This is a genomic window from Shewanella sp. Iso12 (assembly GCF_012030025.1).
GTDB lineage: Bacteria > Pseudomonadota > Gammaproteobacteria > Enterobacterales > Shewanellaceae > Shewanella > Shewanella algae.
This window is the reverse complement of record NZ_JAAUHW010000003.1, coordinates 288,358-344,604: the sequence shown is the minus strand read 5'-3', so window position 1 is coordinate 344,604 and position 56,247 is coordinate 288,358. Positions and strand designations below refer to the sequence as shown.

The following is a 56,247-nucleotide window of genomic DNA, read 5'->3' as shown; positions in this document are numbered from 1 at the left end:
AGGCTTGTTGTTTGGACGAGAAGAATCAGGGATCCAGTTAGCCCAAGTTAAGGAGAACAATCAATGCGTTGCAGACATTGCGGCTCAGACAATATCAGACACTTCAAAGCCATTCATGCCGAAGGCACAACAGAAGTTTCAGTCAGCGCCTCGGCCAAACCCATGTGGAACAACCAGCCCTTCTCTGTGCATGGAAAACAAAAACTCAAGGGTGGCGCCCAACTGCAAACCGAACTGGCCAAGCGCTGCTCGCCGCCATCTGACCCTCAGCCCTTGGTGCTATTTCTGGCGGCTTTCCCCGGACTACTCTTGGGCGGCTACCTGGGGTTTCAGGCAGGCAGCAACTGGAGCAGTTTTTGGCTGGGAGTGCTGTGCTTTTTTGTCTCCTGTTTTACTCTGATCCTGAGCGCCGATTGGCTGTGGAAAAACTACTTGGGAGGGCGAAAGTCGATGCAGCAATACCAGGCGGCACTGAATCAATGGCAGAACTCCTGGTACTGTGGCAAGTGTGCCAAAGTCAGTATTTTTTAAACCTTCTTGCCTCTTTGCCGTCACTCATCAGGCCTTGGGAATAACCATGAATCACATCTCAGACATTCAGCAACTGGAAAGCCAACTGCGTAGTGCCATGTTGAATTCGGATATCAATTTGCTGGATAGACTGCTCTCGCCTCAACTGATATTCACCAATCACCTGGGGCAAGTGCTCGGCAAAGCAGAGGATCTGCATGCCCACAGCTCAGGCCTGCTCAATATCACTCGGATAGACACCCTGGCCGAAGAGATACGGCTGCATCAGGGGACTGCGATAGTGTCGGCGGAGGTGAATATTCAAGGCAGCTATGCCAAAGCGCCGACCAACGGTCGTTTTCGCTTTACCCGGGTTTGGCTGCACAGGACAAGCGGCTGGCAACTGATAGCGGCTCACTCGAGCCTGCTGGTTTGAGCACTGGGTTTTACGACGAACTACTGATTTCATGGTGACCATTTTATGACCAAAAACCCACAGCAGACCAGGCTATGCCAATATCAGCAGCATATGCTTATGACAGAGCTCGAGGCTGAGCCAGGCAAGTTGAAACTCGTCTGGCGCAGCAGGCAAACGCAACTGAAATACGCGCTTTGGGGACTACTGGCGATGCTTGCCGGAATTCTGGGAGTACTGGTGTTGGACCCCGCCAGACAGGACACTTGGTTTACGGCTGCCATCATAGCTATAGTGCTGGGGCTCAGCGGCATCATCATGGGCCTGAACCTCTACCGCCTGCTCAAACCCGTTACTCTGGATCTGCAACAGGGCTGCTTCTTCCGGGGCGGAAAAAGCAAGCCTCTCAGTCAACTCTGCCGCATAGAGGTGCAACGCAATACCTATAACGAAAGATTCAGAAGTCACATGCTTGAACACCTGACTGACGAAGAGCTCATAAGTGTCAGCGTGGTACTCTGTTTTGCTGAGCGTGAGCGACTCGGTTTTGGCCTGTTCAAACCTCAAAAGCAGGCCACAGACAAGGCCAGAGCCTACGCACAAACACTCGCCGAACTGATAGGCTTTAACGGCGAAATAACAGTTACCCAGGGTTCAGGCCTGGGCCGTTAAGTTACGCTACTCTTTAGCCAAGCGTGACAAACCAAAGGGGCCAGCTGTTAACTTAATCCAATGATTATGTTGATATATTTATTTGCATTAAAACAGAGAATTAGATTTGCACCTTGAAGGTGGCAGCGTTAAGGTATCGCGGCAAATCATAACTACCAAGAAGGAACCATGATCGACAGTAAGCAGCGATATTTTGCCAAGCAAGATATCAAAGCCCCCGCCCCCCCTCTTCCCAAACACGCCTTGTTCAATACCCTAAGCGACCTGATAGTCGCGTTCTGTTTTCTACTGGGCAGCTTCTTTTTTCTCACAGATGTTCACACTCTTATCGGCGCCTGGCTGTTTGTAATAGGCAGTGTTCAGCTACTGATAAAGCCCTTGGTCACCCTGCTCAACTGGTGGCGCTGACAGATTAATCTGCCACCAATATATCAGGGCTTTTGCCATACACTCGCCCCCCAGGCAGAAGCCCTGCCACCATTGCGCCACACTTTACCCAGCCGATAAACGCAACGCATTGCCAAGGGCTATTTCTCTGATAGTATATGTATAAATTCACAGTAATCCGGTGCTAAAGGTTTGCAGAGACTGGATCTTATTGCTATCACCGAGCTCAAGGGCGTAGCCGCTAAAATGGCTGAGAAACTGCACAAGCTCGGAATCAACACGGTACAGGATCTGCTGTTCCACCTGCCGCTGCGCTACGAAGACAGAACCCGCATCTACCCCATAGCCAGCCTTACTCCCGGCAGCTACGGCACCATAGAAGCCGAAATTCAGTCCAGCCAGATCATCAATGGCCGCAAGCGTATGTTGATCTGCAATGTCCGTGATGACAGCGGCAACATGACCCTGAGGTTCTTCAATTTCTCAGCCGCCCAGCGCAATGCCATGCAACAAGGTCTGACCATTAGAGCCTACGGCGAAGTGCGCCGAGGTAACCACCAGGCCGAGATCATTCATCCGGATTACAAGATACTCAAAGGCGACGAACCGCCCAACCTCAGTGAAACCCTGACGCCCATCTATCCCACCACTGAAGGGCTCAAGCAGGCCAGTTGGATGAAATTGACCGAGCAGGCTCTAAACCTGCTGCAGGAGGACGGACTGCAGGAGTTGCTACCCGAGGCGCTGCGCCCCAATCAGCAAAGCCTGGCTCAGGCGGTGCGCACCCTGCATAGGCCCCCGGCGGATGTCGATATCTACCGTCTGGAACAGGGGCAACACCCGGCGCAGCAACGCCTGGTGCAGGAAGAACTGCTGGCGCATAACCTGTCTATGCTCAAGCTCAGAGAGCGCAGTAATCATGACAAAGCCGTGCCTTTGCCCGCCACCGGCGCTTTACTCAATCCCTTCCTCGCCGCCTTGCCCTTTAAACCTACGGGGGCGCAGCAGCGAGTGGTGGCAGATATCGGCCGCGATATTGAAAAGCCGCAACCCATGATGCGCCTGGTTCAGGGCGATGTTGGCTCGGGCAAGACCCTGGTGGCGGCCATGGCCGCACTGCAGGCGATAGAAAACGGTTATCAGGTGGCCATGATGGCGCCCACAGAGCTGTTGGCCGAGCAACATGCAATTAATTTCAGTCAATGGCTGGAGCCATTGGGGCTCAAAGTCGGCTGGCTGGCGGGCAAGCTCAAGGGCAAGGCCAGGGCCCAGTCGCTGGAGGATATCGCCTCCGGCAGTGCCCACATGGTGATAGGTACCCACGCCATCTTTCAAGAGCAGGTACAGTTTCACAAGCTGGCGTTGATCATCATAGATGAGCAACACAGATTCGGCGTACATCAGCGCCTGGGGCTGAGAGAGAAAGGCATCAGCCAGGGTTTTCATCCCCACCAGCTGATCATGACGGCGACCCCTATTCCCCGCACCCTGGCGATGACAGCCTATGCGGACCTGGATACCTCCATCATCGACGAGTTACCGCCGGGGCGCACCCCGGTCACCACAGTGGCCATCAGTGACAGTCGGCGTCAGGAGGTGATCGATAGGGTACGTCAGGCGGCGCTCAATGACGGTCGCCAGGCCTACTGGGTCTGCACCCTTATCGAGGAATCCGAAGTGCTCGAATGCCAGGCAGCCGAAGACACCTGCGAAGAACTGCGTGCCGCCCTGCCGGAGCTGAGCATAGGCCTGGTACATGGCCGTATGAAGAGCGCCGAAAAACAACAAGTCATGGACAGCTTCAAACGCGGCGACCTCAAGTTGTTGGTGGCCACCACCGTCATTGAAGTGGGGGTCGATGTGCCCAACGCCAGTCTGATGATCATCGAAAACCCGGAACGGCTCGGGCTGGCACAGCTGCACCAGTTGCGCGGCCGGGTCGGTCGCGGCGCCGTGGCCAGCCACTGCGTCCTGCTGTATAAGGCACCGCTGTCACACACGGCTACCAAACGGCTTGGAGTATTGCGTCAGAGCAACGACGGCTTTGTCATTGCCCAAAAAGATCTGGAGATCCGTGGCCCGGGTGAAGTGTTGGGCACCCGCCAGACAGGTATAGCCGATATGAAGGTGGCCGATCTGGTACGGGATCAGGCGCTTATTCCCCACATCCAGAAACTGGCTCGCCACGTGATGAGCCAGGCACCGGAGAATGTCGATGCCATCATTCAGCGTTGGCTGGGCGACCGGCAGCAGTATGTTCAGGCCTAGTGCGCTAAAAAGGTCACAAAGTTGCCGAGAGTTCAGCCGGGATTCAAGTCAATCACCACAGGATCTGCTCTACTGGCAATATTTCACAAATAAATCCTGCTGCCAGGCGGCCGAACGCTGGACAAGATGGCCAATATTTGCAGAATGGGAGAGGCGCTGCCTCACAGGTATCAATGAAAGGAAATCCAATGCAAGTCAATCAAGAAGATAGAATCGCGCCGCAGGAAAAGTCCTCTGGCAACAGTGGCATTGCTATCATCCTATTGGTGTTGGTATTGCTGATTGCAGGAGGAGCCTACTACTATTTCAGCGGCGAACAAGAGCCGCAGCAAGCAGCAGAGCCCACCCAGGTTGAACTCCCCGAACCCGCTCCCAGCGAACCGCTGCAAACCCAAGTCCAGGTGCCTGAACCTGAAACCGTACCCGAGCCAGAACCTGAAGTGGTTCAGCCCGAAGTCGAGCCGGAACAACCTCTGCCTTCACTGGCCGAAAGTGATGAATATGTTCATGAAAAGGCCGTGGCAATGGCTGATGGCATGAAGATAGAGCCACTGCTGGTTGAACAAGATCTGGTACGCCAGTTCGTGGTGTTTGTCGATAATCTGGCCCAAGGCGAACTGGCCCGTAAAACCAGTCCGATGAAAGGCCCGAGCGACACCTTCACAGTATCTGAAATCTCCAACAAGACCTATCTGGATCCGGATAGCTACCACAGATACGACCTTTACGCCGACTTCCTCACCGGCCTCAACGACGAGCAGTTGCTCAACACCTATCGTCAGTTGTCGCCGCTGCTGGAGCAGGCCTTCGATGAGCTGGGTTACCCCAACCTCAAATTCGATGAGCGGATGCAACAAGCCATCAAGGTGCTGTTGGCAACCCCAGTGATAGAAGATCCTATCGAGCTGTACGCCATCAGCGTGAACTACAAGTTTGTCGATCCCAAACTGGAAGCCCTGCCCAACGCGCAGAAAATGCTGGTACGTATGGGTCCCGACAACACTCGTAAGATCAAGACGGTACTGCGGCGGCTGCAGAGCCAGCTGAGCAACTGAGCGGCATCTGAATCACCCGGCGCCCGCCGGGTGATTCCCTTGTTAGCGAAAAGTTGTAACTGATCTTTAGCTGTAACCTAAACCCCTTCTTAAAACCCGTACTTTCAGTGTAGAATATGGCCCTTTGTACCGGTGTTTCAGAGGGAACGGGCAATCGGTACGGCGGTCGCATTCCGACCCGACAGATTCACTCCCTCACGACCCGTAAGGGATAGCAACAAAGATCTGTGTCAGAGGCAAAGCAGTGCAACTAGCGTTCAGTATTCTCTCCTGGGGAGCCTGGTCCCCGGAGTATCAACAGCAGCAAGATTGGCAGCAGTGGCAAAGTAGCAACTGCGCCCTTGATGACAGCGATCGCATTGCCCCCAAGTTACCCCAGGTTGCCGCCATGCAGCGGCGCCGTTTCAGCCGCCTGAGCAAGATGATGCTGGAAGCCGCCTTTCAGGCTGAAGCCCCCAGCCAATGCCGCAGCGTATTTGCCTCGCGCCATGGCGAACTCAATCGCACCATAGAACTGCTGCAGGATATTATTGCCAGGCAGCCGCTCTCTCCCATGGGTTTCAGCCAATCGGTTCACAACACCGCCAGCGGTCTGTTTGGCATAGTCACGGGTAATACTGGCGCTTCCACTTCAGTGGCGGCGGGCACAGATACCCTATCCCAAGCCATGTTGGAAGCCTGGGCCCAGTTGGCCGAGGACCCCAGCCCCCTGCTATTGGTGTTCGGCGATGACCCTGTGCCGCCCGTCTATGATGAATTTACCCAAGAGATGGAACTGCCACTGGCCTTGTCTCTGCAGCTGGCCCCGGCCGATGTTACCGGCATAGCCAGAGTTACCCTGAGCCAGCAGACCGGCGCCGGGCAGCCGCTGAGCTTCGGCGCACTGCTGCAGGCACTGGCAAACGGCACGGCAATCCAGGGGCAACTGGCCCATTGGCATTGGCAGCTGGAACCCTCAAGGGAGCCGCTATGACAGCCCCGGCAACCGGTATCGGCTATTTTCCCCGTTGGCTCGCCGGCATCAGCTGTTATATCGCCTTCGGCCTTGGCGGCTTGCTGAGCTCCTTGACCATTTTACCTGTGCTGAGGTTCTGGCCCGGCGAGCGCGATGTGCGCATTCAAAGAGTACAAAAAGCGGTGCACTACATGTTCCGCGGCTTTGTGCATATGCTGACCTGGGCCGGCGTGATCAGGGTCAGCACAGTAAATCTGCAGCGATTACGGCAGGCCAAGGGCATGGTGGTGATTGCCAATCACCCCACCCTCATAGATGTGGTGGTGTTAATCAGCCTGATGCCCAATGCCGGCTGCATAGTAAAACAGGGACTGTGGCGTAACCCCTTTCTGCGCGGAGTCGTCTCCGCCGCCGGCTATATTCCCAATCGCGGCGCCGATCTGCTGCTACAGGACTGCCGTGAAGTGTTGGCCAGAGGCACCAATCTGATCATCTTTCCCGAGGGCACACGCACGGTAAAAGGCGCAGTGATCAATCCCTTTGCCCGCGGTTCGGCCAATATCGCCCTGCGCACCGGGGCAGATATTCTGCCAGTGGTACTCAGGGTGGTTCATCCCGGACTCACCAAACAGGATCCCTGGTACGAAATCCCGAGACGCACCATACAGATGCAAGTGGAAACCGGGGCAAGCATAGCGCATCTGAGGTATGATGCCGAAAGCGGTGGCGATGCCCGGATGGCACGCCAACTCACCAGAGATCTGGAAACCTATTACAAACAACAATTAGATATAAATTATGAGCTTACATAACGAAATTAAACAGCTAATCATAGATTGCCTCGATCTTGAGGATATCAGTATCGACGATATAGATACCGAAGCACCGCTGTTCGGTGAGGGGTTGGGACTGGATTCCATCGATGCACTTGAGCTGGGCTTGGCGATCAAGAAGCAGTTCGACGTCAAGATCGAAGCCAACTCAGAGGCAACCAAGGCCCACTTTTACAGTGTCGCCAGCCTTGCCGCGTTTATCGAATCCCAGCGCGCGTAGGAGGTGCTCATGCAAAGCCGTGAACAGATATTGGAAATGCTGAGCAAGATCCTGGTCGATGAGTTTGAAGTGGATGCCGAGGCGATAACCCCTGAGGCATCCCTCTATGAAGAGCTGGATCTGGACAGCATTGATGCGGTAGATCTGGTGATCAAATTGCAACAGCTGACCGGCAAAAAGATACAGCCCGATGAATTCAAGTCGGTACGGACGGTCAACGACGTGGTTAACGCCATCGAGGGACTGGTTAAAGACTGATGCGTGCCCTGGCTCAGACAGTCACGGCCCTGTTGCTGCTGGGATATCCCCTGGCGGTATATCTGGGGCTGAACTATCTGCCGGGCAATGGCCTGGCACTCTTGCTGGCGGCCTTGCTCGGTGCCAGGTTGCTGCTGGGGAAGCAAAAGCTCAAGGCGCTGGCCGCTCCGGTCGTTCTGGGGTTACTGCTGGCGCTCGGCAGCTTGCTTGCCAAGCGTCAGGACTGGCTGCTGTACTACCCTGTGCTGGTCAATGCTTGCATGCTGGTGCTGTTTGCCTCTTCGCTGCTTAAAGGTCCCAGCATGGTGGAACGTCTGGCCAGGTTGGCCGAGCCGGATCTGCCCGAGGAAGCCAGGCCCTACCTGGTAAGGGTCACACAACTCTGGTGCGGTCTGTTTGTCTTCAACGGCGGCATGGCGGCTTATACGGCGCTGTTTACCAGCCTGGAGACCTGGGCCCTGTACAACGGCCTGATAGCCTATCTGCTGATGGGGCTGCTCGGTGGCGGAGAATGGCTCTATCGCCACTTTTGTCTGAAGCGATCATAAAGGGACAGTTATGACAGAGTTATTGAAAACCTGGCTTACCCAAGGCCCCGCAGGGCAACAACTGATCAGTTTTAACCACCATGACATAGTCACGGGTTCACTGTTCGCCACCCAGGTCTATCATCTGCATCAGCGCCTGCAAGCCCGGCCGGAAAAACGTTGGCTATTGGCCTGTGACAGCAGCGATCTGTTCGCCGTTGGCCTCTGCGCCGCCCTGTTGTCGGGCAAGCAGATCATACTGCCGGCCAACACTCAGCCTGGTACTCTCAGCGAATTGACCCAGGAGTTTGATGCCATAGTGTCAGACCGCCCCCTGTGTGAGGGCAAGATCTGGCTCGAGCTGAAAAAAGAGCTATCACTGCCCCACTCGCCCTGGCCGCAGATGGCCGAGGGGGATGGGTTCGGCGAACTGCTGCTGTTCACCTCTGGCTCCAGCGGCCAACCCAAGGCGGTTCGCAAGCGTCTGCAGCAACTGGATGCCGAAGTCAGTGTGTTGGAGCAGACCTTCGCCGCTCACCTGCCACACTGCAGCGTGATTGCCACCGTCAGCCACCAGCATATCTATGGCTTGCTGTTTAAGATTCTCTGGCCACTGGCGGCCAGTCGCCCCTTCCTCAGCGATCTGGTGGAATACCCGGAAACCCTGAGTTATTACACCGCCCTATTTCCCAACCTGTGCCTGATCAGCAGCCCGGCGCAGCTGTCGAGGCTGCCGGATGCGCTGGAGCATGAACGCCAGCTGCACACTCCCAGCCTGATCTTCAGCTCCGGCGGGCCCCTGAGCCTGGAAGCCGCCCAAGGGGTCAAGCGCTGCTACGGTAGCCTGCCAATCGAGGTCTACGGCAGCACGGAAACCGGCGGCATAGGTTATCGGCGCCAACAGAGCAGCGACACACCCTGGCAGGCCTTTGCCCCCATGGAGCTGAGCAATGACAGCGACGGCGCTTTGCTGCTGCGCTCGCCCTATCTTGAAGACAATGGCCAATACCGCTGTGAAGACAAGGTTCGGCTGCTGGGCGAAGGCCAGTTCTGCCTCGAAGGCCGCTTGGACCGCATCGTCAAGATAGAGGAAAAGCGCCTGTCTCTGGTGCAGATGGAAACCTTGCTCAACGCCCATCCCTGGGTGACCCAATCGCATCTGGTGCTGCTGGAAAACCCCAGAGTACAACTGGGCGCGGCGGTAGAGCTTTCCACCGCCGGCAAGGCACAGCTCGAAGCCGAGGGCAAACTCAGCATCAACAACGCCCTTAAGGCCCATCTGCTGAGCCAATTTGAACGTGTGACTCTGCCAAGGCGCTGGCGCTATCCACAGCAGCTGCCGCTCAACGCCCAGGGCAAGTTGCTCAAAAACGATATTCTCGAGCTGTTTGATCATGATTAAGTCTGTTCTTCCGCCCATTCTTCAACAGCGGCATCAGGACAATGAAGCCAGTTGGCGCCTGAGCATTCCGGCCGAGCTGCCTATGTTTGCCGGCCACTTTCCCGGCCAGCCGGTATTGCCCGGCGTGACTCAACTGGACTGGGCCGTGCGTCTCGGCAGCCAGGCATTCGGCTATGATGCCGAAGTCGCGGTGCTCGAGGTGCTCAAGTTTCAGCAACTGCTGTTGCCGAATATGCAAGTCACCCTCAGCATCAGCAATAACCCCGCCAAGGGTAAACTGAGCTTCAGCTACAGCGACGGCGAACAGAAGTTCGGCTCGGGTCGTATCGCCTTCAAGACAGAGGCCAAGCAATGAAGCTGGCGCTGATCATCCCCAATTACAACCATAGGGGCCATATCGCTGCGACGCTGGAAGCCCTCAAACCACTGGGGCTGCCCTGCTTTTTGATCAACGACGGCAGCGACGATGAGACCCGCTATCTGTTGCAACAGTTGGCCGAACAACACAGCGACTGGGTCAGCCTGCTGCATCACCCATACAACCGCGGCAAGGGCGCCGCCGTGATGACAGGCCTGCGCGCCGCCTGGGCCGCGGGTTTTTCCCATGGCCTACAGGTGGACGCCGACGGCCAACATAATCTGGAAGATATTCCGGCGCTGATAGCCAGGGCGCAGCTCAACCCCAAGGCGCTGATCTCCGGCCTGCCGCAATATGATGATTCCGTGCCCAAGGGTCGGCTCTACGGCCGTTACCTGACCCATTTTTGGGTCTGGGTCGAGACCCTGAGCCTGGATATCCGCGATTCCATGTGCGGCTTTCGAATCTATCCACTGGCGGCCACCGAGGCCCTGCTTCGCAGCGAAGCCCTCGGCGAGCGGATGGACTTTGATATCGAAGTCATGGTGCGTCTCTACTGGCGCGGTGTTGCCATAGAACATATTCCCACCAAGGTGATCTACCCGGAAGACGGCAGCAGCCATTTTCAGGGGCTGGCCGACAATGTAAGGATCAGCAAGCTGCACAGCAGGCTGTTTTTCTCCATGCTGTGGCGCAAGCTCAAGGGGCAGAAACTGGGGCCAACCCAAGCGGCACAAGACAACCCCCAAGGCGCTCATTGGTCCAACGTCAAGGAACGGGGCAGCTACTGGGGTATCAAGCTGCTGGCCGAAAGCTATCGTTTCGGCGGCCACTGGCTGGCACGGGCGATCATGTACCCGGTGATCTGTTATTTCTTTATCACGGGGCGACAGGCCCGCGAGGCGTCACAAGCGTTTCTAAAGCGGGTGCAGACACTGGAGCCACAGCACCCGAGTCTCGGTCAGCCGGTGACTTGGCGCGACAGCCTGCGCCACTTCTTCGCCTTCGGCAATGCCGCGCTGGATCGCATCGATGCCTGGTGCGATCGCATTCGCTTGCAGCAGGTGGAGTTCAGCGACCGTCAGCAGTTGGCCGAGCAGTTACAAAGCGGGCAGGGAGCCGTGTTGCTGGTGTCCCACCTTGGCAATATTGAGCTGTGCCGCGCCATCTCCATTCACCAGCGCAAGGTGAAGGTCAATGTGATGGTGATGACCCGCAATGCCGAAAACTTCAACCGGGTGCTCAAGCAGCTGAACCCGGACAGTGAACTCAACTTACTCCAGGTTACCGAACTCAACCCGGCCACCTCCATGTTGCTGCAAAGCAAGGTCGAGGCCGGTGAATTGGTGGTGATTGCCGCCGACCGCACCTCTAGCCACAGCCCGGGTCGCACTGTGAAAGTGCCGTTCCTCGGCGAAATGGCGCCCTTCCCCCAGGGCCCCTTTATTCTGGCCGGTCTGCTGGACTGCCCCATCTACACCATGTTCTGCCTGCGGGAACAGCAGGGCTACAAGGTCTGGCTCGAGCCCTTCGAGCAGAGTCTCAAAGGCCCGAGAGCCGAGCGGCAGCAGCGGCTGCAACAGGCAGCAGGCCTCTATGCCCGGCGGCTGGAACATTTTGCCCGCAAGGCACCACTGCAGTGGTTTAACTTTTTCGATTTTTGGCGGCAGGACCAAGTTGCTGACCGCCCCAAGGACAACTCATGAGCGCAACAGTTAAGGCCACCAAGACGGTCGGCTTCGGCCAAACATCACTGACACTGGAACAGGTGGTCGCCATCGCCAAAGGGGCGCCGGTGACCCTCAACGCCAGTGCAGAGTACCGTGACTATATCCAGCGCGGCGCTCGCTTTATCGACAGCCTGCTTCATGAAGAAGGCGTGGTCTATGGGGTCACCACAGGCTACGGCGATTCCTGTACCGTCAATGTCGGCCCGGATCTGGTACACGAATTGCCGCTGCATCTGTCGCGCTTTCATGGTTGCGGTATGGGCAAGGTGCTGGAGATCCCCCAGGCCAGAGCCGTGATGGCCTGTCGCCTCAACTCACTGGCCGTGGGTAAGTCCGGTGTCAGCTATGAGCTGCTGGAGCGTATAGCCCTGCTGCTGAATCTCAACATAGTGCCGGTGATCCCGGAGGAAGGCTCTGTGGGTGCCAGCGGCGATCTCACGCCACTGTCTTATCTGGCCGCCGTACTGGTTGGCGAGCGGGAGGTCTTCTATCAAGGACAGCGCCGCGCCACCAGCGAGGTCTACGCCGAACTTGGGATCAGCGCCCTCAAGCTCAGGCCCAAAGAGGGCCTGGCACTGATGAACGGCACCGCCGTGATGACGGCGCTGGCTTGTCTGGCCTATGACAGGGCCGAGTACCTGAGCCGCCTGTGCGCCCGCATTACCGCCATGGCCTCACTGACACTCAAGGGCAACTCCAACCATTTCGACGAGATACTGTTTGCCGCCAAGCCGCACCCGGGGCAGAACCAGGTCGCGGCCTGGATCCGTGAAGACCTCAACCACCACGAGCACCCACGCAACTCTGACAGACTGCAGGACAGATATTCGATTCGCTGCGCGCCGCACATTATCGGGGTCTTGGCCGATGCCCTGCCCTTTATGCGCCAATTTATCGAGACCGAACTCAACAGCGCCAACGACAACCCGATAGTGGACGGCGAGGGGGAACATATTCTCCACGGTGGCCACTTCTATGGCGGCCATATCGCTTTTGCCATGGACAGCCTCAAGAATGCGGTGGCCAATTTGGCGGATCTGCTGGACAGGCAGATGGCTCTGGTGATGGATCCCAAATTCAACAACGGCCTGCCGGCCAACCTGTCGGCCAGCCAGGGCGAGCGCAGCCCCATCAACCACGGTTTCAAGGCAGTACAGATAGGTTGCTCGGCCTGGACCGCCGAGGCACTGAAACACACTATGCCCGCCAGCGTGTTCTCGCGCTCTACCGAGTGCCACAACCAGGACAAGGTCAGCATGGGCACCATTGCCGCCCGTGACGCCCTGCGGGTGCAGGAACTGACCGAGCAGGTGGCCGCCGCAGCACTGCTGGCCATGAGTCAGGGGATCCGCCTGCGCCTGCTCGCCGGTGAACTGGAACGGGAGTCGCTGGCCGAGTCAGTGGCCACCACCCTGGCGCAGCTGGAAGCCGACTTTGAACTCTTGATTGAAGACAGGCCGCTGGAAGCCTTGTTGCGGCAAACCCTGGCCAAGATCCAAGCCGGAGAGTGGGAGGTGTGCCGATGAAAGCCATCCTCAGCACTGAAATAGAGCTGGAGATCCCCTTCCACGATGTCGACTCCATGGGCATTACCTGGCACGGCAACTATCTGCGTTATTTTGAGATAGCCCGCTGCAAGCTGCTGGACAGGTTCGACTACGGCTACAGCCGAATGCAGGAGTCAGGTTACGCCTGGCCGATAGTGGATCTGCAGCTGAAATACGTCAAACCCAGCCGTTTCGAGCAGAAGATCCGGGTGAGTGCCGCCTTGGTTGAGTGGGAAAATCGGCTGAAGATCAACTACCAGATTTGCGACGCCACCAGCGGTGAGCGCCTCACCAAGGGCTACACCATACAGGCCGCAGTGGATATGCAGACTCAGGAACTGTGCTTGGTGACCCCGCCGGTGTTCCGTGAGCGCCTGGCGCCCTTCATCGCGGCCGCCGAGGCCAAGTCATGAAACCCTCAGCCTTCGGCTTTCGGCTCACACGGCAGCCCACCTTACTGCTTGGGCTGCTGGGACTGTTTTGGTTTAGTGCCGCTTGCAGCAACATGGCTTTAGGGGAAGTGGCGCCAGCGGATAACACTCAGATTGAGCCGGTGACAGTGTTGGCCGCCGAAGCCAAGGGAAAAATCAGGCCGGAGGCGCAGGCATTCGACAAACTCTTTGCCAACCCGGCCACAGAGCAGGCTCTGCAACAGTTAAGCACTAAGATGGCCCTCAGCGACAGCAGCCGAGGCCAGTTTGAGCAGGTGCGCTGGCTCAGGGCGCTGAAACAGCCACTTCGCAGCAGCGGCGAATTTCTGTTTCAGCGAGAGCTGGGCATGCTCTGGCAACAGCAGACTCCCTTTGGCAACCTCTTGCTGCTGAAACAGGGCGAGCTTATCCAGCAGGACAGCCAGGGCAAGCTCAGTGTCACCAAGGCCGATGCCGGCCCGGCGGCCGTGGCTGAAATGCTGCCGCGCATGATGCAATCCCTGCTCTCCGGTGATATTCAGGCATTGAGCCAAGGGTTTGAACTCTATCTGCTCAATGACCAAGCGGGTCATTGGCAACTGGGACTCAAGGCCAAGGAGCAGACAATGGCAGCTCTGCTGCCGCAAATGGTGCTCGAAGGCAGTCAGGATCTCGAATCTCTGACCCTGCTGGCCAAGAACGGCGATATCAGCCAGATATTCTTCTCTGAACTGGATAAATCCCCACTCAATGACAGCGAGCGCGCTCGCTTCTTTCCCGAGGTGGCCCCCTGATGTCGCCTCGCCCTGAGCGCTCTCGTCCCAGGCTCTCTGCGCCGGTTGGCCTGCTGTTATGGCTGGGGCTGCTGACGCTGCTCATCCTGCTTGGCGTCTGGCAGTGGCAACAGGGCGGCCGTATTCAGAGCGACATTCTCGCCATGCTGCCCAAGGTGCAGGAAGATCCACTCGCCGAAGCGGCGCTGAAACGCATGGAGCAGAAGCTCGGCAATCAAGTGTATATCGGCCTGATTGCCAAGGATAAACCTCAGGCGATCGACGCCGGCAAACAGCTACTGAGTGCGCTGGAAAAGGAGCAAGGCGCCTTTAAGAGAGTGCGCAGCGCCGAGGCCGACAGCTTCAGCGCCCTAGGGCGTTTCTATTTCCCCTATCGCATGGGGCTGCTCAGTGACAGCCAGAGGCAGCAACTCGCTAGCGGTGAATTAACCACTCTGATTCAAAACGCGCAGCAACAGCTCTACAGTGCCTTTGGCGCCGCCGGCAGCGACCTGATTGCCGAAGATCCGCTGTTGCTGTTCCCCGACTGGCTCAAGTCGCTGGCCGAGGGCCGCAGTCTCACCCAGGCAGATGGCATACTGTTGGCGCCAACGCCGCAAGGCCAGTATGCAGCCATAGTGATGGCCGAGGGCATAGGCAGCGCCTTTAACCCGCAGCAACAGGCAATCCAGCTCAAGGCGCTGGAGCAGGTCTTGGCGCCTCTGCCGCAAGATATTCGAGTGCTCAAGGCCGGCGCCCTGTTTCATGCCGCGGCCGCCACAGAATCGGCCAAGAGCGAGATCAACCGTATCGGATTAGTCTCCCTGCTTGGAGTGATCCTGCTGGTGCTGCTGGCGTTTCGCTCCTTGATGCCGCTGACGGTGGCACTGCTCACCCTGGGCAGTGGATTTCTGGCGGCGACGGTCACTGCCCTGACACTGTTTGGCGAACTGCATCTGCTGACTCTGGTGTTCGGCACCAGCCTTATCGGTATCGCCATCGACTACAGCTTTCACTTCTACTGCGAGCGCTTGCAACATCCCAAGGCTTCTCCCAGGCAGGTGATTGGCCTGATATTTCCGGCCGTGACCCTGGCCTTGCTCACCAGTGTCGGCGCTTACCTGGGCATAGGCCTGGCGCCTTTTCCCGGCATGCAACAAGTGGCCGTGTTCTGTGCCAGCGGGCTGATTTTCACCTGGCTGACACTGCTGCTGGCATACCCGGCCATAGCCGCCAGCCCCTTGCTTGCCGGAGACAACCGTCTGGCGCTGGCTGGACGATTGCTGAATCTCTGGCAAGCTCTCGGTCGGCGCAGCAGTCTGTTAATCCTAGTGCCACTGGGGTTACTGCTGCTGTTTGGCGGCATTAACCTCAAGGCCAACGATGATATCCGGGCGCTGCAGAGCAGCCCACCAGCGGTCAGCGAGCCGGAAAATGCTCTCAGGCAACTGCTGAGTGGCGGCACGGACAATCAGTTCCTGCTGGTCCGGGGTGACAGCGCCGAGGAGATGCTGCAGCATCTCGAACAGCTGGCGCCCGGGCTCAAGCGTTTGATTGCTGAAGGCAAACTCGGCAACAGCGTGAATATCGCCCGCTATTTGCCGAGCATCAAACGCCAGCAGCAAGATCATCAGTTGCAGGGGCTTATCTATCGCCAAACAGACAAGGTTTTGGACACTCTGGGGCTTAATGCCGAGTTGGCAGGGCCGCTCTCGAGGCAATGGGCCGAATTCCAGCCGCTCTCGGCCACAGACTGGCTCGCCAGTGAAGGGGCTAAATCCTCAGGGCTGAGTGACCTCTACCTCACCCCCACTGACGGAATATCGGCTCACGCCGCCATAGTGCTGCTCGGTGGCATCCACGATCTCGACGCCCTCAAGCAGCTGGCAAGCAGCAACCCGGGTGTGCAGTTGGTCGACAAGGTCGCCGATATCTCGGCGCTGATGGCCAAATACCGTCAATTGACCCTGCTGATGCTGGCACTGGCACTGACACTAGCGGCGGTGATTTTCAGCTGGCGCTTTGGTTTGCGCCGCGGCCTTTGGGTGGCGCTGGTGCCGACTCTGGCGGCGATTCTGACTCTGGGCGCCCTTGGCTGGCTCGGCAGCGGCTTGACCCTGTTTCATGCCCTGGCACTGGTGTTGGTGTTCGGCATAGGCGTGGACTACAGCCTGTTTTTTGCCGAAGCTAAACAGCATCCCAGAGGCGTGATGTTGGCGGTGCTGATGTCTGCCGCCTCAACCCTGCTGGCCTTTGGCCTGCTGGCTTTGAGTGACACCTATGCCATTGCCGCCTTTGGCATGACCCTGGCGCTGGGCATAGGTTTTACCCTGTTACTCGCTCCCCTAACCTCAACTCTTACAAGGAATGCAAAGTGAACACTGCCAATGCCGTGGAACAAGTCGATGTGGTAATTATCGGTGCCGGGCCATCCGGCTCGGTCGCGGCCAGCCTGCTGAAACAACAAGGAGTAGATGCTCTGGTGCTGGAGCGGGCCCAATTTCCACGCTTTTCCATCGGAGAGAGCCTGCTGCCCTGCTGCATGACAGTGCTGGAGCAGGCTGGGATGACAGAAGCCGTGGCCGAGGCAGGGTTTCAGTTTAAAAACGGCGCAGCCTTTCGGCGCAACGGCCGCTACACCACCTTTGATTTCAGTGACAAGTTTACCCCTGGCCCCAGCACCACCTTTCAGGTTCCCCGAGGCCAGTTCGACAAACTGCTGGCCGACACCGCCAGTACCCAAGGGGTAGAGATACGTTATGGCCAGACGGTCACCGCGGTGGATCTCAGCGCAGAGCCACGGCTGACAGTGGCAGACGAAAATGGACGAGTCTATTCAGTGCAGGCCAAATATCTGCTGGATGCCAGTGGCTTTGGCCGGGTGTTGCCAAGATTGCTGCAGCTGGAATGCCCCTCCAGCCTGCCGGCCCGCTCGGCGATCTTTACCCATATTGAGGACAATATCAGCGACCCGGAGTTTGACCGTAACAAGATCCTTATCAGCGTGCATCCGCGCAACAAGGATATCTGGTATTGGTTGATCCCCTTCAGTAACGGCACCTGTTCGCTGGGGGTGGTGGCCGAACCGCATCTGCTGGCAAGACTCGAAGGCAGCCTGGAGCAGCAACTGCGCACCATAGTCAATGAAGAGCCAGGGCTGGAGGCGCTGCTTAAGGACGCCAGAGTGATCCGCGACTGCGCCACCTTGAAGGGCTATTCGGCCAATGTCAGCACCCTGGCCAGCGACAAGTTTGCCCTGCTGGGCAATGCCGGTGAGTTTCTCGACCCGGTATTCTCCTCCGGGGTGACCATAGCCATGCACTCGGCCAGTCTGGCCTGCGACTGTCTGGTACGCCAACTCAAGGGGGAAGCGGTAGACTGGCAGCAGGATTATGCCGAGCCCTTGATGCTGGGGGTCAACACCTTCCGCACCTATGTGGAAGCCTGGTATGACGGCAGATTCCAGGAGGTGATCTTCTTTGAAGACGCCAACCCCAAAATAAAACAGATGATTTGCTCTATCCTGGCGGGCTACGCCTGGGACAGCAACAACCCCTTTGTCAGTGAATCCCGGCGCAGATTGGATCTGGTGGTGAACCTCTGCCGCGACGCCGTCGAGGAAGCCTTATGACAGCCGCTGTCACCCGCTTGCTACTGCTTGCCACTGTGCTGGTTGGCCTGAGTGGCTGCAGCCAGCTATTGTATCGCCAAACCTGCGTTGCCCTGGCAAAGGATGTTAGTTATTGTCTGGCGCCGCTGCCGCTGAACCAGGCCGCGCCCAAGGGACAAACCTCTGATACCAAGGCTGCCAAAGACGCAAAGCAGCCAGATGAGCCCCAGGGCAATGGCTCGGTTCAAACTCAAACTTTGGAGCAAACGCTCAGTCTCAGCCAGCAGGTGCGGCTGCAACGAGGGGAGCAGAGCCATGAGCTTATCAGCCAACTGGAACTGCAGCCGCAGCAAATGACTGTGGTGGGGCTGGCACCTCTGGGCCAAGCACTGTTTACCTTGATCTACGATGGACATACACTGACCAGCGAGCAGAGTGTGCTGCTCGGCAATGAGTTTAAAGCAGAATATCTGCTGGCCTTGCTGCAGCTCATCTATTGGCCGGAGGAAAAGCTGAACGCTTATCTGGATGGTGCCAGGGTGAAACTGGAAGATTGCGCCGCCGTCCTGTGCCGGGTATTGCTGAGCAATGACAATCGCGAGCTGATACGGATAAGTTACTCCAGCCCCGACATCTGGCATGCGGAAGTGGCCATGAACATGCCGCAGGCCGATTTAAAACTGAACATTAAGCCCCTGTAATGGATACAGGGCCGGATCCCAAAACAGAGATATGACAACTACAGCCATAAATCATGCGGGTTTTTGTACCCCTCTCGGCAACCGGGCCGACGAGGTGCTTAACGCCTTGCTCGCCGGTGACAGCCGCGGCATGGTCAGCCGCGACAACCTGTTGTTTGAACGGCCGGCCATAGTCGGGGTAGTGAACAGCGAATTACCGGCCATTCCCGCCGAGTTTGCCGACTATGACTGTCGTAACAACGCCCTGTTGCTGTGTGCCGCGCTGCAAATTACCCCGGCGGTGGAAGCCGCCAAGGCCAAATATGGCAAGGAGCGCATCGCGGTTGTCATAGGCACCAGCACCTCAGGGATCTCCAAGGGCGAAGAGGCACTGGAGTACCGCAATCGCCACGGCCATTTCCCTTCGGATTACCACTATTTTCAGCAGGAGCTGGGGGGTACCAGTCGCTTCCTGCAAGCCTGGTTCAAGCTGAGCGGTCCCTGTTACACACTGTCGACGGCCTGCTCCTCCAGCGCCAAGGTGTTTGCCGCCGGTAAACGGCTGTTGGACGCCGGACTGTGCGACATGGTGATAGTCGGCGGGGTCGACAGCCTGTGCCAATTGACCCTCAACGGCTTCGATGCGCTTGAGTCTGTCTCCAAGGGGCACTGCAATCCTTTTAGCGCCAACCGCGACGGCATCAACATAGGTGAAGGCGCGGCGCTGTTTACCCTGGAGAGAGGAAGCGGCCAGGTGCTGCTGTCCGGTGTCGGCGAGTCGGCCGATGCCCACCATATCTCGGCGCCCCATCCCGAGGGCAGCGGCGCAATTGCCGCCATGGAGATGGCACTCAAGCAGGCGGAGCTGACGCCTGATGACATCGACTATGTCAATCTGCACGGCACTGCCACCCCCAAGAATGACGCCATGGAAAGCCGCGCCATGCACTCGGTATTTGCCGAAGCACTGCCGCCTTGCAGTTCCACCAAGCCCTTGACCGGCCACGCACTGGGCGCCGCCGGGGCATTGGAAGCGGTATTCTGCTGGCTGCTGTTGTCGCCCCTCAACCCTGATGGACAACTGCCGCCGCATCTGTGGGATGGTGAGCAGGATGGCAAGGATCCCGCACTGCCACTGGTCAAACAGGGCAGCCGCCACTCACTGAATCACCTGATGAGTAACTCCTTCGCCTTTGGCGGCAGCAATGCCAGCCTGATCTTCAGCCGTGGAGCCCCGGAATGACCCAGCCTTTAGCCGAGCGTGATATCGCCGATTTTCTGCCCCACAGGGCGCCCATGATACTGATAGACGCCGTGGTCGAGCACAGCCAAGACAGACTGCTGACCAAGGTAAAGATTAGTGAGCAGAGCCCCTATTTCGATGACGCCCGTGCTCTGGTGCCCAATTATGTCGGCATAGAATATATGGCCCAGAGCATAGCAGCACTGGCCGGAGTGGAAGCCGAGGCCCGCGGTGATATTATCCGGGTCGGTTTTTTGCTGGGCAGCCGTAAGCTCAGCATGCATACCCCGGGATTCCTGCCCGGACGCGAGTACCTGACCCAGGTGCAACGCCTCTATCAGGAAAATACGGGACTGGCAGTGTTCGACTGCCGCATCTTTGATGGCGACACAGAGATCGCCAGCGCCAATGTAAACGTTTTTCAGCCCCAGGACACCCAGGCCTATATTGCCGGTAGTCTGGAGGCGATGCAGGGAGATTCCGCATGACACAGAGAGTTTTGGTCACAGGTTCCAGCCGCGGCATAGGCAAGGCTATAGCCCTGCGCCTGGCGCAGTCCGGCTTTGATATCGCCCTGCACTTTCATGCCAATCGAGCCGCCGCCGAGGCCAGCGCCGCCGAAATCCAAGCCTTGGGCGTCAAGGTCAGCCTGCTGCAGTTCGATGTTGCCGAGCGCCAGACCTGCCGCCAAGTCATTGAGGCCGACATAGAAGCCAACGGTGCCTATCACGGCCTGGTTCTCAATGCCGGTATCGCCCGCGATACGGCTTTCCCGGCGATGACAGAGGCCGAGTGGGACGGTGTCATCCATACCAATCTCGATGGTTTCTACAATGTGATCCATCCGGCGCTGATGCCGATGATCCAACGGCGCAAGGGCGGCCGCATCATTACGCTGTCTTCGGTTTCCGGTTTGGCCGGTAACCGTGGCCAGGTGAACTACAGCGCCTCCAAGGCCGGTATCATAGGCGCCACCAAAGCACTGGCACTGGAGCTGGCCAAACGCAAGATCACGGTCAACTGCATCGCTCCCGGGATTATCGAAACCGAAATGGTCGATGCCTTCAGCCCCGAACTGGTACAGCAACTGGTGCCGTTGCGGCGCATGGGCCAGCCTGAAGAGATAGCGGCACTGGCCAACTTCCTGATGTCTGACGAAGCCGGTTATATCACCCGCCAGGTGATCTCGGTCAACGGAGGCATGCTATGAGCCGCAGGGTGGTGATTACCGGCATGGGCGGCATTTCCGCCCTGGGCCAGGATTGGGACAGCATCAAGGCCAGGCTGCAGGCAGGCCAAAATGCCGTGGTTCGCATGGATGAATGGGACAGGTTTGATGGCCTGCACACCCGTCTGGCGGCGCCGGTCAGCGACTTCAGCACTCCGGCGCACTATTCGCGCAAGAAGATCCGCTCCATGGGCCGGGTGTCTCTGATGGCCACCCGCGCCAGTGAAATGGCGCTGGAGGATGCCGGCCTGTTGCATGACCCTCTGATAGCCTCAGGCGCCATGGGCATAGCCTACGGCTCCTCCACCGGCAGTACAGATCCCATCACCGCCTTTGGCGACATGCTCAAACACGGCGATATGAGCGGCGTTACCGCCACCAGCTATATCCGCATGATGGCCCATACCACGGCGGTCAATGTCGGGGTATTTTTCGGCCTCAAGGGGCGGGTATTAACCACCAGCAGCGCCTGTACGTCCGGCAGCCAGGGCATAGGCTATGCCTATGAAGCCATCAAGTATGGCCAGCAGGATTTGATGCTGGCCGGGGGCGGCGAAGAACTCTGCCCCACAGAAGCGGTCGTGTTCGACACCCTGTTTGCCACCAGTACCCGCAACGACACTCCTGAATTGACCCCCAGGCCTTTCGATCGCGACCGAGACGGCCTGGTGATAGGCGAAGGCGCCTGCACTCTGGTGCTCGAAGAGCTGGAGTATGCCAAGGCCAGAGGCGCGCGCATCTACGCCGAAGTGCTGGGTTTTGGTACCAACTCAGACGGCCTGCATGTGACGCAACCGAACGCCGACACCATGGAAAAGGCGATTCGGCTGGCACTCAAAGATGCCAAGATAGCGCCGCAGCAGATAGGCTATGTCAACGCCCACGGTACGGCCACCGACCGCGGTGATGCCGCCGAGAGCCGGGCTACCGCCGCTGTATTTGGCGAGCAGATACCGATTTCATCGCTGAAGAGCTATACCGGCCATACCCTGGGCGCTTGCGGCGCGCTGGAGGCCTGGTGGAGCATTATGATGATGCGTGACGGCTGGTTTGCACCCACAATCAACCTGGAGAATGTCGCCGAGGATTGCGCCGAGCTGGATTATATTCGCGCCGAAGGCCGGGCACTGGATACCGACTTGGTGATGAGCAATAACTTTGCCTTTGGTGGCATCAATACTTCGTTGATCTTCCGCCGCTGGCAGGACTGAGCTTAGCCCTGGAAGCCTTAGAAAACCAGAGGAAGCCCTAGAAGCTTTAACGGAATGCATCGGCACTGCAGGCCTCTTTTCAGGCAGCCTTGTCATCGCGGCAGCGCCCCATGATATCCAGGATCTGTGTAGTCGAAGCCGCCAAGGCTTCGACGCAATGGCCGTCCAGTTTGCCGGCGGCCACCATGCTTCTCAACTCACGGAAACAGGCGTCCAGTGGCCAGGCCTGCTTATAGGGCCGCTCGCTGCTGAGGGCATCGAAGATATCCGCCACAGTCACTATTCTGGCTTCAATCGGCACCTCTTCCCCCTTCAAACCTCGGGGATAGCCGCTACCATCCAGATACTCATGATGACAGGCCACTATGTTGAGCATGATGGTCGAATCCGGCAGATGCGCCAGACCAAAATCCCCCAGTACCTTGCGGATCAGGCACTCGCCCTTATCCACATGGGTCTCCATCAGAGTACGCTCGTCTATGCTTAAGGGCCCCTCTTTCAACAACACCTTGTCCGGAATACCTATCTTGCCTATGTCATGCAAAGGTGCAAACTGGGTGATATGTTCTATCTGCTCATCACTCAGGCTGTATTTGGGGGCGACTATGCCGGCGATCAAGCCCGAATAGGCCGCCATGCGATCCAGGTGCGCGCCGGTTTCAAAGTCACGCAGGTCGGCAAAGTCCCGTGCCACCTGAGCCGAGGCGAGAATAGTGCGCACTGCACTGAGTTCGGCGCACAGAGACATGTTGATCAAGTTGGCATAGAGCACCATATCGCACTGCGCCTTGGCATCGAAGGCCGCCACGCGGTATGAATCGAAGAACAGAAACCCCAGAAACCTCTGTTCATCATAGAGGGGCACGGTAAAGGAGGAGTTGTAATCCTGCTCCAGCAACCAACGCGAATGGCTGTTTTCCGGCAAGATATTGGCCTTGATATCGTCTATCACCCGATACTGCCCTGTGCCTGCCAATTGGCAGAGCACCTGGCTGTCGGACATGGGATATTCATAACCCACTATGGCCTGTCCCCTGTGAGTGCTGTTGATAAAGGTTTTTAGCAGACCGGTCGAATCGTGATACAGGGCGCAGGCGATACGATCCACCCAAGGGTAGCTGAGTAACAGATGATCGTGAATGCGTTCCAAACGCTCAGAAGCGTTGTGACCCTGCAGCCAGAGAGCTGTTGGCATATTCTTGTCCATACACTATTTTCAAATCATTTCCTTTTTCCAAAGGATAGAACAAAAAACAGCCATGGCGAGAGAACGACCAGTATCCAGGCCATTGCATTTCCAAATCCATAAGATTAACCTTATTGAAAATTTTCTAATTGATAGAGAGACTGAAAATGCAAACCAACGTCACGCCACAAGACGGCCGCCTAAACCCAGAGCAGTGCCATGAGATGATCGCCAAGGGAGTTCGGGTACTGGATGTCCGCTCGGCCGCCGAATATGCCGAAGGACACCTGCCGCAGGCGGTGAATGTGCCACTAGATACCCTGGATACCTGGCTCAAGCAGCAACCGAATAAGCAGGAACCCTTTGTGCTCTATTGTGGTGCCGGCATGCGCGCCCAGAAAGGCTGCGAAATTCTGCGGGCCAACGGCTTTGATTGCGTGCTCAACGGCGGCGCCTTCAAGGAGCTGGTCTGTTGCCAACCTGAGTAACCATAATGACAAGCAAGCCCGGACGATTTCAGATAAGCCAACATCGCGGCCAAGCCTCTGCGCGAGTGCGTTATCGCGAGCACTGGCCCGCCGAAGGGGTCAATGCCGCTTGTCCCCTTTGCAGCAAGACGCTTGAGCCGGACAAGCAGTCACAAAAAAGCCCCGGGGAGTCACCTCCGGGGCAGTAGAACCAAATCAGTCAAGCAACTGGCGTTCAGATTGATGGTGGAAGAGATGTTTGCCTCAGGCAGAGATAGCCGCCAGCGAAGATTTGGCTGCTGAAATACCCTTGGCGTTGGCATCCGGGCCCATGTTCAGCGCTTCACCGTAGACGGTTTCCACTTCGGTAATTCCAATAAAGCCCAGCACGGTTTTCAGATAAGGCACCACATGGTCTGTGGTCGAGTCTTTATGTACCCCACCTCGGGTAGTGATCACTACCGCGCGCTTACCAGTGATAAGACCCACAGGGCCATTTTCTGTGTAACTGAAACTCACACCGGCGCGGGCAATCAGGTCAATCCAGTTTTTCAACTGAGTCGGAATACCGAAGTTATACATGGGCGCAGCTATTACTACTGTGTCGTGATCTTTCAGTTCCTGGATCAGCTCATCAGACAAGGCCAACGCCTGTTGCTGGCGCTCGCTCAGCTGTTCGCCGCCGCGCAGGCCGCTGGCAATTTCACCGTCCAGTACCGGCAGCGGCTCGGCCGCCAGATCCCTGACTGTGATGCTGGAACCCTGCTCCTGCCAATGCTTGATCAGGTGGTCGACCAAGAGACCGGACTGAGAGTAACCACCCAGGATGCTGGATTTCAAAACTAATACTTTGCTCATGATATTGCTCCGCTTCGATTCAGGAATTTGTTTGAGTCAGAGCTTTTGCTCCAATCTATGCTGAGCAGTTTACTGATGGATAAAATAGAAAAAAAGCGGAGAAAATTTGATATTAAATTCGATTTTTTAGAAAGGAAAGGTTGTTATCCAGGGCTTACAAGGTTAAAACCGAACCTGTAAGCCTAGGTAATCCCAGCTAGGACAGGGTCGCCTCTTGCTTGGGCTGGCTGACGTAAACCCCCAAGAAAGAAGCACAGCAAAGGCCGTGACTCCAGAGTTCCACCTCCTGCCTGACTTTGACCCTGCGCCCTTCACTCAAAGGCGTCAGTGACACGCCCGGCCAGCTGACTCTGGCTTCGATCAACTCACCGGGATTGGCAGTCACCGGCGCCCGATAACGGATCTCGGCCTGGGCCAGCACTATATCACCACTCACTCCGGCCCGCTGCTGTTGCAGCCAGAGCATGCCCCAGCCACACAGAGTGCACAGGGTATAGATACTGCCGGCAAACATGGTCTGATGCAGATTGATGTTGGGCGCCAGCGGTGCACCGACACGAAATTCTGTGCCATCAAAAGCCAGTGGCCGGATCCCCATAAAGGCACTGACGGGGATGGTGCCATGCCAGGTGTTTTCCAATTGCTTAAGCAGTGATGGCTCAGACATATCAAACACTCAGATTAAAGGTCACTGGCCCGTCGTTCAGCAGTTCCACCTGCATATCGGCAGCGAAGCGGCCGGTTTCTGTGGTCACCCCCTTGCTGCGACAAAATGCCACAAAGGCTTCATAGAGCTCTTCGGCCTGAGCCGGACTGGCACCACCCGAGAAACTGGGACGCAGACCGCGGCTGGTATCGGCCGCCAGGGTAAATTGCGACACCACCAACAACTGCCCGCCGACCTGAGTCAGATTGAGGTTCATCTTGCCGTTGTCATCGCTGAACACCCGGTAATTCATCACCTTGGTGGCCAGCTTTTCCATCGCAGCCATATCATCCTGGCGTTCAACGCCCAACAACACCAACAAACCTTTATCTATAGCGCCGGTCACTTCATCGGCAACCGTTACCTTGGCACGGCTGACTCTCTGTATCAGGGCGATCAATCCTGACTCCTTAATTCTGTTTCACAAGAGGCCGCAGTGTCGCCCATAGCACACAGGGCTGCAACCACGGCGTGACGCATTTTATCATCCACCAGCGAGTGATGACCTCCGGCCACCAGCTGCAACTCGGCCGGGCGGGTCTGGCGGGCAAGCTGAGCCTGCAGCAAGTGAGTTGGACAGACCCAGTCGTTTTCCCCCTGCAGCAAGCGGGTATGTTTCGGCCAGTTATTGAGCCCTGCATCAAGCAAACTCATGGCTTCGAAATAGTGATGGCGGGCATAGTGAAGTTCGATTCTGGCCATATTGCTGTCCCGATGCGCCCTTGGCGGCGGCAACAGTACCCCGGGTAAAGACAGATGCTGCTCCCAGCGCAGCCAACTGCGGATATAATCCTGGGCATTGAGGCAAGTAAATCCCTTGGCATAGCTTTCCAGCAGCGCCGCAGTGCTGCGCTCACTCCTGGATAGCCAGCGGGAAAAGCCATGATAGTCCACCGGGAAACGGCTGGCGGCGCCAGCAGCACCATAGAGCCAATCGCGGCCCTCGGCAGAGGGGATAAAGCTGCCCCAATATGTCTGGGCTATGACCCGCTCAGGGAATAAACCGCCGTACACCAGCCCCAAGGTTGCCCCGAATGAGCCCCCTGCCAGACACCAGCGCGGCAACCGCAGCGCCTTCCTGACCGACTCGAGATCATCGAGAAGGCCCTGGAAGTGATTCTGCGCCAGGCCTTTCTCGGAGCGCGATAAGCCGGCGCCCCTTTGATCCAGAAACAATAAGCGAAAGCGGCGCAGATCAAACAGCGCCAACTCTTCAAGGTTGCAACCGGCGCCGGGCCCGCCGTGCAGATACAGCAGCGGGATGCCTTCCGGGTTGCCGAATTGCGCCAGATACAGGCGGTGGCCGCCCCCCACCTCCAGCCAGTCGCGGGCAAACGGATTATGCCGATTCGGATTCATCATCCAGCGACTCCAATGGTTCTTCACCATCGAGGAATTCCGGCAAAGATGCGGTGATCTCGGCTCCCATCAGGACAATCATCCAGGACAGGTAGACCCAGACAAACAGTATCGGAATCGTCGCCAGGGCGCCGTAAATCGCCTCGTAGCTGGGGAAGTGAGTCACATACAGGGCAAAGCCTTTCTTGCCCGCCTCAAACAGCAAGGCAGCCACTATGGCCCCGAGCAGGGCATGCAGCAGCTTCACCTTTTGATTGGGCACCACAGTGTAAAGCAGCAGGAAGGCCGCAACAGAAAACAGAAACGGCAGACGCGCGACAAAGAAGGTACCTACACCATAAGTATCGGCTTCGTTGAATATTTTCAGCGATACCAAGTAGGAAGTGGCCGCCAGGCTGGCCCCCATCAGCACTGGGCCCAGCGTCAGGATCATCCAGTACATGGAAAAAGACACGACAGTCTGGCGTTTTTCTTTGGTGCGCCAGATATAGTTCAGCGCCTTGTCTATGGCGGAGATCAGCAAAATGGCCACCACCACCAGGGCGCCGATACCGACGGCCGTGCCCTTGGAGGCGTTGCCGACAAACTCGTTGATATAGACCTGAACCGTATCGCCTGCGGCCGGCAGAAAGTTTTGATAAATAAAGTTTTCTATCAGTTGCCGCACCCCCTTGAAGACAGGGAAAGCCGACAGCATAGACATGGTAACGGCCACCATGGGCACCAGCGACAACAGGGTCACATAGGCCAGATGACCGGCTCGGATATTGATTTGATCGTCCTGCAATCTCTGTTTCAGGTGCAGCAGGAAGTGCCAGCAGCCTTTCATAAACAAGCTGAAATTGCGGGTATCTATCTTGTTGCTCACGGTTTTCTCTTGATCCTCTGGGTCTAGTGTCGCTATCTTCGTACAATAATGCCCGGATTACAAAGTGTGATGCTGCCACTGCAGCAGGGCAAAGGAAGCCGGGAATGACGCCAGCGCTATGCATAGGTATGCGCCGAGGCCCGTCGTTCAATGCTTCTTCCACAATTTAAAGGAGAGAGTTAATGTCACAACAAGGATCGGCGGGCAATGTGATTGCCGCGCTGGCAAGCGTATTTTTCCCGGGTTTGGGACAGTTGGTTCAGGGGCGGATCCTGGCCGCACTGATCTTCTTTCTGGTGACAGTCACAGGTTACGCCCTCTGGTGGTTGATCGTTCCTGCTATCATAGGTGCCATCGCCCATCTCTGGTGCATCATAGATGCCGCCAAATACAAAGCATAAACAGAGAAAAGAGAAAGCTTATGAACAAGATCCTCACCACCACCCTGGTCAGCCTGGGATTGCTGCTGGGTGGTTGCCAGAGTGCCTATTACGGTGCCATGGAAAAAGTTGGCTATCACAAACGTGACATCATGGTCGACCGGGTCAAAGACGCCAAAGAATCGCAACAGGAAGCTCAGGAGCAGTTCAGTTCGGCACTGGAAGAGATGCAGGCGCTGCTGAACCATGACGGCGGCGATCTGGAAAAGGCTTACAACAAGGCCAAAGACGAATATGAGTCGGCCCAGGAAGCCGCCGATGATGTCAGCAACCGTATCAACAAGGTGGAAGATGTGGCCGAAGCCCTGTTCGATGAGTGGCAAGGGGAAATCGGTGAGATCAGCAAGGCCAGCCTGCGCAGTAAGAGCCAGGCCAAGCTGAAAGAAACCCGCCGCTCCTACGAGCAGCTGATCCGCAGCATGCGCCGTGCCGAGAGCAAGATGCCTCCTATCCTGACCTCAATGAAAGACAACATGCTCTACCTCAAGCACAACCTCAACGCCCAGACCATAGGGGCCATCAAGGGGGAGTTTGCCAGTCTACAGAGCGATATCTCCGGCCTTATCAAAGAGATGAATAAATCCATCGATGAGTCCAACCGCTTTATCGCAGCAATAGAGTCGGGGAACTGACCGCCAAGCCATAGAGATAGCCCCGCACCGCGGGGCTTTTTTTCAGCTGTGAGCCAGTGCACGAATTTCTCCATCTGCGAATGTAAACTTGGATCTGCTGCACACTTCCTTTTTTGACTCAAGAACTTGTGCCCTTATTTGAGTTCACAATAGGCAGTCCTTTGTTGCTGGCCTCTTTCTCATGACACTGACCGAATCGCTCACCCTCATGCTGGCACTCCTCTATGGTGTCAGCCAACTCTGGTGGAGCGGCCGCCGTTTCGGCGCTGGCCTCACTTTGCTGCTGATTTTAACCGCGCTGCTGATTAGCAGCAGCCCCATGTTACTGCTGGCCACGCTGACAGCCGTTGGTAGCCTGGCATTGCTGCAGCAACTGCGCCCCGGCTTGCTGCAATCCGAGCCCAGGATCAATAACCTGCGCAGCGGCTGCCAGCACCTGTTGGCGCTGTCCCTGTTTCTGGTCGCGATTCAGTACACCATCAACAGCCTGATGCTCAAGGCCGGAGTCACGCCCTGGATTGGGCGCCCGGATGTGGTGGATGCGTTTCTGCCCATTGCCGGCGGTATAGAACTCAAGGCGATAGCCACCCTGGGACTCTGGGATCAAACCCACCCGGCGGCGGCCGTGATGCTGGCGGTGGTGCTACTGACCGGACTGCTATGCAAGCGGGCCTTCTGTGGCTGGGCCTGCCCGCTGGGGTTGGCCGGAGAGTACCTCTATCGCCTGCGTAAACGCTTTATCAAGCGCGAATTTATGCCGCCTGCCTGGCTCGACTGGCCACTGCGTATGCTCAAGTATCTGTTGTTGGCGGCGCTGCTCTACATAGTGTTGGGCATGCCGTCTATGGGGATCCCCGGCTACCTGGAGAGTAATTATCACAAGATAGCCGATCTCAAGATGGCGCTGTTTTTCATCACTCCGGGACTCATCACCCTGGCCTGCTTTGGCTTGATCCTTGCCATTGTCGCCTGGCGCCGTCAGGGATTTTGCCGTTACCTCTGCCCCTATGGCGCCCTGCTGGGACTGCTGAGTTTTCTCAGCCCGCTGAAAATCCGCCGCGCCCCTGAGCACTGCCTGATAGAGTCCAAGGGGATGAAATGCAACAAGTGCACCCGCGCCTGTCCGGCCGGCATCATAGTGCATACCAAAAATACAGTGCACAGCGATGAATGCCAGGCCTGCATGCGCTGCGTGGCCGCCTGTCCCAAGAAAGCGGCGCTGGGGTTCGGCCTTAGCCGCAATCATTTCTGGTCGGCCAAGTCGGTAATGCTGCTGGTACTCGGGCTGCTGTTCCTGCTGCCCTTGATAGCCTACACCTCCGGCTTCTGGGAAAGCCAAACGCCGGATGCGGTTCGGATGCAACTGCTGCAGATGATCGACTATGTAGGTCACTAAACTTAACCACTCAGGCTCGCCGACAGGCGGGCCTTTTTACTGCGCTTGTCGCCGAGTCCCACTGCCCCTCCCTGACTTGCCACGCCCGGCAAGATTGTTTCCCGGTGCTATTTTATGCAATGCTAACTTCTCCACCAAAAACACGGGAAGTTTATGGCGCACCATCTGCAAACCTTGCTGCAACAATGGGCTCTCAGCGCAGACGAGCCCTGGGTGCTGGCGCTGATCACCTCGGTACAAGGCTCTTCTTATCGCAAACCCGGAGCCATGATGCTGTTTCATCCCCTGGGCCAGAGCCTGGGGATCCTCAGCGGCGGCTGTTTGGAGGCCGATCTGCGCCATCAGGCACACAAGGCCCTGACGGAACAAAGGGTGGTGGAGGTCTGTTATGACGCCCGCGACGATCAAGACGCCAGTTACCAACTGGGTTGTGGCGGCTTGGTGAACATCTGCCTGCTGCCTCTGGGGCGGGAGAATCATTTTCTGGCACTCGATGAGTTGCGCCAGGCTCTGAATGCCGGTCAATCCGGCTTCTGGCAGCTGTTGATGCCAAAAACCGGTGAAGCGCCCGCAGCCCTTGAGGCGCGCTTTTTATCCCAAGGTTCACCCTCAACCGGTGCCGAACCTCTGTCTTTCCCCGCCAATGACTTTCGCCGCACCGGGATTTGGAGTCCAGAAACCGGGCAGAACGGGCAACAGAGCTGGTTAACCGTACCCGTGGGCCCCAAACCTGCGCTTGCGATTTTCGGCGGCGGTCTGGATGCCAAGCCGCTGGCGCAGATGGCTTTACAACTGGACTGGCAGGTGAGCGTCGTAGACCCCAGAGCCGCCTACGCCCGCAGCCATGACTTTGCCGGTTGCGACATAATCAAGCTCGGCGCCGACGAGCTTGATGCCGATTGGCTCAAGCGTCAGGATGGTGCCATAGTGATGCACCACAATGTCGAGCTCGACAGCGCCATTCTCAAACGGCTGCAAGTAAGCTGCCCACGCTATCTGGCGCTATTGGGGCCAACTCACAGGCGCGATAAGGTACTCAAACATGCCAGCCTTAAACTGGCAGAGTTTGCCGTGCCACTGGCGGCGCCCGCCGGACTGGCACTCGGCGGCGAACTCCCGGGGGCCATCGCCCTCAGCATTTTGGCCCAGTGCCACGGAGTTTTGTTTGATGCGCCCATGACTGGGCTTGAGGGCCTGATGCCATGAGGCTATTGCCTGTGTTACTGGCCGCCGGAGCATCGAGCCGCTTCGCCGCCGATGACTCAGTGCCCGGCCACGCCAAACTGGCGGCACAGGACAGCCATGGCACGCCGCTGCTGCGCCTCAGCTGGCAAGCGCTGGAGCAGATGCGCGCTCAGGCAAGCCTGAAGTACCCCAAGCTTGAGCTGCTGTCGCTGCTGACCATACTCGGCGGCCACAAGGAACAATTGCAAGCGTTGTTGCCGCCCCATGCGAGCTGCTGTTTCAACCCTCTCTGGCAACAGGGGCTGGGGCACTCCATCGCCCTGGCCGCGGAGCAAGCCAAGGCCTGCTCCGCCGATGCCCTGCTACTGGCGCTGGCCGATCAGGTTGCGCTCATTAGCGCCGATTACCTTGAATTGCTCGACTGTTGGCTGGGCAGCCAACTCAGCAGCAGCGCCTTTTACCGGGACGCCCCCGGCGCGCCTGCTATCTTTAATGCCACAGACTTCAACGCCCTTTGCCAACTGCAGGGTGACCGAGGGGCCAAGGCTCTGCTGACCGAGAAATTACAACAACAACGACTGGGCCGGATAGTGCTGCACCGCGCCGCCATAGACATAGACACGGGCGCAGATCTCAGACGCCTCAACCAGCACAAGGAGTGAACAATGTCGCAACTCAAAATCAATGGCAGACTGTTTTCGGTCGAGGCCGATCCCAATATGCCCTTGCTATGGGCCCTCAGGGATCTCCTGGGACTGACAGGCACCAAATTCGGCTGTGGCGCCGGACTCTGCGGTGCCTGCACCATACATCTGGATGGTAAGCCCGCCAGAGCCTGCCTCACCAGTCTCAAAAGTGCCGAGGGCAAGAACATCACCACCATAGAAGGCCTGGATAATCCGGTGCTGAAGGCCGCCTGGAGCAAACACAAGGTTCCCCAGTGCGGTTACTGTCAGACAGGGCAACTCATGTCTGCCGCGGCGCTCTTGAGTGAAACGCCCAACCCCAGTGACCAACAGATAGACGATGCCATGTCCGGCAATATCTGCCGCTGCGGCACCTATACCCGGATCCGCAGCGCCATCAAGGATGTCGCCGTCAAAGGGGGGCAGAGCTCATGAGCCGGTTTACCGCAGTGGAAAACTTCAGCCGTCGCGATGTGCTGAAACTCTTTGGCGCCAGTGGCGGCGCCTTGATGCTGGGCAGCAGCGCCCTGGGCTGGAGCCCCATGAGCCTGGCGCAGGACAAGCTGCAACCTCTGAATCTGTTTATCGCCGTCGGTGAAGACGACAAGATCTACCTCACCTGCCATCGCTCGGAAATGGGCCAGGGCATACGAACAGGCATACCTCAGGTGCTGGCCGATGAACTGGAAGCCGACTGGGACAAAGTCGTGGTGGTGCAGGGCCTGGCCGACAAGCGTTACGGCAGCCAGAATACAGATGGCAGTCGCAGCATACGTAAACACTACGACAGAATGCGTCAGATGGGTGCCATGGCGCGCACCATGTTGGAACAGGCTGCCGCCGAACATTGGCAAGTGCCGGTCGCAGAAGTCACCGCCAAGGCTCACAGAGTGACTCACAAGGCGTCCGGCCGCTCCCTGAGCTATGGTGAACTGGCACTGGCGGCGTCCAAGCTGCCGCTTCCGGATGAGAGCCAACTCAGGCTCAAACCCAGAGAAGAATTCACCCAGATAGGTCAGTCACGCACCATAGTGGATATGGATGCCATGTTGGATGGCAGCGCTATCTATGGTCAGGATATACGTCTGGAAGGCATGCTCTATGCCGCGATTGCCCGGCCGCCTGTGCTCGGCAGCCAAGCGGAGAGTGTCGATGATAAAAAGGCCCGCGCCTTCCCCGGTGTGGTGGATATTATCAGCCTGCCCGCTCCCAAAGGGGCACCGGCCTTCCAGCCGCTTGGCGGTGTGGCTGTGCTGGCCAACAACAGCTGGAGCGCCCTTGAAGGTCGCAAGGCACTGGCGATTCAGTGGCAGCAAAGCCCCAACGACAAGCACGACTCCCAAGCGTTTCTCGCCACCCTGAAACAGAGAGTTCAGCAGAGTGGCAAGGTCAGGCGTGAGCTGGGCAAGCCTCCCGCAAGCTGGCCAAAAGAGCGCACGCTCAGCGCCGATTACACTGTGCCCTATCTGGCTCACGCCATGATGGAGCCGCCGGCAGCCACCGCCAGAGTCAGCAAGGATGGCTGTGAAATTTGGGCCTGCAGCCAAACGCCCCAGAGTACCCAGCAGAATGTGGCGGCCGCTTTGGGGCTGAAGGAGGAGCAGGTCAAGGTGCATGTCACCCTGCTGGGCGGCGGCTTTGGCCGTAAGTCCAAGCCGGACTTCAGCGTCGAAGCGGCGCTGCTTTCCAAACGCAGCGGCAAGCCGGTGAAGGTGTTCTGGAGCCGGGAAGATGAACTGCAAAACGGCTATCTGCACGCCATCAGCGCCCAGCATTATCAGGCACTACTCAGTGATGATGGCAAGGTGGAGGCTCTGTTGTCGCGCACCGCCTTCCCTTCCATCAGTTCCACCTTTGCCGAAGGCGTGGATGAACCCTCTGACGGCGAACTGGATTTGGGCTTTATCGACTTGCCGTTTCAGTTGCCGTCGCTGCGCTGCGAAACCGCTAAGGCCGAGGCTCACACCCGTATAGGCTGGCTGCGCTCTGTGTGCAACATTCAGCATGCCTTCGGCATCGGCAGCTTTGTCGACGAACTGGCGCTGCGCACCGGCCAGAGTTGCCCGGCCATGTGGCGGCAGCTTCTTGGGCAACCCAGAGTGGAGAACTTTGCCGATCAGGGCTTCAAATACGGTAACTATGGCGAAGAACTCAGTCGTCATCCTGTGGATGTCGCTCGTTATCTGACGGTCATCGACGCCGCCGAAAAACGTATGGCGCAATCACCGGCCAAGGCGGGCGAAGGCTGGGGCTTTGCGGTGCACCGCAGCTTTGTCAGCTATGTGGCGGTCGCCATCAAGGTCAAACTGGATGGTGAGCGTTTGCAGGTGCTGCAGGCCATCTCAGTGCTGGATGCCGGCACTGTGGTTAACCCTGACAGAGTGCATTCGCAGCTGGAAGGCGCGGTCATCTTCGGCCTCAGCCTGGCGATGCTGGGCGAAATCAGCTTCAAGGATGGCAAGGTGCAACAGTCGAACTTCCACGACTATCAACTGCTGCGGTTGCCGCAATGCCCTGAGATAGAAACACAAATCATCGCCTCGACCGAGGTACCCGGCGGTGTGGGCGAACCCGGAGTGCCCCCGGTCACGCCGGCACTGACCAACGCCATAGTGGCCGCCGGCGGCAAGCGCTACCGGGATCTGCCACTGAAGCAGTATCTGCAGCTTTGATTGGTCGATAAAGTGTCGGGGCCATGCCCCGGCACTATTCCCTGGCCAACTGCTGTAGCATCCACTGCATCACAGGGCCAATGCCCTTGTCCCTGCGTCTGACAACGCCTATCTCGACCCACTGATTGTCTGTGATATTGGCGCCGGACAGCCTCACCAGATCCTTGGCATACCACTCGGCCGTCGCCACATGCTCGGGAACCAGGGCCCAACCGACATTTTTGATCACCAGCGCCGTGATGTAGTAATAACTGTCTATATGCCAGTGATTGCTGGACACGGGGCGCGACTGGCTGTCGCCGATGCGGGAGCGGATCACCAGTTGTCGGTGCTGATTGAGCTGGTCGAGCGAAGGCTCGGCAATATTCGCCAGCGGGTGCTCACGACCGACAATAAGCGACTGCTGAAAGTGAGCTATCGAGTTGAACTCCAAGGAATCCAAAAGCTCATCTGTCTGGCGGAACAAGATACCCAGGTCGGCTTTTTTCTCATCGACCCAGCGGGCAATATCATCCTGGGAGCTGTTGATCAGGGTGAGTTTCAAGCCCGGGAACTGCTCGGCCACCCGCACGAAGAAACTCTCGAAGCGCTCTATGGGCAGGGCCTCGTCCATGGCAACCGTCAGGGTGGCCTCCTCGCCCGAACTGACCGTCAGGGCTCTGGCGTCCAGGCGCTGGCACTGCCTCAACACCACCTTGGCCTCCTGATAGATCTGCTCGCCGGCGGCTGTCAGCCTGGGCAACCTGGCGCTGCGGTCAAACAGCTCCAGCCCCAGGTCTATCTCCAGATTGGCCACGGCTGTGCTCACCCGAGATTGCGCCTTGCCAAGCTCTCTGGCGGCTGCCGAAAACGAGCCCTTTTCCACCGCAATCACAAAGGCGCTCAGTTGATCCAGGGTCCAATTCATTCCATTCACCAAAGTATCCGAATAACGGATACAAGCTATCTTTCACCAATCCGAAAAACAAGCATAATCTGCGACCCTGTTTTCCTGCATTCGGTTAAAGGTAGTGCAATTATGAGTACCGGAATCTCTCAGCAAACACTGAGTCACAACCAGCTGCGGCGCACCTTTTGGCGCTATACCATCCCAGCCATCGCTGCCATGCTGGTCAGTGGCCTGTACCAGATAAGCGCAGGTATTTTTGTCGGCCACTATGTCGGCTTTCAAGGATTGGCCGCCATCAACATGGCCTGGCCGATAGTGTTTGTTCTCTCCGGCCTGGGGCTTATGGTGGGTATGGGTGGCGGCAGCCATATCTCCATAGCCCGCGGAGCCGGGCAGCAAACGCAAGCCAATCGAGCCCTGTTGGCCAGTATCTGGCTGATTGTTTTATTGGCCCTGGTGGCATTTATGGCGCTGCAATGCTTGAGTGAGCCGCTAATGCAACTGCAGGGGGCCACTGAAGCGACTCTGCAGCTGGGACAGGGATATATTGCCGTGTTTCAGTGGGGCGCGGCGATCACCATAGCCTCGACGGCGCTGCCTATGTTGATCCGCAACGATGACAGCCCCAGAGTTGCCACCGCCCTGTTGGTGATGGGGGCGCTTGGAAATATCCTGTTGGATTATCTGTTTGTTGCCGTACTTGGGCTTGGGTTAAACGGCGCGGCTTATGGCACCATCATTGCCCAAACAGCTGTGTGTCTGGGGGCCGGCTATTACCTGTGTTCGAGCCATTCAGGCTTTAAGCCAAGGCTCAAAGATGCGCTACCCAGAGCCGGGGAGTTCGCCCGGATTGTCCAACTGGGGGCTTCGGCACTACTGATGTACCTTTACACCAGCTTTATGGTGGCGGCCCATAACCATCAGTTTATGCAGTATGGCACCACCTTGAGCGTCAGTGCCTTTGCCATAGTCGGCTATCTGATGACACTCTACTATCTGTTGGCTGAGGGAATAGCCGAAGGGGTGCAGCCACCTGTGAGCTACTTCCACGGGGCCCGCCAGCCCGGCAATATTATCGCCATAGTCAAGTTGGGCGCCAAGGTCACCCTGCTGTTTGGCCTGAGTTGGCTGGCGCTGCTCAACCTGTTTCCCGAAACCATGATAGGCCTGTTCGCCGACAACAATCCTTTGTTGACCCAGGAAGCCAGAACCGGGATCCGTATCCATCTGGCGGCTATCTGGTTGGAGGGGCTGATAGTACTGGCTGCCATGTATTTTATGGCGATAGGCAAAGGCGGGATGGCTTTGGCAATCTCCCTGACCAATATGCTGATCCAGTTACCGTTTCTCTATCTATTGCCGCTGTTTTTGGGAGAAACCGGTGTCTGGCTGGCGATGCCGCTGTCCAACCTGATGCTGGCACTGTTGGTGTTGCCTAGGTTCTGGCGCCATCTGCATGCAAGGTCGCACCTGGCAGATGGAACCCGACAAGCACCGGACGGCACTTTGGCAAAACATCCCGCAGTCTGATGAGATGCAGGGCAAATTGAACGCAATAAAAAACCCGGTCATGCCGGGTTTTTTATTGTTCGCCTATGGCTTAGCCACGGCTGGCGCGCTTGCGGTCATTTTCAGTCAGATGACGCTTACGCACACGGATGCTCTTGGGCGTGACTTCAACCAGTTCATCATCATCGATGAATTCCAGCGCCTGCTCCAGGGTCATCTGGATATGCGGAGTCAGTACCTGAGCTTCGTCGGTACCAGAGGCACGCATGTTGGTCAGCTGCTTGCCCTTGAGGCAGTTTACTGTCAGGTCGTTGGAGCGGCTGTGGATACCCACTACCTGGCCTTCGTAAACTTCGGCGGCGTGGCCAATCATCAGACGACCGCGATCCTGCAGACCAAACAGCGCGAAGGTCAAAGCCTTACCTGTGGCGTTGGAGATCAATACCCCGTTGCTACGCTGGCCGATATCGCCACCCTTGTAAGGACCATAGTGGTCGAAGGTGTGATACAGCAGACCTGTACCTGAAGTCGCTGTCATAAACTCGGTCTGGAAACCGATCAAGCCACGGCTTGGGATCATGAAGTCGATACGTACACGGCCCTTGCCGTCAGGCTGCATGTCGCGCATGTCGGCCTTACGGGTACCCAGCTTCTCGATAACGCCGCCCTGATGTTCTTCTTCCACGTCCACAGTCAGCTGCTCGTATGGCTCGCACTTCTCGCCGTCGATCTCTTTGATGATCACTTCAGGACGGGAAACCGCCAGCTCATAACCTTCACGACGCATGTTTTCGATCAGGATAGACAGGTGCAGTTCACCACGGCCGGATACGCGGAAACGATCCGGACTCTCGGTTTCTTCCACACGCAGAGCCACGTTGTGTACCAGCTCCTGTTGCAGACGCTCAAGGATGTTACGTGAAGTCACGTACTTACCTTCTTTACCCGCGAAAGGAGAGGTGTTGACCTGGAAGGTCATAGTCATGGTTGGTTCATCAACAGACAGAGGTGGCAATGCTTCGGCATGACCGACAGCACAGATGGTGTCGGAGATCTTCAGCTCGCCCAGACCTGTGATAGCAACGATATCACCGGCATTGGCACTGTCCACTTCGTGGCGTTCCAGGCCCATGTAGCCCAGCACCTGACCGATTTTACCGTTACGGCTCTTGCCATCGGCACCGACAATAGTGACCTGTTGGTTGGTCTTGACGCTACCACGCTTGATACGACCCACACCGATAACCCCTACATAGCTGTTGTAGTCCAGCTGAGAGATCTGCATCTGGAATGCGCCTTCGGCGTCGGCATCCGGTGGAGATACTTTTTCAACGATAGTTTGGAACAGTGGGGTCATGTCTTCACTGTTGTCCTGAGGATCCAGGCTGGCAAAACCGTTCAGTGCAGAGGCATAAACCACTGGGAAGTCCAGCTGCTCGTCGGTGGCACCCAGGTTGTCAAACAGGTCAAATACCTGATCGATAACCCAATCAGGGCGGGCACCCGGACGGTCAATCTTGTTGATCACCACAATAGGCTTAAGACCTTGGGCGAATGCCTTCTTGGTCACGAAGCGGGTCTGTGGCATTGGGCCGTCCTGCGCATCAACCAGCAGCAGTACAGAGTCAACCATAGACAGAACCCGTTCTACTTCGCCACCGAAGTCGGCGTGTCCTGGGGTATCTACAATGTTAATCCGATAGTCGTTCCACTTAATGGCGGTGTTTTTCGCCAGAATAGTGATCCCACGTTCTTTCTCCAGATCGTTGGAGTCCATCACCCGCTCGGTGGCTTCTCCGCGGGTTGCCAGGGTTCCTGACTGTGCCAACAGCTTGTCTACCAGGGTAGTCTTACCGTGGTCAACGTGCGCTATGATGGCGATGTTACGTAAATTCTCTAACACAGTTTTGCCTCTTACGATCTCTGTTCTGTGGGATGCAGCAATATAAATTGAATGGTACAACCGCTTTATGACTGCTTGGCGATTGCCTTCCAGGCCTTATAAAACCTGGGCTGCCATCGTGTCGGGGAGCACAATTTCCCCGGATGGTTGCTTTAAAAAGCGTGCCATTCTACTCTAGCGAGGGGCTATCGCACAGGATTATTTTTTAGACACCTATGAATATCCGGCTTATTCAGCGCACGCACCATTATGGTGAACGCACCTTTTTGGAACACTCAATGCACCATGATAGTGCAAACCCGCTTGCCTCGCCAGCCCTCTATTTTACCACTCCCTTTATTTTCAACATCTTAGCATCTTGGCATGAGTCTGGCTTAATAGAGACCAACAAGGCGCCAGACGCTACATACTAAGAGTTGACAAAGGGCACCCCCTTTACCCTACCGGAGGCTTGATAATGTCAGTCGAATCAGTTTTACAACAGCTGCAAGAGTTGGAAGTTAAGTTTGTTGATTTACGCTTTACCGATACCAAAGGTAAGGAACAGCATGTATCTATCCCGACTCATCAGGTAGATGCTGATTTCTTTGAAGACGGCAAAATGTTCGATGGTTCATCTATCGCCGGTTGGAAAGGGATCAACGAATCTGACATGGTGCTGATGCCAGATCCAAGCAGCTTTGTACTGGATCCTTTCACCGAAGAAACCACAGCGCTGATCCGCTGCGACATCCTCGAGCCCGGCACTATGCAGGGTTACGACCGTGACCCTCGCTCTATCGCCAAGAAAGCCGAAGAGTACATGCGTTCTACCGGGATCGCCGACACTGTGCTGATCGGTCCTGAGCCAGAGTTCTTCCTGTTTGATGACGTACGTTTCGGTACCGACATGAGCGGCACCTTCGTCAAAATCGATGCCAAAGAAGCGGCCTGGAACTCAGGTACCAGCTATGAAGAAGGCAACACAGGTCACCGTCCATTCGTTAAGGGCGGCTACTTCCCGGTTGCGCCTGTGGATTCTTCACAGGATCTGCGTAGTGCCATGTGTCTGGTGCTGGAAGAGATGGGCCAGGTTGTGGAAGCTCATCACCATGAAGTTGCTACCGCGGGTCAGAACGAGATCGCCACACGCTTCAATACTCTGACCAACAAGGCCGATGAAATCCAGGTACTCAAGTACGTGATTCACAACATGGCTCATGCCTACGGCAAGACAGCAACCTTTATGCCTAAGCCGATAGTCGGCGACAACGGCAGCGGCATGCACGTACACCAGTCACTGGCCAAAGACGGCACCAACCTGTTTGCCGGTGACAAATACGGCGGCCTGTCTGAAACTGCCCTGTACTATATAGGTGGTATCATCAAGCACGCCCGTGCCCTGAACGCCTTCACCAACCCAAGCACCAACTCCTACAAGCGTTTGGTGCCACACTTTGAAGCCCCTGTGATGCTGGCTTATTCTGCCCGTAACCGCTCGGCTTCTATCCGTATCCCTGTGGTACCAAGTCCTAAGGCTCGCCGTATTGAGACCCGCTTCCCGGATCCTATGGCCAACCCTTATCTGGCCTTCGCAGCACTGCTGATGGCCGGTCTGGACGGTATCCAGAACAAGATCCACCCTGGTGATGCCATGGACAAGGATCTGTACGATCTGCCGGCCGAAGAGGCAGCGGAAATCCCGACTGTGGCCGAATCTCTGGAAGTCGCCCTGGCGGCTCTGGATGCAGACCGTGAGTTCCTGACACGCGGCGGTGTGTTCAGCGATGACTTTATCGACTCTTACCTCAAGCTGAAACAAACCGAGGCCGAGCGTGTCAGCCGCACCACTCACCCAGTCGAATTTGAGCTGTACTACAGCCTCTAATTGCCCTGCAATCAACCGATGAGTCAAGCCATCGGATAACAAGAAAAGCGCCCCGGGAGCAATCCCGGGGCGCTACTATTTTAAGGCTATAAAACTCAACCCACTCAGGGAGCACCGACAAGCTCAGGAGCACTCTGAGCCTTGGCCCCTGTGAGTATCACCGCCAACTTGAGTTCACCTTCTGTCTGGTTCAACTCCTCAAGCCCTTCTGGAGTAAAGCGATATTGGCCTTCTGTCTCCAGCGCTTCCATGGTGCCACCGCAGGTGTCGACGGTTTCGCTGCATTCGAAACGCACCCCCTTATGCCAAGGCATGGAGAAGGCCGATACCTGCTCAGCGGGCATCTTGAGGTACATCACCAGATAGTTACTGCCGGCATCCTTGACGGGTTTGCCCTCCGCCGTAGTCAGGCTAAAGGTCAGTGCCTGGCTTTGAGGATCCACGGCGCTCAGTGCCACCTTGAGGCTTTCGGCTTCATTAATGGACACAGACTGCTCAGGTTCAGGATCCGGCGGAAGCACAGGGTCATCATCGTCATCCCACCAGTCACAACCCCCCAGGCACAACAGCAAAGACGCTACTATCAAACTCTTATGTTTCATAACAGCCTCCTAGTGACAATCGCTGCAGACCGCACCTTCGTGAACCCCGGTCAAACCGGCGCCGACATCATGGGCGCTGTGGCAGCTCTGACATTCCATCTGTGAATTGACATCGGCACCTATATAAGTGTCCGGTTCACGTTTGGTGCTGCTGTGACAACCACTACACTCGGCATTGCCTGCTGCCACAATTTCAGCGTCCAGGGCATTGTCCAGCGACTTATTGAGGAAGTCAGTGGTGACATAGGCAATCTCGGCCGTCAGCTGAGCGCAGCGCTCCAATTTCGCCTGATGACTGGAGCCGTACTTGCTCGCTTTCGACCAGTGGGTCACCGAGGTGTGACAGAGAATGGAATTGGCAACCGACTGGCCTATCTTATCTGCGGTCAGTAGCTCACCGGCATTGTCTTTACGGGTCGGTGCGCCAATCGCCTTGAGGAAGGCTTCATCATTTCTCGGCATGGCTGTGTGTTCATAGTAGCGGTACACGGAGCGGATCACCGCAGTGCGGTCGACCCCGCCCAGGACGTTGACCGCCATGGCCGCCGCATTCAAGCAACCACACAGGGTTCCCCAACCTGCGATACCGCCGCCACCATAGGCCGCCAGGTTAGTTGGGATAGCGGCGAATTTACAGGCATCCTCATGCCCTTTGGCCGCCAAGGCCTTCACCAGGGCATCGAAAACCCCATACATGCAACCGCCACGGCCATAACCTTCATAGGCCAGTTTGGCGACTTCCATAGGGTCTAATTTCACATAGGTCAGCAGCTTGGTGCCCAGATCGCTGCCCCCTTCACTGCCGATCCCTATGCTGGTATCTCCGGGACAAGACTCTGCGGCCAGAGCTGTGGTCGCGATCAGCGAACTCCCTGCTGCCACACCAACCAAACCTACAATCTGGCCCATCGCCTGACGTCGATTCACGTTCATACTCATCACCTCTTTTTGCACTTACATATTGCAGAATTGCAAATTAAGTAAAATTAATTCTTTATAATCAATAGCTTGCAAGCAACCCCAGCTTATCCCCTCTCCTGTTGTGCAGATGTGATCCAAGGCGGGTTTCAGTGTTAAAGAGTCAAAAATTCAACAGTTCACCGGCAAGAGGCTTGAGCCAAGCAGCAACGGCAGCGACAATGAGCCTCTTCGTCAAGCAAGGATCTGCTATGAATCTCAAGGTCTTTTTACTCACTCCCCTGTTGCTGGCCGGCTGTCACTCTGAGGGGCAACTGCCAATTCAGGCTGACGAGCTGGAGCAAATCCACTGCCGGGAAGTAAGCGATGACAATAGCGCCCTGGGTTATTACCTCGAAGGCTGCGTTGACGGATACCGAGGTGAACCCTTCAACGGCATTGCCATTTGGGGAGCGCCGGATCGCCCCAGCTATAGTGCGGCCCAGTTCAAGGATGGCCTGCGGGACGGCTACAGCTTCAGCACATCCGCGCCGCCCGAGCGTCTGCTAAGCCAAAGCGCCTGGTATAAAAATGGCAAGTTGCACGGCTGGCAGCTGAACTTTCAATACCAGCAAACCCAATTACGCAGCCGGGAATTGTTTCAAGACGGTGAGCGCCAGGAACTCTGGCTCTACGACAACCAAGGCCAACTCGACAGTTTCAAGCGTTTCGACCAGGGTAAAGTGGTTGAATCCATCTCCTACGAACAGGGACGGGAGCGGATGAAACAGTTCAAGCGGGACGGCGAGAAACTCACCGTCTGGAAAAGCTATTTTCCCGATGGTTCATTAAAGAGCTTCAGTGAACATCTGGATGAAGAAAATCTCAGAAAACTCAAGGAACAAGGCTACTACGCCAACGGCCGACTCAAGTTGGACTACCTGTTCGACCGCCGGCAGCGCACCGCAGTGCAGCACACCTTCTGGCGCAATGGCCAGCGCCAGTCCGAGCAACATTATGGTTTCTTTCCCTCAATAGCCGCCGACGGCATCTGGCTCAGTTATTGTGAGACCAATGGCGCCTTGAGCAAACGTACTCCGTTCCGCCGAGGCGCCAAGCAGGGTGAGGAGCAACTCTTTCACTGCAATGGCCAGTTGCAGGTGAGCAAACGTTTCGACCAGGACAAGCTCATACCACAGACCCTGAACTACTTTGATGAGCAGGGGCGCAACTATCTGCAGGAAGAGATAGGCACGAACGGCAAGGTGCTGCATACCCGGGTCTATGATGAACAGGGTAAACTAACCTACCAAGATTGACATAATATTCAATCAGTTGGCCTTATCATCCAAAGATAATAAAGCTCTTTTTCAAATGCGGCTTGCTTATCCAAGCACTGAACTTTAAAATATCTTCACATCAAGATACTTTAAGAAAAGAAAATGCCCTACCTAATTGCACTCCTTGCTCCCGTCTTCTGGGGAACCACTTATGCCCTGGTCAGCCTGTACCTGCAGGATATGTCCCCTTTCTGGGTCGCCGTCTGGCGTGCGCTACCGGCCGGGATCCTGTTATTGCTGCTGCGGCCCAAACTGCCTTCGCTCGCCTGGAGCAAAATACTCTTGCTGGCATTTTGTAATATCGGCGCCTTCTTCGCCTTGCTGTTTATGGGTGCCTACCGCCTGCCCGGCGCCGTGGCCGGCACCCTGGGGGCCACACTGCCACTGATGTTTCTGCTGCTGGCCTGGCTGCTCGATGGCCAAAGACCGGCATTGAAGTGGACCTTGCTGGCACTGCTGGGACTGAGTGGAGTGATGTTGTTGCTCAATCCTTCGGCCAATCTGGATCTGATTGGTGTGCTCTGCGCCCTGAGTGCCACTCTGTTGGTAGCCCAATCATCCCGCTGGATGCAACGCTGGCAAACCGGCGATCTTCTGGTATTGACCGCCTGGCAGTTGTTGCTCGGCGGCTTGATGCTGATCCCGCTGGCCTGGACAGTAGCCGGGGCACCCACACTGCCCGAGCCCAAAACCTGGCCCGCCATCGCTTGGCTGGCCATCTTCAGCACGGCGCTGAGCTACTGGGCCTGGATCTGGTCCATCAAACATCTGGGACCGCAAATCATGGGCATGATGGCCTTGATCAACCCTGTGGTGGCTGTCTCGCTCGGGGTGTTTTTGGTCGGCGAACAGCTGGACAGCTATCAATGGCTGGGGATCGGCCTGATCATGTCATCGCTGTTGCTGATGAAACTTCCTGTCCCGGCCATCTGGTATCGCCTGCGCCCCAGCCGGCGCTGACACTCACCTGACATAGGAACCCTGTTTGGCCCCTGAAAAAGGGGCCAAGGGTTCGGCTTAACTGAATTTGGCAAAATAAGGAGATTGACCATGATGCAGTTTCTGGCAGAACCACAACTCAATGCAGTCCAAGCCACGGACGATGCGAGTCCGCGACTAAAGATGCCTGCCGACAAAGATAACACCAATGCCGCCAACAGCATGTGTGAAGGAGATGGACTATGAGCTCATCAAAATGGCAGCCTGTGTGGCTGATCCTGACCTTGATTATTCTCGGCCTCAACCTGCGCCCCAGCATGGCGGCTATAGGCCCACTGCTGGAGGCTATCCGGGCTTCCTTGCCCCTCAGTTACAGTTCCTTGGCACTCCTGACCATGCTGCCCGTGATGACCATGGGAGTCGCTATGTTTATCGGTGCCCAACTGGCCGCCAAACTGGGAGAGCGCCAAACCCTGCTACTGTCGCTGCTACTTATTGGTTTGGCCAACCTGGCTCGGCTCTGGGCCGGCAGCGGCCTGCAACTGCTACTGACCGCAATCATTGCCGGCTTAGGTATCGCCCTAATTCAGGCACTGCTGCCTGGAATGATCAAGCGCAGCTATAGCCAGCATATTGAGCGTTACATGGGGATTTACGTAACCGCCATCATGGGTGGAGCGGCCCTGGCTGCGGCCATTAGCCCTTGGCTTGAGCACAGGTTTGGTCATTGGCAGTCGGCGCTGGCCTTCTGGGCTCTGTTGAGTCTGCCGGCGATGCTATTTTGGTTCTGGGGCAAACACGGCCTGCAATCCCAGGGCTTCAATAAGGCAGCAGCAAAGAAGCCTTCAGGAAAACCGGGAGTTAGCCCAAGTGTGGGCATAGGCAGCTTTAGCCGCATTCCCAGGGCCTGGCTGTTGGGGCTTTTCTTTGGCCTGAGTACGGCATCCTATACCTGTGTGCTCGCTTGGTTGGCGCCCTTCTTTATCGACTTGGGCTGGCAAGCCACTCAGGCAGGGCTATTGCTGGCGTTTCTGACGCTGATGGAAGTGGTCGCAGGCCTGTTGCTGCCGACGCTGGCGGCTCGCAGTCATGACAGAAGGCCTCTGCTATTGCTGCTACTCCTGTCTACGATTGGCGGTTTTATCGGGCTGGCGTTGATGCCACTGGCCCTGCCCTGGTTATGGGCTGCGCTGCTGGGTATAGGCATTGGTGGCCTTTTCCCCTTGAGTCTGATTGTCACTTTGGACCATCTGGACGACTACAGCCAGGCGGGACAACTGACGGCCTTTGTTCAGGGGATAGGCTACCTGCTGGCATCCCTGTCGCCTCTGCTGGCGGGTTATCTCAAGGACAGCTCCAGCAGCTTCACGCTTTCCTGGTTGCTGCTCGCGGCTGTGTCTCTGGGCATGCTGGCCATTGTCTGGCGCTTTGATCCCAAGCGCCACAGTCAACACTTCGCCCTGTTGGCCCACTGAGCCGATTCACCGGGTGGAAAATTGTTATCCACCCGGCACTCAAGCAGACTCAAATGAGGTAGAATGGCGTCCCTCTTGTGCCATTCTGCTGTCTAAGCAACATAAAGTGAATCTATCCAATCTATTCCAGCGCCTGCTGCAATGGCTACCTGATCGTGCCGATCTTCCCGAAGGCTTACGCATAGGGCTGCCCATGATGGCGGGCCTGTTGCTATTTTCGTTTCTCGGCGACAGTGCCAGCGGCGTCAACGCCCTGATCTGTGCCTGGCTGGTCGGCGTCCAGGGCCGCAACCTGGCTTATCCCAAACGTGCCGGGCTGTTGAGCAAGTCGGCACTTCTGTGCTGTATCAGCAGTGCCCTGGCCTTGCTGAGCCTGATCCACCCTTGGCTGGGGATCAGCGTACTCGGCGCCATAGGCCTGTTATATGGCCTCAGTTCCAACCAAAGAAAGTACATTCAGCTGCTGACCTACAACGCCGGCTTTTGCCTGATCTGCGGCCTGCATCTGCTGGAGTCGGGTACCGACTGGAAGATGTTGTTGCTCTCCAGCCTGTTCGGCAGCTGGTTGGCTGTCATCAGCGCCGTCATCGCCGGGCCCTGGATGGCGATACGTCAGGGCGAACAGCTGCTGGCCAGCGTGCAGCGCAAATTCGGTTTCTGGTGCAATATACTCAGCCACTCGGACGCCGCCAATGTCGGCCAGCGTCTGGCCTTGCGGGAGCAACTCGATGATGCTATTGCCGTGCTGGCCCATTGGCTGCTGGAAATGCCGGATAAAGCCGAGGTGCAACGCATCGCCCGGCAACTGGAGTCGAATCTTATCCTGATAGAAACCCTGGAGAGCATAGGCAGGCTGCAACAAAATGATGCCGCCAGCCCGGCGCTGCAGCAGTATTTGGCCAATTTTGCCAGCGAACTCAAGACCCATAGGGACCAAGGCACAGAGCCGACGCCACTGCCCTTGGGAGACAAGCCGCAACCTCTGCTGTTGGATGCCGCCAACCGCTTGGCCTTGGCGCTGGATCCCCAAAGACCGCTGGCAGCCGACTGGCGCGAGCGCCTGGGGCTTATCTGGCCTTCCGATGCCCAAAGCGTTCGCAGTCAATGGCGCAAGGCCTTGGTGAAACACTCGCGGGAATGGCATCACGGCCTGAGAATTCTGTTCACTCTGCTGTGTTGTCAGGCCGTGGTAGAACTGCTGCAACTGCCGCAGGGTTATTGGGTGACGCTCACCGCCTACATAGTGCTGATGGTGGCGCCGCTCGGGCAGTTGCAGGCCAGGATCTGGAGCCGCTTCTATGGCACTGTGCTCGGTTCTGTGTTGGCACTGGGGCTAATCTGGTTTCTGGGGGCCGGTAGCTGGTTATTACCGGCCACCTGCCTGAGTGCCTTTCTGGCCTTTGCCACCTTCTACAAGGCCAGATATGAGATTCATGTGTTCTGGCTCACCATGCTGATGGTGTTTGCCATCACCCTGCTACTGCCGAGCGATCCTTATATCGCCTTCTACCGGGCGCTGGACACCTTTACCGGCGCTTTGATGGCATTTCTGGCGATGCATCTGTTTATTCCCAGCTGGACCCGGCGCTGGCTCGACAGCTATGTATGCCACTTTATCGAGCTGGAGCGGGCTTGGCTTGCCAGTATCAATACAGGTAAAGCCGATAATGCCCTGCGTTGGCAAGCCCATGCGGCGCTGAGACAACTGGGCCAAGAAGTCGGCTTTTTGAAGCTCGAGCCCAACACGGGCCAGCGGGAGCTGCAGGACTGGCAGAGTTTTCTCTGGCTTGGGCTGACGCTGCACTGCACCCTGGTGTTGGTGGCACGCCAGCAGCAAAAGCAGCCGCTGCATCTGGCGGAGCAACAGCTGGCGGCCTGGCCCCAGCTGTTTCGTCAGCGCTTCTTGGCAACAGAGATGCACCAATCCGAGTCCGGGCCAGCGCCCAATTCAACAGATGAGACTACGCAACAGTCAGCAAGACAAGCTGAAGCGATTCCCACTTGGGTAATGCAGGATATCGCCCATCTCTCTGCCTGGCTCGACTGGCAACGTCCCTACGCCCTGAGCGGCAACGCTCACGGCTGACAGGAGTCCAAGATGTACGATTTTGAATTTTACAATCCAACCCGCCTGCTCTTTGGTCGCAGCAGCCTGGAGCAGCTGGACACTCTGGTGCCCAATGACGCCAGAGTGCTCTTGCTCTACGGCGGCCAAAGCGCCAAACGCAATGGCACCCTGACCCAGGTCAGCCAGGTATTGGGTAAACGCATCTGCGCCGAGTTCGGCGGCATTAGCCCCAACCCCGACTACCACCAGCTATTGCAGGCAGTAGAGCAGATAAGGCAACAAAAGCTGGACTTTATTCTCGCCATCGGCGGCGGTTCCATCATAGATGCGGGCAAGTTTATTGCCGCCGCATCGCCCTATCAGGGAGAGCCCTGGGAGATACTGGAAACCGACGGTCGCCACATTGACCAAGCTCTACCGCTCGGTACTGTGCTGACCCTGCCGGCCACAGGCTCAGAGATGAATAACTGCGCGGTGATCAGCAATAGCGCTCTTGGCCTCAAGCGCTCCTTTCGTCATCCCTCGGTGTTTCCCCGCTTCTCTGTACTGGCGCCACAACTGAGTTTCAGCCTGCCGCAACCACAGATTGCCAACGGCGTGGTGGATGCCTTTGTGCACGTGACCGAGCAGTACCTGACTTACCCGGTCGACGCCAAAGTGCAGGACAGGTTTGCCGAAGGCCTGCTGCTCACTCTGATAGAGGAAGGCCCCAAGGCGCTGGCAGAGCCCGAAAACTATCAGGTGCGCGCCAATATCATGTTCAGCGCCACCATGGCGCTCAACGGCCTGATCGGCACAGGTGTTCCGCAAGACTGGTCGACCCATAAGCTGGGTCACGAACTGACGGTTCGCCACGGACTGGATCATGCCGTGACCCTCGCCATACTGCTGCCGACTATGCTGCGCCTGAGAAAGGCCGCCAAACACGCCAAGCTGCTGCAGTATGCCGAGCGGGTTTGGCAACTCAGCGATGGCAGCGAGGAGCAACGCATAGATGCAGCCATAGAGCTGACCCGGCAGTTCTTCGAATCCATGGGGCTCCAGACTCACCTCAGTGACTATGGCATAGGCCATGAGGCCATAGCGCCGCTGCTGGAGAACCTTGAGCGCCAGGGGCTGACCCAACTGGGGGAGGACGGCCGGGTCGACCTTGAGCTGAGCCGACAGGTTTTTCAGGCCAGCCTTTAAAGGCAGTGATTTTTGCCAATAAACAGGCTAATCTGAAGCAAGTTCACAACTGCATAACAAGGGAAGTCTTTATGCGTACTCTGATGATAATCAGCCTGGCATTGCTGTCGCTGGTTGCCCAGGCGACTGTCTATAAGTGGGTCGATAAAGATGGCAAGGTGCATTACAGCGATGAACCCAACCCCCAAGCCCAGGCAGTGGAATTCACCGACAAGACCCAGAATCAAATAAGCCTGGAAACGCCTAAACCTCTGCCCGATCCCATAGAAGTGGAACAGGTCGGCTATGCGTTAAAGATACTTTCACCACAGCATGAGGAAACCATTCGCGATAACGCCGGTGATTTTCAGGTTCAGGTAGAGGTAGAGCCGGAGCTGGCTTCGGGTCATTTTCTGCAACTCTACATAGATGGTATCTCCTCCAGCGACGCTCAGCGCAGCAATCTCTTCCAGCTCAAGGACATCGACCGCGGCGAACACACACTGCAACTCAAGGCAGTGCAACAAAACGGCAAAGTCCTTGCATCCAGTAGTCCCATAACCATTTTTCTGCACCAAGCCGGACTGATGCAACCCGCCTTCCCGGCACCCGGGAAAGGCCCAAAGCCAAGTAACTAACGTTATTTCAATAAATTAGCTACTTGGCTTTTCGAGTTAGTCCACAGAGTTGTTGGCTTGCGGCCTGCACCGAATTGGTGCACCATTATGGTGCAATCCTGCTATGGGAAACTCAATGGACACAAATATCCTGCTCAATCATCTGGCAACTGCCGTTCTGGTCATCGACAGTGACCTGCTTCCCAGCTATGCCAACGCCGCTGCCGAGCAGTTGCTGGGCGTCTCCAGCCACAGGTTGCAGGAGCAGGTACTGACAGAGCATCTGCATGCCATAGGAGTTGAACCCAGAGTGCTGCAAAGCGCGGTGCTGGAACGTCAAGGGCTGACGGTCAATACCGCCCAGCTCATCAGCCTGGATGGCCAGCATCACACTGTGGATATGACACTGATCCCTCTGGAGCAGGGAGAACAGCTCAAACCCTTGAGCCTGTTGGAACTCAGGCAGGTGGATCAGCAGCGGCGCATTCACCAGCAGTTGACCCTGGATGCCCAACAGCAGGCGGCTCAATATCTGGTGCGCAATCTGGCCCATGAGATTAAAAACCCGCTGGGTGGACTGCGCGGCGCGGCGCAGCTGTTGTCCCGCGAGCTTAGCGAGCCGCAGCTCAAGGAGTTCACCACACTCATCATAGAGCAGGCCGACAGATTACGCGCCCTGGTCGACCGATTGCTGGGGCCGCAGAAACCATCGCAGCACAAGCTGCAGAATATCCATCTGGTGCTGCAAAAGGTGATCAACCTGGTGAGTGTGACCCTGCCGCAACAGATACATCTGCGCCAGGATTACGACCCCTCGATTCCGGACTTGCCTATGGATGAAGATCAACTGCAACAGGCAATCCTCAACATAGTGCAAAATGCAGTACAAGCCTTGGAGCATCAGGGCGGCGATATCATGATCCGCACCCGCACTGCCCATCAGGTCACCATAGGCAACCAGAGACACAAGTTGGTGCTGGTGCTGTCAATCATAGACAACGGCCCGGGTATTGCCCCGGAACTGGTGGATACCCTGTTTTACCCCATGGTCACAGGCCGCAAGGACGGCAACGGCCTGGGGCTATCCATCGCCCACAATATTGCCAGGCTCCACGGCGGCCGTATCGACTGCGATTCGGCCCCGGGACACACAGAGTTCAGCCTGACATTGCCGATCAACAACCACAGCGGCTAACAAGAGAGGAAACAATATGAGTGAACAGGTTTGGATCCTCGATGATGACAGTTCAATTCGTTGGGTGCTGGAACGGGCACTGCAAGGCGCCAAACTCAGCTGCGCCAGCTTTGCCGCCGCCGAGTCGCTGTGGCAGGCGCTGGAAATCTCCCAGCCCAGAGTCATAGTCTCGGATATCCGCATGCCGGGGACCGATGGCCTCACCCTGCTGGAGCGTATCGGCCTACATTATCCCCATATCCCGGTGATCATAATGACGGCCCATTCTGATCTCGACAGTGCCGTCAGCGCCTATCAGGCCGGGGCATTCGAGTATCTGCCCAAACCCTTCGACATAGATGAGGCGATTGCCCTGGTAGAGCGGGCGCTCAACCATGCCACAGAGCAGGCACCTGTGGCAGCCGAACCTCAGGTCAAGGCACCTGAGATCATAGGCGAAGCCCCCGCGATGCAGGAGGTGTTTCGCGCCATAGGCCGTTTGTCGCGCTCATCTATCAGTGTGCTGATCAACGGTCAGTCAGGTACGGGTAAGGAGTTGGTTGCCGGGGCGCTGCACAAACACAGTCCACGCAAAGACAAACCCTTTATCGCCCTCAATATGGCGGCCATCCCCAAGGAGCTGATCGAATCCGAGCTGTTCGGCCACGAGAAAGGCGCCTTCACCGGCGCCGCCAATGTGCGTCAGGGCCGGTTTGAACAGGCCAATGGCGGCACCCTGTTTCTCGATGAGATAGGCGATATGCCGCTGGACGTACAGACCCGGCTGCTGCGGGTGCTGGCCGATGGCCAATTCTATCGGGTCGGCGGCCACTCTCCGGTGCAGGTCGATGTCAGGATCATTGCCGCAACCCACCAGGACCTGGAACAACTGGTACTCAAGGGGGGCTTTCGGGAAGACTTGTTCCACCGCCTGAACGTGATTCGAATCCATCTGCCACCGCTATCACAGCGGCGGGAAGATATTCCGCAGTTGGCACGCCATTTCCTGGCCAGTGCCGCCAAAGAGATTGGGGTAGAGGCCAAAATACTCACCCCGGAAACTGCCGCCAAGCTGCAGCAACTGCCCTGGCCCGGCAACGTGCGTCAGTTGGAAAATACCTGCCGCTGGTTGACCGTGATGGCCTCGGGCCAGGAAATTATCCCTCAGGATCTGCCGCCTGAGCTGTTCAAGGAGCCCAAGGCACCTCAAGGCAGTGCCGGCCCGTCCCAGGATTGGCAAAACGCCCTGAAATTGTGGCTGGATATGCGCCTGTCACAGGGCGAGAGCGATCTGCTGACCGAAATCCAACCCGCGTTTGAGCGCATCTTGCTGGAAACCGCACTGGAGCATACCCAAGGCCACAAACAGGAAGCCGCCAAACGCCTGGGATGGGGCCGCAATACCCTGACCCGCAAGCTTAAAGAACTGGCAATGGACTGACCCTGCGTCGGAGACCTTCCCGCAATAAAAAAGGATGCCAAATGGCATCCTTTTTTAACTGAACAGCGATATCAAAACTGCCAGTGTAGCCCCAACGCCAGGTTGGACATGTCTGTGTCCAGATCGCGGGCGCCATAATTGAATTCAGAATCCAGCTCTACCTTGAGCATTTCATAACCCAGACGCAGATGTAGGCTCTCTGTCAGAGCGGCGTCCAGCCCCAAACCATAAAGCCAACCATAGCCGTCAAAATCCTCTTCCCAGTAACCGTTATCGACACGCACCAATCCGCGGGCAATACCCGCCTTGGCATAGAGGGAAAAGGTGTCATTAAGCTGCCAAGTAAACTTGGGCGCTATGCTGGTGTAACCGCTGAGGATATCCAGATTGTCGCTATCCAGGTTGTCTGCCACCAAGAGGTTGGCCTCGAGGGCAAACCAGGAGTTGAACCGGTAACCACCGTAAGCGCCGAAGCCTACTCCGGACTCGCTGAAGTTACTATCCTTGAGCTCAAGCTTTCCCTGGCCAATCTGGCCGCCTACATAAAAACCTGAGTCGTCCTGAGCCTGAGCCAAAGGTGCGGCCGCCATAGAGACCACGAAAGCCAGTGCTGCTGCTTGTTTCATTGATAAATCCTTTTAGCGATTGAAAGTCGCAGTGATATTAATAGAAACAAACAGTTGCAACAATATTGCTGCAAAATTAAACCCTTTTTGTCAGCAGGCGTTCAGCCAGAAACCCTAATGTGCCATGGCCGCCCGCTACACAGGATCCTGGTGAATGATCACCTCGGCATGGTCAAAGTCGGCGCGGATCCGCTCGCCTGTGGCCACAGCTATGGCATGGGCCTGTTGCAGGCTCAGGTCTTTGTCCAGCTCCAGATGCAGTTGAATAAAGGTGGTCTTGCCCGCCTGACGGGTACGCAAGTCATGAATGCCACGCACTTGAGTATCCTGCTCGGCCAATTGCCGAATACGCAGCCGGGTTTCATCATCAAGCTCCCGGTCAAGCAAGGCCTGAATCGAGCGATACCCCAGCGACCAGGCTTGTTGACCTATGTAAAGGGCGATCAATACCGCAAACAGACCATCGGCCCACCACCAGCCGTATTGCGCCAAAACCAGCGCCAACAGCACGGCACCGTTGAGAAACAGATCTGACTTATAGTGCAGGGCATCGGCCTCGACCACTGTACTCTTGGTGGCCGCCAGCGCCCGTTTCTGCAGCATGACCAAGGCCAAGGTCAGCACTATGGCAATAATGGACACCACAACGCCCAAAGTGGCATGGGTCAAAGGCATGGGATTAACCAGGCGCTCGCCGCCGTGAAACAGCAGCAGGAATGCCGTCCCCATAATAAAGGCCGATTGGGCTAAAGACGCCAGCGGCTCAGCCTTACCGTGACCATACCTGTGCTCCTGATCGGCAGGCACCAAGGCATAGCGAATGGCAATAAAGTTGACTATGGAAGCCAGGGCATCGGCAAAGGAGTCGGTCAGAGAGGCCAGCATACTGGCCGACCCGGACCAGAGCCAGGCGGCCAGTTTTATCAGGATCAGGGTAATCGCGGTCGCCACTGCGGCGCGGCTCGCCAATTTAACCCAAAACTCGTAGCGGGAAGTCGTTGTCATTCAAGGGCTCAGCGGTCGGGAGTCACTGAGCCCATAGTAGCAGATTTAATCCTGGATAGGCTCAGGGCGCTCACCACCTCTATCCATACGCTCCTTGAACTTGGCTTGTTGTTCCGGAGTCAGCAGGTTATAGATCTGGTTGTGCAGCTTCATCCGCTCCAGCATGTGTTGTTCACGCACCTGCTGACGCTGCTCGATAATCTCTTTGGCCTTGGCTTCATCGAAGTTGCCTGAGGTCATCAGTGCCTGCATTTCGGCTCTGTGCGCTGCACGGGTTTCCTTGTCAGGACGTGACATGCTGCTTCTGTGCTGGTCCATCAACGCCTTAATCTCTGTTTTCTGGGCGTCGGTCAGATCCAGACCTCGTAGGCCAAACATGCCGAAATGGCCCTTGCCGCCTTTCATATGGTGATAGCCGCGCTCGCCCTTCATGTGATGATAACCACGGTCGCCGTCACGGTGTGGGCAATCGCCGTAGCCGTCACCGGCTTGTGCCGCGCCAGCCATCAGAGTGGTGCCGGCAATCAGGGCCAGCAAGCTTGCTTTGATTGAAGTCTTCATAAGAGTATCCTCGTTCTCGGTCGGGAAGTATTTGACGTCTTCCAGTCTAGTCCTCTATGTGTAAGTGTGGGTTCAAACTGAGTAAAGCACTGTAAAGCTTGGTTATCCTGGTTGAAGATCCGTATCTTTACCCAGACTTACACAGCTAAACCGCAGTTGACTCAAAAGCGGGTATACTCGGCAGAGAGAAATTGTGTGAGGCGTATAAATGAGCCGAATTTTATTGATAGACGATGACCTGGGCCTGGCCGAACTCTTGGGGCAATTACTGGAGCTGGAAGGCTTTGAGCTGACACTGGCCCATGATGGTCAGAGCGGCCTGGAACTGGCGATTGCCAATGATTACGACCTGATCCTGCTGGATGTGATGCTGCCCAAGCTCAATGGCTTCGAAGTGCTCAGGGAACTGCGTGGCAAGAAACAAACCCCTGTGCTTATGCTTACCGCCCGCGGTGATGAGATAGACAGAGTGGTTGGCCTGGAGATAGGCGCAGACGACTATCTGCCCAAGCCTTTCAATGACAGGGAACTGGTAGCCAGGATCCGCGCCATCATACGCCGCGCCAATATCACCCCGCAGGACATTCCCCAGAGCGGTATTCAAACCATAGGCGATCTCAGCCTGGACTCCGCCCGTCAGGAAGCCTATTGCAATGAACAGTTATTGCTGCTGACCGGCACTGAGTTCAGCCTGCTCTACACCCTGGCCAATCAGGCCGGAGAACTGATAGGTAAAGACGAACTGAGTGAAACCGTGCTTGGCAAAAAACTGATGCCCTTTGATCGCAGCCTGGACATGCACCTTTCCAACCTGCGCAAGAAACTGCCGGAACGCAGCGACGGTCGTCCCAGGGTCAAGACCATACGTGGCAAAGGCTATATCTGGATCCCTTGATGAAGTCATTTTCCCTGCCCAATCGCCTCTTTATCAAACTGCTGCTGGGCTTTTGGCTCTGCAGCAGCCTGATCATTCTTGCTGTTGGCATGCTGCCGCTGCTGCAGCAAAACCATGACAGGGCCCCAATGCCGCCTAAACTGCGGGAGGTCTTGTCTCAGGTCGCCGATGAGCTGCAACAGGAACCGGCCAAGTTGAATGGCCGCTTTCTGCACCATTGGGAGCGCAGACGCAGCATGGAAGGCAAGCCAATTCGCATCTATCTGGTCAATGAGCAGGGACAGATAATCAACACTCACAGAGTGTCCAAAGGCATGCGCCGCTTTATGTTGATGGCGGAGGAAGCCAACGCACCCATTTCACACCAGTTTCGCGATGAACTGATATTCGGCCCGTTCGATTTTAAGGTTAACGGCACCCCCTATGCCCTTTATGGCCGGTTGCCGGATCACCACCCCATGCCCTGGTTCTTTTTCTTTATTGAACACAAGTTACTGACATTGTCGCTGGCGATTCTGCTTTCAG

General features: G+C 56.8%; 59 protein-coding genes (1 of these 59 only partly in view). 46 read left to right on the top strand and 13 right to left on the bottom strand.

Features of this window, described 5'->3' with window-relative positions; genetic code table 11:
• Window positions 1-63 precede the first annotated feature (63 nt).
• From HCX89_RS08280 to HCX89_RS08165, 24 genes are all read left to right on the top strand, one after another.
• The gene (locus HCX89_RS08280; RefSeq protein ID WP_096142494.1) at window positions 64-531 is read left to right on the top strand and encodes a hypothetical protein; all 468 of its coding nucleotides are present in this window, start codon (window positions 64-66) and stop codon (window positions 529-531) included.
• Window positions 532-577: 46 nt separating this feature from the next.
• Window positions 578-946 (top strand): nuclear transport factor 2 family protein, encoded by a 369-nt coding sequence (locus HCX89_RS08275; protein ID WP_167715655.1) that lies wholly within the window; start codon window positions 578-580, stop codon window positions 944-946.
• Window positions 947-991: 45 nt separating this feature from the next.
• A complete protein-coding gene (locus HCX89_RS08270; RefSeq protein ID WP_107352491.1) occupies window positions 992-1,597 on the top strand; it encodes a hypothetical protein in 606 nt (201 codons plus the stop codon).
• Window positions 1,598-1,765: 168 nt separating this feature from the next.
• A complete protein-coding gene (locus HCX89_RS08265) occupies window positions 1,766-2,005 on the top strand; it encodes a YrhK family protein (protein ID WP_101096593.1) in 240 nt (79 codons plus the stop codon).
• A 171-nt stretch (window positions 2,006-2,176) separates the two neighbouring features.
• Window positions 2,177-4,252: an ATP-dependent DNA helicase RecG gene (recG, locus tag HCX89_RS08260; RefSeq protein ID WP_167715653.1), complete on the top strand. Its 2,076-nt coding sequence runs from the start codon at window positions 2,177-2,179 to the stop codon at window positions 4,250-4,252.
• Window positions 4,253-4,440: 188 nt separating this feature from the next.
• Window positions 4,441-5,307 carry a DUF3014 domain-containing protein gene (locus HCX89_RS08255; RefSeq protein WP_028780067.1) on the top strand — a complete coding sequence of 289 codons (867 nt, stop codon included), beginning with the start codon at window positions 4,441-4,443 and terminating at the stop codon, window positions 5,305-5,307.
• Between the two features lie 244 nt (window positions 5,308-5,551).
• A complete protein-coding gene (locus HCX89_RS08250; RefSeq protein WP_025010128.1) occupies window positions 5,552-6,280 on the top strand; it encodes a beta-ketoacyl synthase chain length factor in 729 nt (242 codons plus the stop codon).
• Window positions 6,277-7,074 (top strand): 1-acyl-sn-glycerol-3-phosphate acyltransferase, encoded by a 798-nt coding sequence (locus tag HCX89_RS08245; protein ID WP_167715652.1) that lies wholly within the window; start codon window positions 6,277-6,279, stop codon window positions 7,072-7,074. The genes HCX89_RS08250 and HCX89_RS08245 overlap by 4 nt, the downstream gene beginning before the upstream one ends.
• The gene (locus HCX89_RS08240; RefSeq protein ID WP_025010130.1) at window positions 7,061-7,315 is read left to right on the top strand and encodes a phosphopantetheine-binding protein; all 255 of its coding nucleotides are present in this window, start codon (window positions 7,061-7,063) and stop codon (window positions 7,313-7,315) included. Before HCX89_RS08245 ends, HCX89_RS08240 begins: the two co-directional genes overlap by 14 nt.
• Window positions 7,316-7,324: 9 nt before the next feature.
• Window positions 7,325-7,573: an acyl carrier protein gene (locus HCX89_RS08235; protein WP_025010131.1), complete on the top strand. Its 249-nt coding sequence runs from the start codon at window positions 7,325-7,327 to the stop codon at window positions 7,571-7,573.
• Complete coding sequence (locus HCX89_RS08230; RefSeq protein WP_167715650.1) at window positions 7,573-8,121, top strand: hypothetical protein; 549 nt, start codon at window positions 7,573-7,575, stop codon at window positions 8,119-8,121. Before HCX89_RS08235 ends, HCX89_RS08230 begins: the two co-directional genes overlap by 1 nt.
• A gap of 10 nt (window positions 8,122-8,131) precedes the next feature.
• Window positions 8,132-9,502 carry an AMP-binding protein gene (locus tag HCX89_RS08225; protein WP_025010133.1) on the top strand — a complete coding sequence of 457 codons (1,371 nt, stop codon included), beginning with the start codon at window positions 8,132-8,134 and terminating at the stop codon, window positions 9,500-9,502.
• On the top strand, window positions 9,495-9,857 hold the full coding sequence (locus HCX89_RS08220; RefSeq protein WP_025010134.1) for a thioester dehydrase: 363 nt from the start codon (window positions 9,495-9,497) through the stop codon (window positions 9,855-9,857). Before HCX89_RS08225 ends, HCX89_RS08220 begins: the two co-directional genes overlap by 8 nt.
• Window positions 9,854-11,566 carry a glycosyltransferase gene (locus HCX89_RS08215; RefSeq protein ID WP_054744175.1) on the top strand — a complete coding sequence of 571 codons (1,713 nt, stop codon included), beginning with the start codon at window positions 9,854-9,856 and terminating at the stop codon, window positions 11,564-11,566. Before HCX89_RS08220 ends, HCX89_RS08215 begins: the two co-directional genes overlap by 4 nt.
• Window positions 11,563-13,116, top strand: a complete 1,554-nt coding sequence (gene hutH / locus HCX89_RS08210) for a histidine ammonia-lyase (protein WP_107111764.1) — start codon at window positions 11,563-11,565, stop codon at window positions 13,114-13,116. Before HCX89_RS08215 ends, hutH begins: the two co-directional genes overlap by 4 nt.
• Window positions 13,113-13,550: a thioesterase family protein gene (locus tag HCX89_RS08205; RefSeq protein ID WP_071238935.1), complete on the top strand. Its 438-nt coding sequence runs from the start codon at window positions 13,113-13,115 to the stop codon at window positions 13,548-13,550. Before hutH ends, HCX89_RS08205 begins: the two co-directional genes overlap by 4 nt.
• Window positions 13,547-14,341 (top strand): outer membrane lipoprotein carrier protein LolA, encoded by a 795-nt coding sequence (locus HCX89_RS08200; protein WP_167715648.1) that lies wholly within the window; start codon window positions 13,547-13,549, stop codon window positions 14,339-14,341. Before HCX89_RS08205 ends, HCX89_RS08200 begins: the two co-directional genes overlap by 4 nt.
• Window positions 14,341-16,698, top strand: a complete 2,358-nt coding sequence (locus HCX89_RS08195) for an MMPL family transporter (protein WP_167715646.1) — start codon at window positions 14,341-14,343, stop codon at window positions 16,696-16,698. Before HCX89_RS08200 ends, HCX89_RS08195 begins: the two co-directional genes overlap by 1 nt.
• A complete protein-coding gene (locus HCX89_RS08190) occupies window positions 16,695-17,951 on the top strand; it encodes an NAD(P)/FAD-dependent oxidoreductase (protein WP_044735413.1) in 1,257 nt (418 codons plus the stop codon). Before HCX89_RS08195 ends, HCX89_RS08190 begins: the two co-directional genes overlap by 4 nt.
• Window positions 17,948-18,631 (top strand): DUF3261 domain-containing protein, encoded by a 684-nt coding sequence (locus HCX89_RS08185; protein ID WP_167715644.1) that lies wholly within the window; start codon window positions 17,948-17,950, stop codon window positions 18,629-18,631. Before HCX89_RS08190 ends, HCX89_RS08185 begins: the two co-directional genes overlap by 4 nt.
• Before the next feature lie 31 nt (window positions 18,632-18,662).
• Window positions 18,663-19,853 (top strand): beta-ketoacyl-[acyl-carrier-protein] synthase family protein, encoded by a 1,191-nt coding sequence (locus tag HCX89_RS08180; protein ID WP_096142505.1) that lies wholly within the window; start codon window positions 18,663-18,665, stop codon window positions 19,851-19,853.
• Entirely contained in the window at window positions 19,850-20,341 is a 492-nt protein-coding gene (locus tag HCX89_RS08175) for a hotdog family protein (RefSeq protein WP_045283272.1), read from the top strand. Before HCX89_RS08180 ends, HCX89_RS08175 begins: the two co-directional genes overlap by 4 nt.
• On the top strand, window positions 20,338-21,063 hold the full coding sequence (locus tag HCX89_RS08170; protein ID WP_044735417.1) for a 3-ketoacyl-ACP reductase FabG2: 726 nt from the start codon (window positions 20,338-20,340) through the stop codon (window positions 21,061-21,063). The genes HCX89_RS08175 and HCX89_RS08170 overlap by 4 nt, the downstream gene beginning before the upstream one ends.
• The gene (locus HCX89_RS08165) at window positions 21,060-22,292 is read left to right on the top strand and encodes a beta-ketoacyl-ACP synthase (protein ID WP_167715642.1); all 1,233 of its coding nucleotides are present in this window, start codon (window positions 21,060-21,062) and stop codon (window positions 22,290-22,292) included. The genes HCX89_RS08170 and HCX89_RS08165 overlap by 4 nt, the downstream gene beginning before the upstream one ends.
• Window positions 22,293-22,371: 79 nt before the next feature.
• On the opposite strand, the gene HCX89_RS08160 is transcribed toward HCX89_RS08165, so the two are convergent.
• Entirely contained in the window at window positions 22,372-23,487 is a 1,116-nt protein-coding gene (locus HCX89_RS08160) for an HD domain-containing phosphohydrolase (protein WP_243880821.1), read from the bottom strand.
• Window positions 23,488-23,645: 158 nt separating this feature from the next.
• Between HCX89_RS08160 and HCX89_RS08155 the strand changes: the two genes are divergently transcribed.
• Together HCX89_RS08155 and HCX89_RS08150 are read left to right on the top strand one after the other, a co-directional pair.
• Window positions 23,646-23,966, top strand: coding sequence for a rhodanese-like domain-containing protein (locus HCX89_RS08155; RefSeq protein WP_054744157.1), 321 nt, complete (start codon window positions 23,646-23,648; stop codon window positions 23,964-23,966).
• A 5-nt stretch (window positions 23,967-23,971) separates the two neighbouring features.
• Window positions 23,972-24,154 (top strand): hypothetical protein, encoded by a 183-nt coding sequence (locus HCX89_RS08150; protein WP_129979166.1) that lies wholly within the window; start codon window positions 23,972-23,974, stop codon window positions 24,152-24,154.
• 55 nt (window positions 24,155-24,209) lie between these two features.
• Here HCX89_RS08150 and HCX89_RS08145 read toward each other — a convergent pair whose 3' ends face one another.
• The 5 genes from HCX89_RS08145 to HCX89_RS08125 form a co-directional block, all read right to left on the bottom strand.
• Window positions 24,210-24,803, bottom strand: coding sequence for an FMN-dependent NADH-azoreductase (locus HCX89_RS08145; RefSeq protein ID WP_167715639.1), 594 nt, complete (start codon window positions 24,801-24,803; stop codon window positions 24,210-24,212).
• Window positions 24,804-24,999: 196 nt separating this feature from the next.
• Complete coding sequence (locus HCX89_RS08140; protein ID WP_025010144.1) at window positions 25,000-25,470, bottom strand: thioesterase domain-containing protein; 471 nt, start codon at window positions 25,468-25,470, stop codon at window positions 25,000-25,002.
• Between the two features lies 1 nt (window position 25,471).
• Window positions 25,472-25,909: a D-aminoacyl-tRNA deacylase gene (dtd, locus tag HCX89_RS08135; protein WP_028780049.1), complete on the bottom strand. Its 438-nt coding sequence runs from the start codon at window positions 25,907-25,909 to the stop codon at window positions 25,472-25,474.
• Entirely contained in the window at window positions 25,906-26,871 is a 966-nt protein-coding gene (locus tag HCX89_RS08130) for an alpha/beta fold hydrolase (RefSeq protein WP_243757290.1), read from the bottom strand. Before HCX89_RS08130 ends, dtd begins: the two co-directional genes overlap by 4 nt.
• Window positions 26,849-27,736 (bottom strand): virulence factor BrkB family protein, encoded by an 888-nt coding sequence (locus tag HCX89_RS08125; RefSeq protein ID WP_025888483.1) that lies wholly within the window; start codon window positions 27,734-27,736, stop codon window positions 26,849-26,851. Before HCX89_RS08125 ends, HCX89_RS08130 begins: the two co-directional genes overlap by 23 nt.
• Before the next feature lie 182 nt (window positions 27,737-27,918).
• Between HCX89_RS08125 and HCX89_RS08120 the strand changes: the two genes are divergently transcribed.
• The 7 genes from HCX89_RS08120 to HCX89_RS08090 all read left to right on the top strand — a co-directional run bounded on the left by HCX89_RS08120 (window position 27,919) and on the right by HCX89_RS08090 (window position 34,747).
• Window positions 27,919-28,137, top strand: a complete 219-nt coding sequence (locus tag HCX89_RS08120) for a hypothetical protein (protein WP_025010146.1) — start codon at window positions 27,919-27,921, stop codon at window positions 28,135-28,137.
• A gap of 20 nt (window positions 28,138-28,157) precedes the next feature.
• The gene (locus tag HCX89_RS08115; protein WP_025010147.1) at window positions 28,158-28,808 is read left to right on the top strand and encodes a DUF2959 domain-containing protein; all 651 of its coding nucleotides are present in this window, start codon (window positions 28,158-28,160) and stop codon (window positions 28,806-28,808) included.
• A gap of 181 nt (window positions 28,809-28,989) precedes the next feature.
• On the top strand, window positions 28,990-30,204 hold the full coding sequence (locus tag HCX89_RS08110) for a 4Fe-4S binding protein (protein ID WP_167715637.1): 1,215 nt from the start codon (window positions 28,990-28,992) through the stop codon (window positions 30,202-30,204).
• A 153-nt stretch (window positions 30,205-30,357) separates the two neighbouring features.
• Entirely contained in the window at window positions 30,358-31,410 is a 1,053-nt protein-coding gene (locus HCX89_RS08105) for an XdhC family protein (protein ID WP_096142510.1), read from the top strand.
• Entirely contained in the window at window positions 31,407-32,051 is a 645-nt protein-coding gene (locus tag HCX89_RS08100) for an NTP transferase domain-containing protein (RefSeq protein WP_037467548.1), read from the top strand. Before HCX89_RS08105 ends, HCX89_RS08100 begins: the two co-directional genes overlap by 4 nt.
• Before the next feature lie 3 nt (window positions 32,052-32,054).
• Window positions 32,055-32,510, top strand: coding sequence for a (2Fe-2S)-binding protein (locus tag HCX89_RS08095; RefSeq protein ID WP_096142511.1), 456 nt, complete (start codon window positions 32,055-32,057; stop codon window positions 32,508-32,510).
• Window positions 32,507-34,747 (top strand): molybdopterin cofactor-binding domain-containing protein, encoded by a 2,241-nt coding sequence (locus HCX89_RS08090; protein WP_167715635.1) that lies wholly within the window; start codon window positions 32,507-32,509, stop codon window positions 34,745-34,747. The genes HCX89_RS08095 and HCX89_RS08090 overlap by 4 nt, the downstream gene beginning before the upstream one ends.
• A gap of 34 nt (window positions 34,748-34,781) precedes the next feature.
• Here HCX89_RS08090 and HCX89_RS08085 read toward each other — a convergent pair whose 3' ends face one another.
• Window positions 34,782-35,654, bottom strand: coding sequence for a LysR family transcriptional regulator (locus HCX89_RS08085; protein WP_025010784.1), 873 nt, complete (start codon window positions 35,652-35,654; stop codon window positions 34,782-34,784).
• A gap of 111 nt (window positions 35,655-35,765) precedes the next feature.
• On the opposite strand from HCX89_RS08085, the gene HCX89_RS08080 reads away from it, so the two are divergent.
• Entirely contained in the window at window positions 35,766-37,166 is a 1,401-nt protein-coding gene (locus HCX89_RS08080; RefSeq protein ID WP_115389422.1) for an MATE family efflux transporter, read from the top strand.
• A gap of 70 nt (window positions 37,167-37,236) precedes the next feature.
• Here HCX89_RS08080 and typA read toward each other — a convergent pair whose 3' ends face one another.
• Complete coding sequence (gene typA, locus HCX89_RS08075) at window positions 37,237-39,048, bottom strand: translational GTPase TypA (protein ID WP_025889914.1); 1,812 nt, start codon at window positions 39,046-39,048, stop codon at window positions 37,237-37,239.
• 457 nt (window positions 39,049-39,505) lie between these two features.
• Between typA and glnA the strand changes: the two genes are divergently transcribed.
• A complete protein-coding gene (gene glnA / locus HCX89_RS08070) occupies window positions 39,506-40,915 on the top strand; it encodes a glutamate--ammonia ligase (RefSeq protein WP_167715633.1) in 1,410 nt (469 codons plus the stop codon).
• A 104-nt stretch (window positions 40,916-41,019) separates the two neighbouring features.
• On the opposite strand, the gene HCX89_RS08065 is transcribed toward glnA, so the two are convergent.
• Complete coding sequence (locus tag HCX89_RS08065; RefSeq protein ID WP_144165068.1) at window positions 41,020-41,517, bottom strand: hypothetical protein; 498 nt, start codon at window positions 41,515-41,517, stop codon at window positions 41,020-41,022.
• Between the two features lie 9 nt (window positions 41,518-41,526).
• A complete protein-coding gene (locus tag HCX89_RS08060) occupies window positions 41,527-42,450 on the bottom strand; it encodes a C-GCAxxG-C-C family (seleno)protein (RefSeq protein WP_025010779.1) in 924 nt (307 codons plus the stop codon).
• Window positions 42,451-42,686: 236 nt separating this feature from the next.
• Between HCX89_RS08060 and HCX89_RS08055 the strand changes: the two genes are divergently transcribed.
• The 9 genes from HCX89_RS08055 (at window position 42,687) to glnG (ending at window position 52,635) form a co-directional block, all read left to right on the top strand.
• Window positions 42,687-43,733 (top strand): toxin-antitoxin system YwqK family antitoxin, encoded by a 1,047-nt coding sequence (locus HCX89_RS08055; RefSeq protein ID WP_144131418.1) that lies wholly within the window; start codon window positions 42,687-42,689, stop codon window positions 43,731-43,733.
• A gap of 123 nt (window positions 43,734-43,856) precedes the next feature.
• Window positions 43,857-44,714: a DMT family transporter gene (locus tag HCX89_RS08050; RefSeq protein WP_025889910.1), complete on the top strand. Its 858-nt coding sequence runs from the start codon at window positions 43,857-43,859 to the stop codon at window positions 44,712-44,714.
• Window positions 44,715-44,804: 90 nt separating this feature from the next.
• Complete coding sequence (locus HCX89_RS22980) at window positions 44,805-44,939, top strand: hypothetical protein (RefSeq protein ID WP_263858842.1); 135 nt, start codon at window positions 44,805-44,807, stop codon at window positions 44,937-44,939.
• Entirely contained in the window at window positions 44,936-46,168 is a 1,233-nt protein-coding gene (locus HCX89_RS08045; RefSeq protein WP_115389426.1) for a cyanate transporter, read from the top strand. The genes HCX89_RS22980 and HCX89_RS08045 overlap by 4 nt, the downstream gene beginning before the upstream one ends.
• Before the next feature lie 106 nt (window positions 46,169-46,274).
• On the top strand, window positions 46,275-48,254 hold the full coding sequence (locus tag HCX89_RS08040) for an FUSC family protein (RefSeq protein WP_167715631.1): 1,980 nt from the start codon (window positions 46,275-46,277) through the stop codon (window positions 48,252-48,254).
• A gap of 12 nt (window positions 48,255-48,266) precedes the next feature.
• Window positions 48,267-49,424 carry an iron-containing alcohol dehydrogenase gene (locus HCX89_RS08035; RefSeq protein ID WP_167715629.1) on the top strand — a complete coding sequence of 386 codons (1,158 nt, stop codon included), beginning with the start codon at window positions 48,267-48,269 and terminating at the stop codon, window positions 49,422-49,424.
• 71 nt (window positions 49,425-49,495) lie between these two features.
• On the top strand, window positions 49,496-50,041 hold the full coding sequence (locus HCX89_RS08030) for a DUF4124 domain-containing protein (protein WP_044735432.1): 546 nt from the start codon (window positions 49,496-49,498) through the stop codon (window positions 50,039-50,041).
• 115 nt (window positions 50,042-50,156) lie between these two features.
• On the top strand, window positions 50,157-51,215 hold the full coding sequence (gene glnL, locus HCX89_RS08025; protein WP_025889905.1) for a nitrogen regulation protein NR(II): 1,059 nt from the start codon (window positions 50,157-50,159) through the stop codon (window positions 51,213-51,215).
• A gap of 16 nt (window positions 51,216-51,231) precedes the next feature.
• The gene (gene glnG / locus HCX89_RS08020) at window positions 51,232-52,635 is read left to right on the top strand and encodes a nitrogen regulation protein NR(I) (protein WP_115389428.1); all 1,404 of its coding nucleotides are present in this window, start codon (window positions 51,232-51,234) and stop codon (window positions 52,633-52,635) included.
• A gap of 71 nt (window positions 52,636-52,706) precedes the next feature.
• Here the strand turns inward: glnG and HCX89_RS08015 are convergent, their stop codons facing one another.
• The 3 genes from HCX89_RS08015 to HCX89_RS08005 all read right to left on the bottom strand — a co-directional run bounded on the left by HCX89_RS08015 (window position 52,707) and on the right by HCX89_RS08005 (window position 54,827).
• On the bottom strand, window positions 52,707-53,261 hold the full coding sequence (locus tag HCX89_RS08015; RefSeq protein ID WP_062793401.1) for a porin family protein: 555 nt from the start codon (window positions 53,259-53,261) through the stop codon (window positions 52,707-52,709).
• Window positions 53,262-53,396: 135 nt separating this feature from the next.
• Entirely contained in the window at window positions 53,397-54,266 is an 870-nt protein-coding gene (locus tag HCX89_RS08010; protein ID WP_025010771.1) for a cation diffusion facilitator family transporter, read from the bottom strand.
• Between the two features lie 45 nt (window positions 54,267-54,311).
• Window positions 54,312-54,827 (bottom strand): Spy/CpxP family protein refolding chaperone, encoded by a 516-nt coding sequence (locus HCX89_RS08005; protein WP_167715627.1) that lies wholly within the window; start codon window positions 54,825-54,827, stop codon window positions 54,312-54,314.
• A 208-nt stretch (window positions 54,828-55,035) separates the two neighbouring features.
• Here HCX89_RS08005 and HCX89_RS08000 point away from each other — a divergent pair, with 208 nt between their 5' ends.
• Both HCX89_RS08000 and HCX89_RS07995 read left to right on the top strand, forming a co-directional pair.
• Entirely contained in the window at window positions 55,036-55,722 is a 687-nt protein-coding gene (locus HCX89_RS08000) for a response regulator (RefSeq protein WP_025010769.1), read from the top strand.
• On the top strand, window positions 55,722-56,247 hold the 5' end (the start) of the coding sequence (locus tag HCX89_RS07995) for an ATP-binding protein (RefSeq protein ID WP_096142111.1). Its footprint extends 842 nt past the window's final position; 526 of the gene's 1,368 nt are visible here — the first part of the coding sequence; the start codon lies at window positions 55,722-55,724; its stop codon lies beyond the right edge, outside the window. Before HCX89_RS08000 ends, HCX89_RS07995 begins: the two co-directional genes overlap by 1 nt.

Coding starts and splice junctions, on each gene's coding strand:
- HCX89_RS08000 (WP_025010769.1), top strand. CDS start 55,036: ATGAGCCGAATTTTATTGATAGACGATGACCTGGGCCTGGCCGAACTC.
- HCX89_RS22980 (WP_263858842.1), top strand. CDS start 44,805: ATGATGCAGTTTCTGGCAGAACCACAACTCAATGCAGTCCAAGCCACG.
- HCX89_RS08185 (WP_167715644.1), top strand. CDS start 17,948: ATGACAGCCGCTGTCACCCGCTTGCTACTGCTTGCCACTGTGCTGGTT.
- HCX89_RS08120 (WP_025010146.1), top strand. CDS start 27,919: ATGTCACAACAAGGATCGGCGGGCAATGTGATTGCCGCGCTGGCAAGC.
- HCX89_RS08045 (WP_115389426.1), top strand. CDS start 44,936: ATGAGCTCATCAAAATGGCAGCCTGTGTGGCTGATCCTGACCTTGATT.
- HCX89_RS08165 (WP_167715642.1), top strand. CDS start 21,060: ATGAGCCGCAGGGTGGTGATTACCGGCATGGGCGGCATTTCCGCCCTG.
- HCX89_RS08050 (WP_025889910.1), top strand. CDS start 43,857: ATGCCCTACCTAATTGCACTCCTTGCTCCCGTCTTCTGGGGAACCACT.
- HCX89_RS08105 (WP_096142510.1), top strand. CDS start 30,358: ATGGCGCACCATCTGCAAACCTTGCTGCAACAATGGGCTCTCAGCGCA.
- HCX89_RS08160 (WP_243880821.1), bottom strand. CDS start 23,487: ATGCCAACAGCTCTCTGGCTGCAGGGTCACAACGCTTCTGAGCGTTTG.
- HCX89_RS08010 (WP_025010771.1), bottom strand. CDS start 54,266: ATGACAACGACTTCCCGCTACGAGTTTTGGGTTAAATTGGCGAGCCGC.
- glnG (WP_115389428.1), top strand. CDS start 51,232: ATGAGTGAACAGGTTTGGATCCTCGATGATGACAGTTCAATTCGTTGG.
- HCX89_RS08130 (WP_243757290.1), bottom strand. CDS start 26,871: ATGATGAATCCGAATCGGCATAATCCGTTTGCCCGCGACTGGCTGGAG.
- HCX89_RS08110 (WP_167715637.1), top strand. CDS start 28,990: ATGACACTGACCGAATCGCTCACCCTCATGCTGGCACTCCTCTATGGT.
- HCX89_RS08245 (WP_167715652.1), top strand. CDS start 6,277: ATGACAGCCCCGGCAACCGGTATCGGCTATTTTCCCCGTTGGCTCGCC.
- HCX89_RS08275 (WP_167715655.1), top strand. CDS start 578: ATGAATCACATCTCAGACATTCAGCAACTGGAAAGCCAACTGCGTAGT.
- HCX89_RS08140 (WP_025010144.1), bottom strand. CDS start 25,470: ATGTCTGAGCCATCACTGCTTAAGCAATTGGAAAACACCTGGCATGGC.
- HCX89_RS08145 (WP_167715639.1), bottom strand. CDS start 24,803: ATGAGCAAAGTATTAGTTTTGAAATCCAGCATCCTGGGTGGTTACTCT.
- HCX89_RS08255 (WP_028780067.1), top strand. CDS start 4,441: ATGCAAGTCAATCAAGAAGATAGAATCGCGCCGCAGGAAAAGTCCTCT.
- HCX89_RS08225 (WP_025010133.1), top strand. CDS start 8,132: ATGACAGAGTTATTGAAAACCTGGCTTACCCAAGGCCCCGCAGGGCAA.
- glnL (WP_025889905.1), top strand. CDS start 50,157: ATGGACACAAATATCCTGCTCAATCATCTGGCAACTGCCGTTCTGGTC.
- HCX89_RS08235 (WP_025010131.1), top strand. CDS start 7,325: ATGCAAAGCCGTGAACAGATATTGGAAATGCTGAGCAAGATCCTGGTC.
- HCX89_RS08090 (WP_167715635.1), top strand. CDS start 32,507: ATGAGCCGGTTTACCGCAGTGGAAAACTTCAGCCGTCGCGATGTGCTG.
- HCX89_RS08270 (WP_107352491.1), top strand. CDS start 992: ATGACCAAAAACCCACAGCAGACCAGGCTATGCCAATATCAGCAGCAT.
- HCX89_RS08060 (WP_025010779.1), bottom strand. CDS start 42,450: ATGAACGTGAATCGACGTCAGGCGATGGGCCAGATTGTAGGTTTGGTT.
- HCX89_RS08080 (WP_115389422.1), top strand. CDS start 35,766: ATGAGTACCGGAATCTCTCAGCAAACACTGAGTCACAACCAGCTGCGG.
- HCX89_RS08215 (WP_054744175.1), top strand. CDS start 9,854: ATGAAGCTGGCGCTGATCATCCCCAATTACAACCATAGGGGCCATATC.
- HCX89_RS08195 (WP_167715646.1), top strand. CDS start 14,341: ATGTCGCCTCGCCCTGAGCGCTCTCGTCCCAGGCTCTCTGCGCCGGTT.
- HCX89_RS08180 (WP_096142505.1), top strand. CDS start 18,663: ATGACAACTACAGCCATAAATCATGCGGGTTTTTGTACCCCTCTCGGC.
- HCX89_RS08240 (WP_025010130.1), top strand. CDS start 7,061: ATGAGCTTACATAACGAAATTAAACAGCTAATCATAGATTGCCTCGAT.
- HCX89_RS08175 (WP_045283272.1), top strand. CDS start 19,850: ATGACCCAGCCTTTAGCCGAGCGTGATATCGCCGATTTTCTGCCCCAC.
- HCX89_RS08155 (WP_054744157.1), top strand. CDS start 23,646: ATGCAAACCAACGTCACGCCACAAGACGGCCGCCTAAACCCAGAGCAG.
- HCX89_RS08230 (WP_167715650.1), top strand. CDS start 7,573: ATGCGTGCCCTGGCTCAGACAGTCACGGCCCTGTTGCTGCTGGGATAT.
- HCX89_RS08265 (WP_101096593.1), top strand. CDS start 1,766: ATGATCGACAGTAAGCAGCGATATTTTGCCAAGCAAGATATCAAAGCC.
- HCX89_RS08280 (WP_096142494.1), top strand. CDS start 64: ATGCGTTGCAGACATTGCGGCTCAGACAATATCAGACACTTCAAAGCC.
- HCX89_RS08005 (WP_167715627.1), bottom strand. CDS start 54,827: ATGAAGACTTCAATCAAAGCAAGCTTGCTGGCCCTGATTGCCGGCACC.
- HCX89_RS08085 (WP_025010784.1), bottom strand. CDS start 35,654: ATGAATTGGACCCTGGATCAACTGAGCGCCTTTGTGATTGCGGTGGAA.
- HCX89_RS08100 (WP_037467548.1), top strand. CDS start 31,407: ATGAGGCTATTGCCTGTGTTACTGGCCGCCGGAGCATCGAGCCGCTTC.
- glnA (WP_167715633.1), top strand. CDS start 39,506: ATGTCAGTCGAATCAGTTTTACAACAGCTGCAAGAGTTGGAAGTTAAG.
- HCX89_RS08170 (WP_044735417.1), top strand. CDS start 20,338: ATGACACAGAGAGTTTTGGTCACAGGTTCCAGCCGCGGCATAGGCAAG.
- HCX89_RS08220 (WP_025010134.1), top strand. CDS start 9,495: ATGATTAAGTCTGTTCTTCCGCCCATTCTTCAACAGCGGCATCAGGAC.
- hutH (WP_107111764.1), top strand. CDS start 11,563: ATGAGCGCAACAGTTAAGGCCACCAAGACGGTCGGCTTCGGCCAAACA.
- HCX89_RS08035 (WP_167715629.1), top strand. CDS start 48,267: ATGTACGATTTTGAATTTTACAATCCAACCCGCCTGCTCTTTGGTCGC.
- HCX89_RS08115 (WP_025010147.1), top strand. CDS start 28,158: ATGAACAAGATCCTCACCACCACCCTGGTCAGCCTGGGATTGCTGCTG.
- HCX89_RS08015 (WP_062793401.1), bottom strand. CDS start 53,261: ATGAAACAAGCAGCAGCACTGGCTTTCGTGGTCTCTATGGCGGCCGCA.
- HCX89_RS08030 (WP_044735432.1), top strand. CDS start 49,496: ATGCGTACTCTGATGATAATCAGCCTGGCATTGCTGTCGCTGGTTGCC.
- HCX89_RS08205 (WP_071238935.1), top strand. CDS start 13,113: ATGAAAGCCATCCTCAGCACTGAAATAGAGCTGGAGATCCCCTTCCAC.
- HCX89_RS08065 (WP_144165068.1), bottom strand. CDS start 41,517: ATGAAACATAAGAGTTTGATAGTAGCGTCTTTGCTGTTGTGCCTGGGG.
- HCX89_RS08200 (WP_167715648.1), top strand. CDS start 13,547: ATGAAACCCTCAGCCTTCGGCTTTCGGCTCACACGGCAGCCCACCTTA.
- HCX89_RS08150 (WP_129979166.1), top strand. CDS start 23,972: ATGACAAGCAAGCCCGGACGATTTCAGATAAGCCAACATCGCGGCCAA.
- HCX89_RS08095 (WP_096142511.1), top strand. CDS start 32,055: ATGTCGCAACTCAAAATCAATGGCAGACTGTTTTCGGTCGAGGCCGAT.
- HCX89_RS08055 (WP_144131418.1), top strand. CDS start 42,687: ATGAATCTCAAGGTCTTTTTACTCACTCCCCTGTTGCTGGCCGGCTGT.